Consider the following 56,296-nt stretch of genomic DNA (forward strand, 5'->3'; position numbering starts at 1 on the left):
GTTGTATTCCCATCCTGGTAACTGACGCGGGTTTTCGGCGTCCATGGATGAAGGCAGTGGCAGCGCAGGGCTGGTATTACGTGGCTCGCATACGAAATCGCGAGCTTTATCGTCAGGGAGGTGCTGACTGGCAACCTGTGAAGAGCCTGTATGCTCTGGCCACTTCGTCACCCAAATCGTTGGGTCATGTCGAGATGACCCGTAGCGCGCCTCATTTCATTGACTTGTACTGTGTCCGTCACTCAGCCAAAGGACGTAAGCATCAACGCGTCACAGGTTCAATCGCCAAAAACAAACTCAGCCGACAGTCCGCCAGACGAGAGCGTGAGCCTTGGTTGCTGGCGAGCAACCTGGAGCACTGCGAGTGGAATCCAGCGAAAATCGTCGCGATTTATAAAAGGCGCATGCAGATTGAAGAAGGCTTCCGGGATGTGAAAAGTGAGCACTTGGGGTTGGGGCTGAATCTGCATAGAAGTCATTGTCCACGGCGCATCGAGGTGTTGCTGTTGATCGCAGCTTTGGCTAATTACCTCATCTTCCTGACAGGGCTGCTAGCACGTGAAAGCAAATTGGAACAGCGTTATCAAAGTAACAGCCTTAAAGATCGGCGAGTGCTTTCGCTGTGGCGCTTAGGGCTGGAGTATTGGCGTTGCTGCACGGACTTTGGCGGACGAGAGCATTTAGAAAAACTCGAGCAGGCCCTGCGCGACGAGGTGCATTATCAGGCGCAGAGCCTGGAGTAAATTTGTGGGGATCCCTCAGAATCTGTCCCCTTTTCCACATTCTTTCCAGTCGTCCCCTTTTCCAGGCTGACCTTCAAGGGCAATCGGACTTGCCTATCTGAAAGACTGTGATCGGAGCGCTGCTTGAGTCATTGATTGTGGGGAAAAGGGGACAGATTTTTTTTGCTTTGCTTTGCTTTGCTTTGCTTTGCTTTGCTTTGCTTTGCTTTGCTTTGCTTTGCTTTGCTTTGCTTTGCTTTGCTTTGCTTTGCTGAGCTGAGAGCTTCCATCGAGTGAATTCGATTGGATCGATTAGCCGTCGTTAGAAAATAAAACCGCCCCCTTTCTCTTTTTCTCGCATTGCGGGCCAAGTCCTATAAGTTAGTGCTCTGCGAGTGATAACCTACGAGTTCTTCCATAAATGATATTGGACCAATTATGAAAAGCTGTGTGAGGACGCTCGGAGCTAGCCTCGCCAACAGTATAGTGATCCCCGCCGCTTGGGTATCGGGGCTTGCGACGATAGGACTCTTGTGGGGCATGATAGAGTTTTCGCCCGGTAAGCTTACAGTCGAAGGACGTCAGCTCTTCCTGGCTTCTGTTTCTATTTTTTGCCTCGCCATATGGCATTTGATACGGCGCAAGAGACGAGCAAAAGCACTTGTAGCATCCATCAACCTAAAAGAAGGCCTGAACCTTGATGATACTCAGCTGCTCGGCTATCCAAGCCCCATATTTCTTGCCTTTGACCTCTCCAACAAGAAACTCGCTCAATGCCAAAGCGCCACCGGCGACTATCAAATTCGAGACTTCACGTGGGTAACAGGCTGGCAGTGTGAGTGGCAACGGATTGACAGCAGGGTGTCGGGCGGGGTTCTTCAAATAGTCGATGGGGCGGGCATGAGCGTTCCAGCCGACGAGATTCGGCGTAGATTCATAGGATTCTCACTGGTTTTGACGGTTGCCGATACAAGCCATCCTCTCCTCCGTTTTCCAATGAACCGGAGCGCAGCTGAAGGGTGGTGCACCCGGTGCAATGTACTTTTCAAGGACTAAACACGAAACATCACACCAGAAGATAATTATCTTTAGAGCTCGCGTCAGCAGCTCGACGAGCAGCATGTGTTCCGATGTCCACTCGAAATGAGGACCGTTGATGCCGTACAACTACACGAACGGCCGCTACCTGGTCTTCAAGGGCAATGGCAGCGACGGGGCGCCCTTGGGCCGGATTCACCAGGACGGAAAAGTTCGAAACCTCCGGGGTGAGCCGCTGTACTACATAGACATGGACGAACGTGCGTTCATTTCGGTCGATTTTGTCTTTCAGGGTGAAATACAAAAATGTCGCGACACGTTTTGTGTGCTTAGCGACAAAACGCTTTTCACATTTTCCGAGATGCAGGTTAAGCCACTGGGAAACGAGACCGAGGAGCAGGCGCTTCACAAGGAGTTCAAAAGGAGGGCGCTAAGTTTGGCAGGGCAGATCGTTCAGGCGAAGAATGAGATGGTGCAGGCACGCTTGGATATGGCCTGGTCCAATTTAAACCCTTGCCGCCGTTTCCGTGCCTTCTTCACGAGCCGGACTCGAAGGGAGCGAGCATCGCTGGGCTGGCGTTACAGTGGGTTAGAAAGTGATCGTGAGTTCAAATCGGAGTCTGTCCCCGTCTCCTCATCGTCATTCGCGACAATGGGCTTGTGGGCTGCGGATGTAAGGACAACACAGGCAGACCACGATTATGAGGCGGTCCGATTACACGTGGACTCAAATCGCGGTCTGCCCCCAGCTTTCTGGTTTCCGCCGATTGAGGTGGGTTCCATAGCGGCACTTGCAGCAAGTCCCCGTCGTAGCTCGCGCTGGGAAAGCATCCAGTCAATCTATACTCCGCGTTTTGCCCGGACACTCGTCAATTGATTGGGACTTAAATGAAAAAGGTAGTTTTGGCTCTCTCGCTGGCCGCACTGGTAGCCTGCATGCCTTATCAATCAGTGAGCTCGCCAGATCCAAATTGGATGCGTCTGGGTGGAGAAGAGCCTGAAGGTTATCCAAGGACGTTTGTTGAGAACCTGAGCGGCCATTGCGCTCTGGTTACCGAGTCATGGACTGATGGAAGAATCAACGGTCGTCTTTTGTGGACCAAGAAGCAGTCTCGAAAAGCTATTACCTGCCCATAGGCATCTGTGTAAGGGCTGATTCGCGGCGGAGAGAAGGGACATACCGCGATTTTTGAGATCGCTAAATTAATGTACGCAATATCGTGGCCTGTCCCAGTCGTTCTGACTCCCACCCCGGCTCGTAGTAGCGAAGTAATGGTGCTAAATTCTGCGCGTCCAGCGTGTGCGCCCAGCTGGCTCGGCGGGGATCTTCAACGCCCTCTCTCAACCGATTTTGTGGATATGGAAATTCAATGAACACATCCAAGCTTTCGATTGCGCTGTCCTGTGCTGTTGCTGTTTTGATGTTGAGCGGATGCGCTGCCTCTGTAAAAAGCGGCGGAACTGAAACGCTCGTCATTCAGGAGTCAGCCAAGCAGAATCTGGTCGTTAACTTTGAAGGAAATAGCAAGGTTCAACAAAACGAGGACTGGCCTCGCTTGAAGCGGGAGTGGAATGACGCCCTTCAGGTCGAAGCGACTCGCGCCGGCTACAGCCTTACAGAAGCTCAGGCATCAAGCCTCGACGGCAAGGACGGTGTTGGTATCAAGATCAACGTGACCAATTTCCGTTACCTGACCCCAGGCGCTCGCTACGGAGCAGGGGTTATGGTGGGGAATGCGTGGGTCAACTCCAGTGCAGATTACTCGGACCTGAAATCAGGCCGCCTGATTGGAACTCGGACGTATGACACGTCGTCTTCTGCCTGGGAAGGTGTCATGTCGGCTATGACCCAAGAGCAGGTTCAGGCTATTTCTCAGAAAATCATCAGTGACATCAAGAGCGCAAAAGCCAAGTGATGCAATCCTGGCTAACTAGTGTTGGTTGACCGGGGCGGGTGGTGACCTTGAAGCTGATGAAGTGTGTCCTGAGGAAGGTTAATCAATGCCAAAGAAACTTCAGGAAAGCAAAGCAGTGACAGCAACTGACATTGAGCGCTCTATCCAGGCACTGAACAAAATGGCTGAACGCCTCTGGGGCGATGGGCGGGAAGCTGAGGCGAAAGCCCTGCTCGATGCCTTGGATGCTTTAAACAGGGCGCTCGACAGGATCAGGATTGGGGAGAGTCGCAGGGTTCTTCATTGAAATGCCTGAACTGAGTTAGCTCACTAGTCGAAGGAAGTAGAATGCTCATCGTCTTCAGCGGCCTTCCCGGCACCGGGAAAACGACTATCGCCAATGATCTGGCCGCTACAACAGGTGCCGTTTACCTGCGGGTCGATACGATCGAGCAGGCGATTCGAAACTCGGGCGCTCTTGCGCAAGACGTGGGACGCAGTGGTTACATGGTTGCCAATGAGCTTGCCCTGAGTAATCTGCGTTTGGGGCGTACAGTCATCGTTGATTGTGTCAATCCCGTCCTCGAAAGCCGAGTCGCGTGGAGCGAAATCGCCTCACAGGCTGGTGTCCGGTTAACAAACATCCAGGTAATTTGTTCCGAAAAAGATGAGCATCAGCGCCGGGTCGAAACAAGGATTGCTGATATTCCCGGGCTGACTCCACCAACTTGGCAGTCGGTACTTGATCATGAATATGAGCCGTGGGACGAAGCACCGTTTTGCATAGACACAGCGCTGACCTCTCCGGTGCAAGCGGTTTCGATGATCATCAGCCGATTCCTGTCCATTGAGTAGCGTCGGCTACGATAAATTGCTTATAGGGCTTTGCTTGATCTAAAGAACCCTCCTGTAATGTCGATACCTAGTTATCGTGCATTCATGGAGCGGATGGATATGTTTGATTTTTTGGCCGGCAAGGCGAAGGCATTATCAGAGTCGGTTGGTGAGAAGGTCAGCTCTACAAAGGATTCGGTCCTGGATTCTGTAGGGGAAAAGAAAAATGTTGCGGTTGAGTACCTGGATAGAAGCTGGCCGCAAATCGAACGTGTCCTGGTTGACGGCTTGCTTACCGTTACGCATGACCGAATAAAGGACGATGAGGCTTTCTTGCTTGTGGCGGAGAAGGCTTTTGAGCTTTTGCCAGCCCCCGTGCGCTTGCTCCTGCCGAGATCTACCTTCCTTGCACATACTGAAAAGCATCGTGCATCCATTGTTGAAATGATAGAGACCAAGCGCGAGCAGCGTTTGGCGCTGGAAGGTCCCGCCATTATTGAATCTGAAATAAGACCTGCTGATGTATAGCGGGAAAAGAGGCGTTTTGGGTTTGCCCCTGAGGGATCTCAACGATGCACTGCCAGCACTATCGACGAAAATTCTTATGTAAACTCGGAAACCCGCGCATGGCAGCATCAGGATGTGCCATTTATGGTCTCTCCGTCGCCCAAATGACGATTAGGTTTTGGCGACTCGATTGAATGAAGCGCAGATGGTTATTCCCATTCACCCGTTGCTGTGACCAACAACCACTCAGTAAACGCCCGCACAACCACTTGCCGCTCCCGCCCCGGCACACACACCACGCTATACCGTGCACCCACCAGACGAACCTCTGGCCGATAGCCAACCAATTCCCCACGCGCCACAGCCTCAGCAACCAGCACATTGCTGGCGAGCACCAACCCATGCCCGGCAATCGCCGCCTGCAGCGCATGTTGTTCCTCGTCATAACGCCGGAATCGCGCGCTATCAAGCCAGCCCAGGGTTTCAGCCTTGGCGCACCAAGCAGGCCAGTGAACCGCTACGCTCGCGCTACTCAGCCACGGCACATCGATCAGCTCGATGGGCGAGCCTGCTGTGGGCGGTTGCCAGCCGGGGCGGCAATAGACGCCAAAATACTCGTCCAGCAAAGGTTGTTCGAACAGCTGTGGGTCAGGCGTGAACAGAGCGCGGATCGCCAGGTCGATGCTGGCGTCTCGCAGCAGGTCGACCACGTCGTTGCTGGTATGCAGCCTGACGTCGATATCCGGGTACAGCCGATGAAAATCCCCCAGCCGAGGTATCAACCACAGGCTGGCGAACGCCGGCGTGGTGCTCACGACCAGGGACTGCGCAACACAAGGCGGCGCCAACACTTGCAGGCCGTGCTGGATATCAAGCAGGGCGCGGTGCATGTAAGGGTGGAGGCGCTCGCCGTCGGCGCTCAGGCGCACGTTTTGGCTGGAGCGTTCGAACAGACGCACGCCAAGGAAGGCTTCAAGGCTTTTGACCTGATGGGAAATCGCCGCCGGGCTGACATTCAGTTCCTGGGCCGCTGCCTTGAAGCTGCCCAGCCGTGCGGCGGACTCGAAGCCGCGCAGGGCGGTGAGGGGCAGTTTGGCGAACATGGGCGGGTAGGTTACTCAGGTTGAGCGTGGCTCAATTTAGCTCAATTGTGCGCGGCGGCTCAACTTGCCAGGCTGTGGTTTCCAAGTCCAACCAAGGAGCTCTCCGATGCAAGGCGCACCCCGTAAAATCCTCCAGGCCATCCTCTACGAAGCCGGCGGCGTGCTGTTCGTCGCACCGGCGCTGGCGCTGATCTACGGTCAGGGCATGGGTTATTCAACTCTGCTGTCACTGGTTATTTCTGCCGTCGCGCTGGCCTGGAACATGCTTTTCAATGGCTTGTTCGAGTGGTGGGAGCGTCGCCAACGCAGCCGCCATCGCAACTGGCAGCGACGACTGCTCCATTCCCTGGGATTTGAAGGTGGCTTGACGCTGATTCTTACCCCCGTGATCGGGGCGTGGTTGGGCATTAGCCTGTGGCTGGCGTTGGTGACTAACCTGGGGCTGTTTGTGTTCTTCTTTTTTTACTCGCTGGTTTTTCAATGGCTGTTTGATCGGGTGTTTGATGTTCCGCTTTCGGCGCAGTCCTGAAGGCGGCTTTCGTTGGCTACAAAGTAAGCGTCATTCAGGCATCTCCCATATAGTGGCAATTGAATGGCATGATTGGCGCTCACCTAAGGAGAGACGCATGCAATTTTTACAAAAGGAAAAACGCCATTATTTGACTGACGAGTTCATCGGCACGGAGCAAGGGTGCGGCATATTCATACCTGCTAATAAAGCGCTCTACAGCTTTGTGCGAGAAAATCCCAGTCATACCGATCATGCGCAGGTGGCTTCAAAGGCGCTGATCATTGGTCGCAGCCTGGCTGCATCGGTCGAGCGTCGCACCAAGGATGAGGAGGATGGCTATGAGGGTTCCACGGGAGGCTTCTATGCGCGGTTGGCTAAATCTATTTGCAGCTCAGATGTAGGTCTGGAAGCGTCCTTTCTTCCCGTCGGGGAAAGGCTTGCCGGATCTGTCTGTATCGCGGTGAACAAGGTGCATTCCCGGCTCTGCGAAGCCATCAGTGCCGTCACTAACAAAGACGCGAGCAGCTTCGCTTCGAAGTATCTGCACTTCCATTATCCGACTTTGTTTCCAATGGTCGATTCGCGGGCCCGGGAAGCGCTGAAGTGGATCGCGGATGAGGAGGGGTTGGTTTTCGCTCCGACCACGGCGGGTATGTCGAAAAACTACGCGACCTACGTAGACTTCTACTTGCGCGTTCGCAGCCTGTTTGAAGAAGAACTTGGCCGGGAAATCAGTCTTAGGCAGATGGATAATATTCTGCTTAATTGCTACGACAATTGGGTTTAGAGACATCCTTTCAAACCTGCGTTGGCGTTTTTTATCGGAGCAACTAAGGCGCTAAGGTCATCTTGAGGGGGCTCCCAATGTTCTCCCAATTCTTCGGCAGTGTCCCGAGTTACCAGCGCCAGGTACTGATATCGATCCGCAACGCCCAGCCGACCGCAATCGATGAAACCCGTAAAGCGGCCGTCAATACCTCCCGATCGACAAGCCCGGCTTCCATTCGGGCTTGGGCCTTGGCAATGCGATGGCTGGTGCTATGGTCGAAGGGGCATCGACCGGATCGAGTTGATGGAGTTGGCGCTGGGCGTCGGCGATGACATTGACCTTGGCTGCCTCGTCGATGGGGGCTGACAGCAGGTCAACCCCCGGCACTGCACTTAACAACAGCCAATCCCTGTCAGTTGTGTGGGCTTCATCAAGGACATGGGCGCAAGGTGTGCCGGTAGACGCCAGCCAATGCAGACCAGGGCAGGGTGTCATTGGTCGGCGACTCGTCTAGACCGGGGTTTATACGGGGATAAAGGGTTGTCATGCAGGTTGATGGCGACTACCCTGAAAATGTTTGGATTGTTACGAAGTGTTTCAAGCGTGACGATTTTCGGTAAACCTACTTAAGGACGAGGTGAACACAATGTTTTCTCATGAAGGTACTGCAATAGAGGTTCTGCTCTTCATTTTTGGCTTTGCTGGGTTTGCCCTGGCGCTGTGGTTTTTTCACTCTTATTTTGAGCGCAAGAGAGAGAATGGTGTAAAAAAACAACATTTCGAGCGTTGAACACCAACTGTCGCTTCTTTCGCAGGTATGTAATCCCCAGAAACAACAAACCCGCACACTCATGATGAGGTGCGGGCTCTTGATGACTCAAGCCTGCAATCAGAGACGCATGCCCTTGAACGGGTTCCAGCCTTGCTCGCCTTTCACTTCTTTGAGGTAGTACGCGTAGTTGGTCATGAGTGCGTACATCATCGACAGGGCGATGCTCAGGCCCGTGTTCAAAGGCCGAGGAAACTCCATGCCGATGATTGCGAAGATCACGCTCAATGCGATGTTGATCGCCAGGAAAATCCCAAGCAGGGCAAGATTTTTCTTCCACAGGCCCAGGACGAACAGGTAGATAGGGCCGAAGAAAAATGCAATCACGTTGGCGTTGATGAGAATTTTCTTCTTGAAGCCAGGCAGCGTCTTGACGGCTTCCTTGTAACGCGGGTCGTTTGGTGCCCCATAGGTTTCAAAGAAATCAAAGCGTTCCTGCCACTTCGCGCTGTACTTACCGGCGCTTTGCACTTGTTCGGTGCTGCTCATTGTTTAAGGCTCCTGTTTTCCATGAATGTTTTTTTCTTCCGAGAAATCCTGTGCCCTGTGTTCAGAGCATTGATTGCCTTGGTCTTGTCGAGAGGGCTCAAGTGAATCGCGTGAGGTGCTTATTCTGCCGTTTTATGGTCGTCGGTGTGGAACATTCCATACTGGTAGCTTAAGCGCTCATCTGGTCTGTGACGTGCTTCACTCTATTTGTTTCAACGGGCTCCTACTGCTCCAAGGCCGTCAGGTAGTCAGTCGCCTTCCGGTACTTTTCAAGTCGGTCCAGGTCTTTCTGGCTTGGTTCGCCTATGCGAGATAAATCGCTGTTTTCCGCAAGGTCAGCCAGCTTCACTCGGCGCGCTATCGGGTCTCGCGCAGCTCGCTCGATAAAGGCCTGGTAAGTCTCCCCCTCGCGCTTGGTGAGGGAGTCGATGGCGCCAACGACCGCCTCACTGAAGCCTTCATTGCGCAGGTCGGCGAGGGTTACAGCGGTATCTTCGACCACGTCATGCAGCACCGCCACAATGCGCTCCTGATCATGGGCCAGGCGCAGCATGACCTTCAGTGGATGCAAAACGTAAGGGGAGCCGCCCTTATCCACTTGCCCTTCATGGGCCTGCGCGCAAATCGATATCGCTCTTTCAAGAGTACTCATGACATTTACCTTTAGCGTAGTGGCAATTTGATGCTGTTTCGGGTTGAATGACGCCGTTTTAAATGGGGAAATGGGGCAAGGTGCGCGTTCAGCGCGAGCTTTATGACTGTTTGCCTTTGGCAAGTGAGTGGCTGATTTTTATTCAGGGAGTGAAGTGTTGTGTATAAAACCACGATTGTCGTGTCGAGTCTGACTGAGTACATCGACGCAGTTAAGAAGCTCAATAAAGAATCCAGTACGGTCCACGGGGCGGTATATCGAGGCCAAGGCAACGCGAGCTGGGGGTTAACGACTTCTCTGGCTCGAAGCCCCAAAACCAGGTCAGGGGATTTGATCTCCAGGGCGACCAAGGCCTTCAGGAAATTCAACGCCGAGCGACATGCCTATCATCAACTTTCTTCTCATAATGATTGGGATGCGCTTGCGCTTGCACAGCACTACGGCATGCCCACTCGCTTACTGGATTGGTCGTTGTCGCCCTTGGTTGCGCTTTTTTTCGCGCTGGACGGCTTGAGGTACAAACGGATTCCCCTGATCGAGAATGCTAGTTTGATCGCTGGCTACAATGAAAACGACACGATTCCTGTCGATACGGATGATCGGCTTGGGATCGTTGAAAATGATGCTGCGGTGTATGTGGTGACACCTCGCGGACAAGGAGGTGAACACATCTGGGTGGAAACCAAGGCCTTGCCGGAAGACGTTTTTTCGAGCGTCCCGGAGGCTCGCGAAGACGGGTTCTGTTTCTACACGCCGAACTATATGAATGAACGGCTGAGGTCTCAAAGCGGGTTATTCAGTATCGGCTACGAGGTAGAAGACAGTTTTCCAGCATCGGAGGCGCACCAAATCATCATAAGAAAACAGAGCGTAGCGACGGTGTTCTCCGAGCTGTTGTTGATGAATGTTGGTTCCAAGCTTGTTTATGGCGACCTGGAAGGCTTATGCAAGGATTTGACGTTCACCAACTTTGGTGGTTTTGCCACTCGAAACTCTAACTGAAAGGTAGCCATCCAAAGTCGCCCGCCGCATAAGCGGGCGACTGATTCCAATCAACACCCAGGTCAAAAACTCAGCGCAGCCGCTTCCCCAAACGAGTGATCCTGTACACCCGTCATAAAGTGCAACGACATCTTCTGTGGCGCTTCGATGGGCGGAATTTCAAAACTCCCCACCACCTGACCCTGAAGCGCACTCAGCCGCATCGACTCTTCTTCCTTTAACTTTGCCATTCTCGCGTGGTTCGCTGCGATTTCGTTGAGAGTTGACACGGTACATCTCCGTTTGCTGACCAAGCATTGATTAATTTGCCGCCGCGTCAGAATTACGTCGTTCTTGGCTGCTGAGACAGGCCAGTGCAAACCCTGAGCCAGACGTGGCCGCTTGTTGACCCCGACACTCGACAGGTGACGAATGGCGGGGCAGACGTGCATTGACGCCAACAACGTTGCAACCATGCCTCAACAATAAGTCACTGATAATACAAACCGCTCTCCGGAAGGGTCAGTCGGTCTCGGCGCTGTAGACGCTTGACCGGTGTGTCGAATACCTGTGCACCACAACCACCCCGGCTCCGATCAGGCTGCAGGCAACCGCCAACAGCAGAATCACCTGTTGCGTTCCAACCGGCGCCGCGAGCACCGCGACCAACAGCCCCGCGAGCGGTTGCGACAGGTTGTTGAGCAGCGTGATGACGCCGACGGTCTTGCCGAAGTCCTGGGGCGGAATGACTTGCTGGCGCAGGGTGCGGAAGTAGACGTTGAACATTTTGTCGAAACCGACAATCAGCAAGAAACCGACGACGTAGCCCCCTGTGTTCGGGCTGAGCGCGGTGATGAAGGCGCCGACGGCAATCAGCGTGTAGGAGAGGGCGCCCAGTAGTTTCAAGGGCAAGGTCAGCCGGGCCAGGAGGAACAGGATGAGGATGGTGGTCACGGCACCGGCTGCCTGTAAACCTGCATAGTCATCCTTGCCGGCGCCGTAATGGCCGATGACCATGGCAGCCGAGGTGGCGAGGGTGACGCCGATGATCAGGTTGACGCCCACCGCCAGGCCGATGATTTTTTTCAGCTCCGCCAGGCGACGGATATGGCCGAAGGCGATGCGCAGCGGGTTCAGCCAGAGGTCGTGATGCTGCTCGAAGGTTTCCAGGATGACCGAACTGGTGCGCTGCCAGTACAGCATGGCCAGGTCCGCCAGCAGGAACAGCCCGGCAATCGCCAGTACCACCCAGTGCCACGCCCACACCTCAAGCAGCAGCGCAGCGACCAACGGGCCCAGTACCAAGCCGGTCTGATCGGCGATTTGCGAGTAGGACAGGGTCTTGGTGTAGGTGTAGTGCTTGAAGATGTAAGGCATCACCACTTCGCGGGCCATGATGCCTTGAGTGGTCAGTACGCCACACAGGGCCGAAAGGGCGACGATCCAATAGATACCGCCGAAGACGCCATAGAGCGCGACCGCCACCCCGCAAGCTACGGCGCGATAAACCTGGCTGATGTGCAGGATGCGAATTGGCGGAAACTTGTCGCACAGCGCGCCGCAGATCGGGAACGACAGGTAGCGTGGCAAGGATTCGACGAAGAAAGCCAGGCCCGCCCAGGAGACGCTGTTGGTGGTCTGGAAAACAATCAGCGGGACGATGAACAGCAAAATCTGATCGGCCAGCCGGGAGAGGAACATCGAGGCGAAAAAAGCCAGGTAATCCTTGCGCATGGAGCTCCTTGATTGCGGGTTGAACGCGTCATTCTGTCCTGGCGACGACGGTAGCGTGATATGGAACTAATATCACCGTTAGTCTCTATATCTTTACAGGGGACATCCCTTTTTCGAGAGAACTGCCATGTTCAAATCGCGCTCGTTGATTGCTGCAGTTACTTGTTTCGCCCTGGCAGCGGGCCCTGGCATTGTTGTCGCAGACCCGGGCAACGGCAAGGGAAGCGCTCAATTCGATCAAGGCCCCGGTCACGGCCAGGGAGGCAAAGGCGGGCAGGGCAACAAGGGCGGTCAAGGAAATTCTGGCAACAAGGGCAATAAGGGCAACCAGGGTGGTGGCGGCGGCGATTGGCATAACGGCCCGAGCATCGATCGAGGCGGCATCCTGGGTGTGATTGGCGGCTATCGCGATTACTGGAGCCCTGGCCCGGCATTGCCGCCGGGCATCCAGAAGAATCTTGCCCGGGGCAAGCCGTTGCCACCCGGTATCGCCAAGAAACTCGACGGTCGACTGTTGGGGCGGTTGCCGCACTATGACGGTTATGAGTGGCAACAGGTCGGCACTGACCTGATCCTGGTAGCGATCGCCACTGGCATCATCTATGAAGTGCTCAACGGGGCGTTTGATTGACCCGGTGTTCCAACGAAATGGCAGCCTCTTCGGAGTAATGCCAGTCAGTTGAGAAACGGAACTTGTGGGAGCGGGCTTGCTCGCGAAAGCGTCGGGTCAGTCAACATCAATGTTGAATGACACACCGCCTTCGCGAGCAAGCCCGCTCCCACAGTTTTTCCGAGTTGTCTCAGGTATCGCATTCACCACAGGTTTCGTATCAGTTTTCCAGTTGCCGCAGGCGTTTGTACAAGGTATTGCGGCTGACCCCCAGCCGTCGCGCCAAGTGCGAGATATTCCCGCCCACCGCCTGCAACTGGCGGTTCAGGTCCTCGGCATCGTTAAGGTCCACCGTCAGCGGCTCCGGTGTTTCCACCGGCTCCATTTCCAGGTCGACAAAAAAAGTCGTCGGGCAGATGCTCCGGGCGGATCGGCTGTTCCTCGGCCATCGCCAGGGCCACTTGCAGCACGCTGCTGACCTGGCGCAGGTTGCCCGGCCATGGATGGCGTTCGAACAGATCCAATACTTCGCGACTCAAACCGGCCCATTGGGTCGGTTCGCGGTGGTGTTCCCAGAGGCGCTTGAATAGCGCCTGCTTGTCACTGCGTTCGCGCAGCGGTGGCAGTTCCAGGGTCAGGCCGCCGATGCGATAGTACAGGTCTTCGCGAAACCGCCCCAGTTGTACCTGTTCACGCAGTGAGCGGTTGGTGGCGGAGATGATGCGGATGTCCACCGGGAACAGCTCGGCGCTACCCACCGGTTGCACGCAACGCTCCTGCAAGACCCGCAGCAGCCGGGCCTGGGTTGGCAGGGGCATGTCGCCGATCTCGTCGAGGAACAGCGTGCCCCGGTCGGCCTTGCGGATCAGGCCGATGCTGCCTTTCTGGTTGGCGCCAGTGAACGCGCCTTTTTCATAACCGAACAGTTCCGACTCCACCAGCTCAGCGGGGATCGCCGCGCAGTTGACGGCAATGAATGGCTGCTTGCAGCGGGAACTGGCCTGGTGCAGGGCTTTGACGAAGACTTCCTTGCCGACGCCGGTCTCGCCATGGATCAGCAGCGGAATGTCCTTCTCCAGCAGGCGCTCGGCCTGGCGCACAGCTTTTTCCACGCGGCTGTCGCCGAAGTGCAGGGTGTTGAGGCTGATAGCGTTGCTGACGGGCGCTGGCGCAGGCGCTGCTTCGGTGAAAACCCGGGCCTTGATCGACACTTGGCTCGGGCGCCTGAGCAAGCACTGGAAGCGATTGCTGCCGGATGCTTGCAGGGCGAACGGCAGGCCGTCGGGTTGGTTCAGCAGTTCCAGTAACGAGACCTTGAACAGGCTTTCGATGCTGACCCGCGACAGGCTCAAGCCCAGCAGGTTGTCGGCCCGGCGGTTGGCGGACAGTACCTGGCCGCTCTCATCGAAGATCAGCAGCCCGGCCCATTGGCTGTCGAGGTTGTTCAAGCCGGTGTTGAAGGTCAGTTGGAAGTGTTCACCGCGAAACAGGTTGAGGATCAGCCGGTTCTCCACGGTCTGGCTCATCATCTTGACCATGCCCAGGGTGTGGGACGGCGGCAGGTAGCTGTCGCTGGATACGTCCAGCACGGCGATGACCTTGCGCTCGGCATCGAAGATCGGCGCGGCGGAGCCGGTCATGAAGCGGTTGGCCTTGAGGAAGTGTTCATCGTGTTCGATGTGCACCGCCTGTTCGCAGGCCAGCGCGGTACCGATGGCATTGGTGCCGGTGCAGCGCTCCATCCAGCTCGCCCCGGCGCTGAAGCCATGGGCCAGTTTCGGCTCGATGAAACGCTGGGTGCCCCAGGAGGTCAGCACTTGGCCCTGGTTGTCGGCCAGCATGATCAGGCAGTTGGAGTTACTCAGGATGTTTTCGTAATACGGCAAGACTTCCTGGTGGGTGGTCTGCACCAGCGAATGCTGGCTCTCCAGCAACTGGGCGATGCCTTGGGCGGGCAATGGGTCGAAGGCCGGCACGCTTTGATGGTTCAGGCCGAAGGCGCGGCAACGGGACCAGGATGCCTGGATGATGGCCTCGTGGGACAAGGCTGGAGCAGGTGCGGCCATGGGGCACTCTCGCAGGTGCTGTTTTTATTGTTGTGATCAGTCTCGCACATCCTCCTTGTGCTGGGGCAGCCTGAATATCACTTCATACACAGCCCCTTTTGTGGAAGCAAGTCTGCTCGCGATAGCGATAGATCTGATGCATTAATGCGGCTGACACACCGCTATCGCGAGCAGGCTCGCTCCCACAGGTGTTATTCAGTGTTGTTCAAAATTGTTCATTGTCAACCCGAGCGTTGTTCAGTTGTTCACTCATGATTGTTCATTTGTGTTCATCAATGAACGCCTTTTTCCTACAGATCAAGGGAAATACCAATCTGATCAAAGGCTTGTAATTTCTGGCACGGCTTTCGCTTTCTAGCTCGGGTCGCTTGACTCCAAATAATAAAAAGGCCGAGCCATGTCATTAAAGCTTGAGCACATCTGTCGCACCGTCGAAGGCCAGACCTGGATCGACGATGCCAATCTGAGTTTCGAACCCGGATCCTTCAACGTCCTGCTGGGCCGCACGCTGTCCGGCAAGACCAGTCTCATGCGCCTGATGGCCGGTCTGGACAAGCCCGACAGCGGCCGCATCCTGATGAACGGCGTCGACGTCACCAACCGCCCGGTGCGGCTGCGCAACGTGTCGATGGTTTACCAGCAGTTCATCAACTACCCGACCATGACCGTTTTCGAAAACATCGCTTCGCCGTTGCGCCAGGCCGGGGTGTCCGAGGAGGTTATCCAGGGCAAGGTCCTGGAAACCGCAAAAATGCTGCGGATCGAGAAATTCCTCAAGCGTCATCCGCTGGAGTTGTCCGGCGGCCAGCAGCAGCGCACCGCCATGGCCCGGGCGCTGGTCAAGGACGCCGAGCTGATCCTGTTCGACGAGCCGCTGGTGAACCTGGACTACAAGCTGCGCGAAGAACTGCGCCAGGAAATGCGCGAACTGTTCCAGGCCCGCCACACCATCGCGGTCTACGCCACCACCGAGCCCAATGAAGCATTGGCCTTGGGCGGCACCACCACCATCCTGCATGAAGGCCGGGTCATCCAGAGCGGCAAATCGTCCTCGGTGTATCACCAGCCGCAGACCGTGCTGGCCGCCGAGCTGTTTTCCGAACCGCCCATCAACCTCATGCCCGGACGCATCGCCGGCAATGAAGTGAGCTTCGCCAATTTCGTGCACTTCCCGCTGAACGTCGACCTGCGCCCGGTGGGCGAGGGCGAGTTCCGCTTCGGCGTGCGCCCCAGCCATATCTCCCTGGTGCCGAGCAACGACGACGACCTCGAACTGGCGGTGACCGTCGAAGTGGCCGAGATCAGCGGCTCGGAGACGTTCCTGCATGTGCGCAACGAGCATTTCCTGCTGGTGCTGCACTTGCCAGGGGTGCATGAGTACGACGTGGACGCGCCGATCCGCATCTACATTCCGACCCATAAACTGTTTGTCTTCGATGCCCAAGGCAAGCTGGTCCAGGCCCCGGGCCTGCGTATTGCGAGGGTTGCCTGATGGCTGAAATTCGTTTGCAGAACCTCGCCCACAGCTACACCAGCACCCCGGCGGGCCCTGAGGACTACGCGATCCGCGAGATGAACCACATCTGGGAGCAGGGCGGCGCCTATGCGCTGCTCGGGCCCTCGGGCTGCGGCAAATCCACCTTGCTCAATATCATCTCCGGACTGCTCAGCCCCTCCGAAGGCCAGGTGATGTTCGACAGCAAGGTCGTCAACGACCTGACTCCGGAGCGGCGCAACATCGCCCAGGTGTTCCAGTTCCCGGTGGTGTACGACACCATGACCGTGTTCGACAACCTGGCGTTCCCGCTGCGTAACCAGGGCATGGCCGAAGCCAGGATCCACACCAAGGTGCAGGAAATCGCCGAGGTCCTGGACCTGCAGAACCTGCTGGACAAAAAGGCCCGCAACCTCACCGCCGACGAAAAACAGAAAGTCTCCATGGGCCGCGGGCTAGTGCGCGACGATGTGTCGGCGATCCTGTTCGATGAGCCACTGACGGTGATCGACCCGCACCTGAAATGGAAGCTGCGGCGCAAGCTCAAGCAGATCCACGAGCAGTTCAACATCACCATGGTCTACGTCACCCACGACCAGTTGGAAGCCTCGACTTTCGCCGACAAGATCGCCGTGATGTATGGCGGCCAGATCGTGCAGTTCGGCACGCCCCGGGACTTGTTCGAGCGCCCGAGCCACACCTTTGTCGGTTACTTCATCGGCAGCCCGGGGATGAACCTGATCGAAGTCACGGCGCAGCCCGGCGGCGTCGGCTTCGGCTCGACCCACTTGCCCCTGTCCGAAACCCTGCAACAACGCGTTGCCCAGGCCCAGGGCAAAACCCTGAAGGTCGGTATTCGTCCGGAATTCGTGCATGTCTGGGACGGCCCATACGACGACGCGATGCGGGCCGACGTGGTCCACGTCGAAGACCTGGGCACCTACAAGATCCTGACCCTCAACCTTGATGGCGCGCCGTTGAAAGTACGCCTGGCCGAAGACAAGCCGGTGCCGGAAGGCACGGCGTACATCAGTTTTCCGGCCCAATGGTTGATGGTTTATGCCGATGAATACTTGCTGGAACCACTGAGCGAGGTGCAGCCATGAACAAGGTGCAGAACAACAAGGCCTGGTGGCTGGTGTTGCCGGTGTTCCTGCTGGTGGCCTTCAGCGCCGTGATCCCGATGATGACCGTGGTCAACTATTCGGTGCAGGACATCTTCGACCAGTCCAGCCGCTACTTCGTCGGCGCCGACTGGTACAAGCAGGTGCTGCTCGATCCACGGCTGCACGATTCATTGCTGCGTCAGTTCATCTATTCGGCGTGCGTGTTGCTGATCGAAATCCCCCTGGGCATCGCCATCGCCCTGACCATGCCGACCAAGGGCAAATGGTCGTCACTGGTGTTGATCATCCTGGCGATCCCGCTGCTGATTCCCTGGAACGTGGTGGGCACCATCTGGCAGATTTTCGGCCGCGCCGACATCGGCTTGCTGGGTTCGACCCTCAACGGCCTGGGCATCAACTACAACTATGCGGCCAACACCATGGACGCCTGGGTCACCGTGCTGGTGATGGACGTCTGGCACTGGACTTCGTTGGTCGCGCTGCTGTGCTATTCGGGGCTGCGGGCGATTCCGGATGTGTACTACCAGGCCGCGCGGATCGACCGCGCATCGAACTGGGCCGTGTTCCGCCACATCCAGTTGCCGAAGATGAAGAGTGTGCTGCTGATCGCCGTGATGCTGCGCTTCATGGACAGCTTCATGATCTACACCGAGCCGTTCGTACTCACCGGCGGCGGGCCGGGTAACGCCACCACGTTCCTCAGCCAGACCCTGACGCAGATGGCCATTGGTCAATTCGACCTGGGGCCGGCGGCGGCGTTTTCCCTGGTGTACTTCCTGATCATTCTGTTGGTGTCGTGGCTGTTCTATACCGCCATGACGCACTCCGACGCCAACCGTTGAGGCCCGCACGATGAGCAAGAGAAAGCTGATTCCGCTTTTGATCTACATCCTGTTCCTGCTGGTGCCCATCTACTGGCTGCTGAACATGTCGTTCAAGAGCAACACCGAGATCCTCGGCAGCCTGACCCTGTGGCCCCAGGATTTCACGTTCCACAACTACAAGGTGATCTTCACCGACCCGAGCTGGTACACCGGTTACCTCAACTCGCTGTACTACGTCAGCCTGAACACGGTGATTTCCCTGACCGTCGCGCTGCCGGCGGCCTATGCGTTTTCCCGCTACCGCTTCCTCGGGGACAAGCACCTGTTCTTCTGGCTGCTGACCAACCGCATGGCACCACCGGCGGTGTTTCTGTTGCCGTTCTTCCAGCTGTATTCGTCCATCGGCCTGTTCGATACCCATATCGCCGTGGCCTTGGCCCATTGCCTGTTCAACGTGCCGCTGGCGGTGTGGATCCTCGAAGGCTTCATGTCCGGGGTGCCGAAAGAAATTGACGAGACCGCCTACATTGACGGCTACAGTTTCCCCAAGTTCTTCGCCAAGATTTTCATCCCGTTGATCGGCTCCGGCATCGGTGTCACGGCATTCTTCTGCTTCATGTTTTCCTGGGTCGAACTGCTGCTGGCGCGCACGCTTACCTCGGTCAATGCCAAGCCGATCGCCGCGGTGATGACCCGCACCGTGTCGGCCTCCGGGATCGATTGGGGTGTGCTGGCGGCGGCGGGGGTGTTGACCATCCTGCCGGGCATGCTGGTGATCTGGTTCGTTCGCAACCACGTGGCCAAGGGCTTCGCCCTGGGCCGGGTCTGAGGAGTCGATGATGGAATGGATGAACTGGACCGCCCCCACGGCGGCATTCTTTGGGGTCATCGCCTTGCTGCTGGCAGGCATGACTACGTGGGAACTGCGTTCGCCGAGTATCCCTCGGCGCGGTTTCCTGCCGATTGCCACCACCCGGGGCGATCGGTTGTTTATCGGTCTTCTCGGTAGCGCCTACCTGCATATGCTGGTGATCGGCGCCACCGACTGGAGCATCTGGATAGCGTTCGCGTTGTCTCTGGTGTGGCTGTTGGCAGTGATGCGGTGGGGCTAGTCGCGCAGGTTCGCCGATCAGGCTCTTAAACCCAAACAGGAGGTCTCTATGTTCAATAAAAACAATAAGCTGCGACATAGCGTTTCATTGGCAGCCATGCTGGCACTCAGCGGGCTGAGTGCTGCGGCCTGGGCCGACGCCTATGAAGACGCCGCTAAAAAATGGATCGGCAGTGAATTCAAGCCGTCGACCCTGACCGCCGAGCAGCAGCTCGAAGAACTCAAGTGGTTCATCAAGGCCGCCCAGCCGTTTCGCGGGATGAAAATCAACGTGGTCTCGGAAACCATCGCCACCCACGAATACGAGTCCAAGGTGCTGGCCAAGGCCTTTACCGAGATCACCGGGATCCAGCTGACCCACGACCTGCTCCAGGAAGGCGACGTGGTGGAGAAGCTGCAGACCCAGATGCAATCGGACAAGAATATCTATGACGGCTGGGTCAACGACTCGGACTTGATCGGCACGCACTTCCGCTACGGCAAGACTGAATCGATCACTGACCTGATGGCCAACGAAGGCAAGGATTTCACCTCGCCGACCCTGGACATCAAGGACTTCATCGGCATTTCCTTCACCACCGCGCCGGACGGCAAGATCTATCAACTGCCCGATCAGCAATTCGCCAACTTGTACTGGTTCCGTGCCGACTGGTTCGAGCGCCCCGAGCTGAAGGCCAAGTTCAAGGAGAAATACGGCTACGAGCTGGGCGTACCGGTGAACTGGTCGGCCTATGAGGACATCGCCAAGTTCTTCTCCGAAGACGTCAAGGAAATCGACGGCAAGCGGGTCTACGGCCACATGGACTACGGCAAGAAAGACCCGTCCCTGGGCTGGCGCTTCACCGATGCCTGGTTCTCCATGGCCGGCGGTGGCGACAAGGGCCTGCCCAACGGTTTGCCGGTGGATGAGTGGGGCATTCGTGTCGAAGACTGCCATCCGGTCGGTTCCAGTGTGACCCGCGGCGGCGATACCAACGGACCGGCGGCGGTGTTCGCCACCACCAAATACGTGGACTGGATGAAGAAGTACGCACCACCGGAAGCGGCGGGCATGACCTTCTCCGAATCCGGCCCGGTACCGTCCCAGGGCAACATTGCCCAGCAGATCTTCTGGTACACCGCTTTCACCGCCGACATGACCAAGCCGGGCCTGCCGGTGATGAACGCCGATGGCACGCCGAAATGGCGCATGGCGCCATCGCCGCGTGGTCCGTACTGGGAAGAGGGCATGAAGCTAGGGTATCAGGACGTGGGTTCCTGGACATTCATGAAGTCCACGCCGGAGAAACAGAAACTCGCCGCCTGGCTCTACGCGCAGTTCGTGACGTCCAAGACCGTGTCGCTGAAAAAGACCATCGTCGGCCTGACGCCGATTCGTGAGTCGGACATCAACTCTCAGGCCTTGACCGACCTGGCGCCGAAACTCGGTGGCCTGGTGGAGTTCTACCGCAGCCCGGCCCGTGTGCAATGGACCCCGACCGGGACCAACGTGCCGGACTATCCACGCCTGGCGCAACTGTGGTGGAGCCACATCGCCGAAGCAGCAAGCGGCGAGAAGACCCCGCAACAGGCCCTCGATGGGTTGGCCAAGGACCAGGACGCGATCATGACGCGCCTGGAGCGCTCCAAGGCCCAAGCCACCTGCGCCCCGAAAATGAACCCCGAGCGCGACGCGCAATACTGGTTCGACCAACCGGGCGCACCGAAGCCGAAACTGGCGAACGAGAAGCCTAAAGGTGAAACGGTGAGCTACACCGAGCTGTTGAAATCATGGGAGGCGGCACGCAAGTAAAGCCCCACGCGTGAAAACGAACGGCACCGAAAGGTGCCGTTTTTTTTGCGTGCGCTTGCACTGCTATCGTGAGCAGGCTCGCTCCCACATGGTCTGTCTTGGGGTGACCAAAGCTCCATGCACACCGCCAACCCCTGTGGGAGCGAGCCTGCTCGCGATAGCGGCGGGTCAGTTGCAGCGATGTTGACTGGGCTGACGCTTTCGCGAGCAAGCCCGCTCCCACAAGGGGGGTGGTGATCTGAAGGGAGAGTGATCAGCCCGCCTTGGCCGGGCTGGCCAGGGCGTTTCCAGCCACGGGCGCGGGTGAGCTTTTCATCAGGGCATCCAATGCCTGCCGGTAGCTTTTGCCCGCCAGGCTCATGCTGTTGTTGTGCGTCGCGCCGGGCACCAGCAACAGACGCTTGGGCTCCCGGGCGGCGTTGAACAGCTGCTCGCTGAACCGGGGCGGTACGTAGCGGTCGGCGGCACCATGGACAATCAGCAGCGGCATGTTGATCTCGCCGATTTTGTCGATGGAGTCGAACTTCTGCGACAGCAGCCAGCGCACCGGCAGGGACGTGTTCGCCATGGCGGTTGCAACATCGCCCAAGGAAGTGAAAGTGGATTCGATGACCAGGCCTCGGACCTGGGCACCGCCATTCTTCGCCGACTCCTGGCCCAGCTGCGCAGCAAGGTCTACCGCGACGGCCCCACCCAGGGAATGACCATAGATCAGCCGCAGGGCCGGGTCCGGTTGCAGTACCTTGAGACGTTCCCAGGCGATGCGTGCATCTTCATAGACGCTGGCTTCCGACGGCAGATCCCCATGGCTTTTGCCAAAACCACGGTAATCGATCGCCAGCACCGAATAGCCCAGTGCCCTCAGTTGCTGGATACGAAACAACTGGCCGGTCAGATTCCAACGCACGCCATGCAAGTACAGGATGGCCGGAGCGTTCTTGCGTTCGGCCGGCCACCACCAGCCGTGGATATTTTCCCCGGCCTTGAAGCTCTTGGGCTTGAGATCGAATTCCTGCACGCTGCTGGGGAGCCCACTGAACCAGCTCGCTGTTCCCGGCTCGATACGAAAGACCAGCTCGCGTTCCTTATGCTGCAACACTGCACAGCCCACCGGCAGGCCGATCACCATCGTGGCCATGAAAAACCAGGCCAGCCAGCGCTTCTTGACGCGAGAGAGTGACAATGAAGACATCGACGCGATTCGCTACTCGGGACGGAAGCTGCGTTTTAGCAGATTCCGTCCAGGGTGCGCAGGGATTTCGGACCGTTTGCCTGTGGCGAGGGGCGCCTCACTGTGCCTTCAGGCGCTAGGTAATCCGATCGAGCTCTGAGCGTTTGGCCCCCTCCACTGGCGTCGTCGGGTCTCGCCACCCAAGGCGCAGGCAATAACGCGACAGGTTCAGATCGAACTCGCCGATTTGCTCTTGCGCTTGCCAAGCCATGGTTTCAGGCTCCTCCAAAGCCGCAAGGCGAAACCCAGGAGCAAACCATCAGGTTGCCAGGAATAAAAACTCCAACGCCAATGCTCCAGTTGTCCGGTCATGCGTTCGTGCAATTGATGGCTGGAGTTATTGAGACTGACCCGCGACGCATCGATCCACCGCCAGTTTTCGTCCAGGCCCCAGCGAATCCACTCTTCGAGCAATACCCGGCCGCTACCCAGGTCGGCATGCTGCGGCAGGAACGCCAGGTTGTAATCGTACAGCCGGCCTTGATCCAGCAGGCCGAGGCGATAGCTGATGCACTCACCGTTCAGCTCCAGCGTCACCACCCGCACCTGGCCTTGGGCAGCGAGGGCGCTGAAGGCGTGGTTCATCCATTGCTGGTGCATGGGGTCGGAGAAGATCCCGACACCTTCCTGGCCTTTCCAACTGGCGGCCTCGACGTCGGCCAGGGCCCGTAACAATTGCCCCATGCTGATGGCGTCCGGCGTTAAACGGCGGATCTCTGCGCCGCAAGCGGCGATTCGCTTGCGCGCCCGACGCAGCTTGTAGCGTGTATCACCGGAAATTTCCTGATGATCGCTGTCGCTGATCAGGTGCACCGGAACCCGACAACTGAGTCGCCGCTCTCCGGTGGAACTCAGCGCCATCCAGGCGCTGAGGACGCTTTGTTCACCGACCGGCTCGATCACTTCATTCAATTGCAGCAACGCGTGAGGCAAGTGCTGACGGATCTGCATCAGCGCCTGGCCCATGCTTTCGGCGTCCAGGCGTACCAGCAGGGCGATGCGATCGGCCAAGGGGTAACCCAAGTGATGCAACACCCGAAACCGCAGTCCGCCGATACGCTCACGTCCCGAAACCAGGGGCAGGCACAGGCACAAGGTCTGGTCCTGCCAGCCCAGCAACACGTGCAATTGCTGCTCGGGCAACAGGGCGAATTCCGCCGCTTGCAGCCAGGCCAGGGTGTTGAACGGCGTTGCGTCGGCCACCTGGGTTCGCAGCTGTTCATAAGCTGATACAGGAAAGTCCGCCGCGCCCAGGGAGCGACACCATTGGAACCGGATCGTCATGGGGATCAGGCCGCCGAAGTCGAGGCCGCCGGCCGGGCCGGTTTACGAAAAGCGTCCAGTACCGTGCCGGTGTAAGACGTATTTCGCAGAAACCGCCAGCGACCGAGCAAGTGGTACAGGTGGGTGATCTGCCCGCGCTCCTGGAAGCCCATGCGAATATGCATCTTGATCGCCTGGATGTTTTGCAAATCGCAAACATCGACCATGGTGTTGCAACCATGGTCCGCCATGACTTTCCATACCTCCAACTGCATGTCCGCCGATATTCTGGAACCCCAGTATTCACGGATCGCCTCGCCACCGAACTGAAAGTATTCGCCAGGCTTGATCGGAAAGTTGCAGTGATAGAAATGGCGGTCGAAATAGTCCCGTGTACTGGCCCAGGCGAACCCCACGGTGTCGTCCTGATCATCCAGATACATCAAGCCTGTGTAGCCTTCGGCCGCCAGCTCACGCATGGTTTTGACGCGGTCGCCGAAGTGCCGGGCAAAAGCATCGGCATTGGCGACGGTGATGAACTCCAGGCGCATCGGTGGGTAGGGCTTGAGGTTGTGTGGGGGGAGCGGGGTCCGTATATCGTGCTCCAGCCACACCAGTCGGGTGTGGGAAAATACGTAGCGTCTGCATAGCTGCTTTAGAACGGCGCGCAGACCTTTTTTCTGAATGCGATCACGCAATGTTTGCAGAGCGTTCATGGTGCCTCCTGACGAGTGGCAGGTTTGGGGGGGAGGAGAGCGGTCCAACTGAGGGCGAACACGGTTTCCCCTGGCAGGAGAAAACCGACCTGGCCGGCCTTGCAATCGAGCGGAGCGCTTTGGCTGCGGTTGTCCGGGCCGAAATACACTAGGGTCATGCCAGGTTGAGGGCAGATCGTGCCGTCGAGGCTGACCCGATGGGCCCGCGTGCTTTTGTTCACGCCCAGCAGACTGCGTTGCTTCCCGGTGGCCATGGCCAGGGCGTCGACTTCAAAGGCGTCGTTGTCCAGGCGCAGCACTTGGTCGAGCCAATGCTGTTGAATGAACTGCTGGGCCAGGCCCACGGGCTTGAGCTCGAAGTGCTGATCGTCCAGCACCCGCACCATGCCTTTGGGATACTCCGGTTCGTCGGCGGCCATGAACCAGTTGAGCATGTCCAGCCAGCCGTCGGCCGAGGCGTTAATGACCACCGACGTCCACCAGAGGGCGGCGTAGTGGGTTTCCTGGTCGTAAGGGCTCAGGCTCGAACCGGCGGACATGTTGGTCTGGTCCAACAGCAAGGCTTTGCGCGGCCGACCTTGGCTGTCCAGTCCCACCAGGTTGGCGGCCTGACGGACACTGTCGCGGTAGACCCGGGTCGCCAGCAGGTCGCGGATCATCCATTCATGCCAGGCCAGGGCGTCGATCTGGTCGTCGGACGTCGCCAGCAGGCGCCGTGCCCAGTCGATCCCGCGCTTGTCAGCGGCATTTTCAATGAAGGGGCCGTTGGTGAACTGGGAGCTGGCCGGCATGGCGATGCGGACACCGGCACGTGCGTTGGCGGGATCGGCGCGGACTTGGGCAGCCATGCTCTGGAACAGTTGCTGGAAACTGGCGAAGTCGGGGTAATTGAGGTTCGGCTCATCGGCAAAACTGAGGTAATGGAGGCCATTGCCGCCCAAAGCACGGGTCGCAGTGAGCCAGGCTTGCAAGCCGCTGTGACTGGTCCGGTCGTCCTTTAGCTCTACCTGGCGCTGGCTGCGGGCCAACAGGGTGATGTTTTGGCTGATGGCGAAGCGGTCCTGGTACAAGCGTCGGAAGGCATCTTCATAAGTGGCCCTGGCCGCGGTGATATCGACGAAGCTGTAAAGGGTTGCCGCCTGGGGTTTGAGCGCGTCGAGCACGGCGTAGGTGGACGGCGGCAATAACTCGTAGGGTAGGGCCGTGCCCAGCTTGGGGGTCGTGCCGAGCGCCTCGTCGTACAGTTTCAGGTGAGTCTGCCCCGGATCCTGGCGCACCGGTTGCAGGTGCGCCGGGTCTTGGGCGAACAGGTTGGCGGTGCCGTCCAACCAGAACGCGACCTTGCCGTTGCCTTGCAGATGCAGGCGCCAGATTTGGTCCACGTCCGCCACCGGCAGGGTCACCTGGTCGAATTGCCAATAGGCCCGTTGTGGCTTGAGATTCAGTTGCAACTGCTTGCCGTCCGCGACTCGCCGGACTTGCAGCGCACGTACGCCGCCGTGGAACTTGCCGGCCAGCACCGCCTGTTCGCCGGCTGCCACTTTGAAATACAGCTCATCGCCATCGTGGGTTTCAGCACTGAAATGCACCTTGGCCGGGGCAAACAGGGCGCGGGTGCGCACGTCGTGCTCAACGCTATAGCGCCGGAAACTGTAGCCGGGAATTTCCAGCCGATAACTGGCGGTGCCGGGCAGCAGGGGCCATTGTTGCTCTCCACGCACCTGGTCGGCCTTGATCAGGCGCTCACCCGCCAATCGTCCCTGGCCGTCGAGCAGATACAGGTGTTCGGTATTGGCTTCGGCTTGCCAGGCGGGCACCCAGCGCACGGTGACAGCGTCCTGGCGGTCGGTTTGCAGGTACAGGCTGCCGTCACGGATACCGGTCCATTGCATGGACGCGCCGTGGACCGAAGTTGCCAACGCGAGAAGACATAGGCACGCGCCGATCTTCCACTGTGGGAGCGAGCCTGCTCGCGAAGAGGCCTTCTGCCTCAACATCGCCGCTAACCGACCCACCGCTTTCGCGAGCAGGCTCGCTCCACAAAGGGGTGGACACAGGTGTTCTGTCCGGCACCGGACCCTGTGGGAGCGAGCCTGCTCGCGATGGCGGTTTTGCCGACAACGGTATTCACGCGGATTTCCCCAGCAGCATCTGACGCATTGGCAGCAAATCGCTGGGCAGGATGATCAGCGTCTGCCACAGCGCCACGCCGCTGAGGCGGCAATACATGACAAGCATTGCCAGGGTGACACCCAGGTAGGCGGTCGAGGACGCGGCGGCAGCGCCGACGATGCCGTAGCGCGGGATCAAAATCAGGTTCAACGCCAGGTTCAACAGCGCCCCCCCGCCCATCAGCAGCGAAACGGTGCCGGGGCGGTTCTTGCCCAGCAGGTCCAGGCGCAGGATGCTCGCATAGCACAACCCGAACACCCCTGGCAGCAGCGCCAGCAGGGCCGGGTACGCCGGCTGATAGGCGATGCCGAACAGGGTGACGATCAGCCATTCGCCGACCAGGACCATCCCCAGGCAGGCGCCCAGCATGGCCGTGGCTGTCAGGCGCAAGGCCAGCGGGGTCAGGCGCTTCATGTCGCTGTCCTGCTGCAGCAGGCGTTTCATCAGTGGCGTGGTGACCGCTTCCGGCACGATATGCAGCAGTTCGGCCGCCGCGCTGGCCATGGCGTAGTGCCCTAGCGCCGTGCTGCCCAACAGCGCGCCGATGAACAGGTAATCCGAACGCGTCATCAGTTGCTGGAACAAAAGGTCCGGATGACTGCGGACACCGTAACGCAACAGTTCGGTCTGGCCGGCGCGATCCCAGCGCAGGGTGACCGCGTGATCGCGACGCAACCACATCCAACCCACCAGCACCACCAGGCTCAGGCCCGCCAGCCAGCTGATCAGCGCCGCTTCCAGCGCCGTGTCTTTCCACATCCAGAACAGCGCCACGAACAGCAACAGCGGGACCAAAGATTCCATCAGCCGCAAGGCGTTGAACACGCCGACGCCGCCGGAGGCGTTGTGCAGCGTCAGCAGGCCGGTCTTGAGCGCCGCCAGCGGCACGGCCAGCAACAGCAGCCAGGCCAGCAGTCCCAGTTGCGTGGTGACGTCCAGTTCGGCGCCGAACTCACGCACCAGCGCCACCACCAGCAGCGTCAGCAACCCAGCCAACAGACAACCGAAGACCAGCACGTGGCTGAGCAACAGGCTCATCGAGCGATGCTGCGCAGCCTGATAACCGACGGCGGAATTCAGGCCCCCACTGGTGGTGGCACTGATCAGGTCCGGCAGGGTGCTGAGCAGCGCCAACAGCCCGCGTTCGCTGGGCCCGAGGATCCGTGCCAGCAACACGTTGCGCAACAGGCGCAGGCCGATCATCGCCAGGCTCGTGCCCATGCTCATCACCAAGAGCCTGAGGTAACGTGCACGGTTCATGAGCGGACTCCTCGGCGAATACGCCAGGCCAATAACTCGGGGTGACAGGCGTTGCGTTGGCTGACGCCGAAACGTGGCAGGTTCAGGGGGTCGCCGTCATGGCGATACAGTCCGGCCTCGGTGCCCAGCGCGAACGGAAAACCGTGGGCCGCCACCTGCTCGCGCACACGGGCGTCATTGTCCCCGTTGGGGTAGCAATACACCGGCAAGGGTTGGGCACAGCCATTTTCCAGGGCCGTCCAACTGCGGGACAGTTCTTCATGCAGGCGCTGGTCGTCCAGCCCGGTCAGGATCGCGTGGCTGGCGCCGTGGGGACCGAAACGCACCAGTCCGGAATCTTCGAGCATGCGTACCTGGGACCAGTCCAGGGCTTGGGGTTGGGAGCCCTGCGGGCAGGCGTCGGTGAGGTCGCTCAAGGTGCGTGGATCGAGGCTCTTGAGGCTCTGCAGGAAATGCATCAGCGCCAGGCTGCGGCGCTCGTCGTCGATGTCGTCGAGCAACACCGGCAACGGCCGACCGGCGTGCTGCAAATGCTCGATCAGCGAGCGCCGCGCCACCTGCCCATGGCTGCCCCACAAGGTTTCGCCGATGCTCTCCCACCAGAAATGCTGGCGACTGCCGACGAAGTCGGTGGAGAGGAAAATGCTCGCCGGCATTTGGTACTGGCGCAGCAGAGGAAAGGCGTTCATGGCGTTGTCGCGCCAGCCGTCGTCGAAGGTCAGGGCCACCCGGGGACGGTTCGGAATGCTTTCAGGGTCGGCCAGCAATAAGGTCATCAATGGCACGCATTCAAAGTATTGCTGCAACCAGATCAACAAATGTTCGAACGCTTCGGGCCCCACGCACAGCTCGTTGCGATGAGGCAATTCGGCGGCGCGGTCGTTGTTCAGTACCCGGTGCAACATCAGGATGATGCCGGCGCCACTTAATGCGTGACGACCCAGGGACGTGTTCAGGTACAGCCAGCCGCCGGTACGCTTGATTGTGGTCTTGATACGGGTATTGATCGGCATGTCAGGCCTCATCGAGTCTGATCGGGATTCCATTGGTTGTAGCTATGCCCGCGCAAGAACTGCCACAGGCCGACGACCATGCCGGCCAGGCTCACCAGCACAAACGCGGCGAGCCGAAACGGTCTGGGCAAGCGATGACGCACGTCCAGCAGGCCGGCCAGTGCGAAGGTGTAGCCGAGTAGCTGGGCAGACAGGGTCAGGCGATAGAAACCATGCTCATCGAGCAGCCAGAGGTTGGCCACCAGCAGGGGTAGCAACAGCACCGGCGCCAGCCGGCGGATCAGCTTGTGGCTAATCAATGCGATGGCGTACAGGCCATGGCACAGCGGGTTGAGTAGCTCACGCCGGGCCGCCAGGCTGATCAGGCCGCCGACGGTGACGCGCTGGCGGCGGCTGAACTGTCGGTCGGCTTCGTCCACGCCTTGATCGAGCACCTTGGCGTCGTCGACGTAGACGACGCGTTTGCCGGTGACCGGTGCGCAGGTGTTGATAAAAAAATCGTCGTTGACCATGGCTGGAATCGGTTGGTACAGCTCGCGGCGCAACGCCTGCAGCGCACCATCGGCCGAGACCGTGCAACCGGTGCGACTTTCCACTCGGCGTAGCCAGGCTTCGTAGTGACGGTACAGGCTTTCGCCCACGCTCAGGCCTGAGCCCGGGACGGGAATGTTCATATTGCCGACAGTACCGCCGACCCCTGGATCGGAAAACGGCGCCAGCAGGCGTTCAAGCGTGCCGTCGAGCCAGTGGACATCAGCATCGGTAAACACCAGGATATCGCCCGTGCAATGACTGACCGCGACGTTGAGCACGCTGTTCTTGCCTTGGCGCGGCAGGTCGAGCACCTCGATGCGCGGATCTTCGAAGTTGCGCGCCAGGGCCACGGTCTGATCGGTGGAGCCGTCGCTGGCGACAACGATCTGCAGGCTGGCGGCCTGATAGTCCTGGGCCAGCAGATTGCGCAGTTTGTTCTCGATATTGCGTTGTTCGTTGTGCGCGGCAACGATCACACTGACCCGTTGCGCAGGCAGAGGCTCAGGCCTGAGCCTGGGAAAAAATGGCCCGGCGAGCGTCAGCAGCAATGGGTAACCCAGGTAGGCGTACACCGGCAGTAACAGGCACAACCAGAAAATGAACTCAGCCACGGGCAGGCCTCCTTGCTTTCCAATGACAAAGGCTGAGGATGAGCGCGACGCCGGCCAGGTGCAGGCGCACCCAGTGCAGGCCCCAGAGCTGCAGGGTCAGGCACGGGTTACGGTGCTTGTGGCTCTGGTTCAAGCTCAGCACCAACCCCGGCACGGTCGTCAACAGCCCCATCATGAGTGCATATTGAGGAGCGCCAGTGGCCAGCGCGCAGATCGCCAGGAAGTCCAGCAGCCAGACGAGCACGGCCAACATCGGGAAGCGCAACAGGCGCAGGCTCAAGCCATTGGTACGCAGCAACTGCACCAGACTGCCCTGGCGCCACAATTCCTTGCCCATCCACTCGCGCCAGTTCATTTCGTAGCCCCAGTGCAGGGCGGTGTATTCATTGACCGACAGTAATCGTGCGCCCTTGGCCGTCTGGCGCAGGGTCAAGTCTTTGTCCTCACCGGTGCGCAGCGTCTCGTTGAACCCGCCGGTCCTGTCGAACCAATGGCGGCGCATCAGCAGGTTGGCGGTTGGCAGCCAATCCACGCGCTGCACGGTATGTCGCGAGGGGAGCGAGGTCCGCCGATGCCAGGCCGTGGCGTACCAGGGGGCCTGCGCGGGGGTGTACAGATCCAGGCCGAAGACGTCGGCGATGTCTGCGGTCTCCAACGCCAGCAAATGCGTCAGCCAGTCCTCGGGCATTTCGATGTCGGCGTCGATGAAGGCCAGCCATTCACCGGTGGCAACCTGCGCTCCGCGATTGCGCAGGGCACCGATCGGCACGCCTGGAATCACCAGGACCTGCGCACCGAACTGCCGGGCAATCTCCGGGCCCTGATCCTGCGAGCCGTTGTCGACCACGATCAACTCGCACGCAAGGTTGGCGGCATTGGCGGCGCGTTGTGCGGCGAGCAGCGTGCGGGCGATATGCCGGGCCTCGTTGTACATCGGAATGACGATACTGATGCGGCTCATGAACGGGCCTCCCGCGGCGCGGCCTGTTCGGCGTCGTAGCGCAATATGCTGGTCAAGGCGAGCATGATCCACAGTAACTTGTGGTTCGGCGCGCTGAGGAACATCAGGAACAGCGCCAGCGACAGGAAACTCATGCCCAGGTGCGTCAACAGGTCTGCCTGGGCCCAGTCCCGACGCTGGAGCCAGAGTTGGCGCGTGCGCACCAGGTTGTAGAGGCCCAGCCCAATCATGCCGACAAACATCAAGCCGGCTGGTACGCCGATTTCACTGAAGATTTCCAGGTAGGTGTTATGGGCCTCGCGGTACAGATCCCCCCGTTTGCGATTGGCCGAGAACGCCTTGGCGTAGCCGGTGGGGGCGTAGTGCTCCGGAAACGTCCCGGGGCCTGAACCGAGTATCGGCTTCTCGCGGATCATCTGGCTGCCCACCACAATGTACGAGGCGCGGCGCCCCAAGGATCCGTCCTTGTGGTCGTTGGTGCCGGAGCTGAGGATGCTCAATGTCTGGATGCGTGCCACGTAGCCGGCAGGCATCAAGGCGATTGTCGCCGGGACCATGAGTGCCAGGCCGAGCATCGCGAACCCGAGGTGCCGGGGACGCACGCGTGGTAGCTGCGCCCGATAGTGATACAACCCGATCATCAGAGTGAGCAGCAGCACGACCAGTCCTGAGCGCGATTCGGTCTTGGTCATTCCACCCAACAACAGGATGACACCGCCAGCCCAGAACAACCGGTGCAGCAGGTTCTGGCTGCGTATGGTCAACAGCAATGCCAGCGGTATGGTAAACGCAATCAACAGCGCAAAGGCGTTCGGGTCTTCCAGCAAACCCGAGGCGCGCCCCTGATCCTGGTATTTGGCTGAAAACATCGCGAGCACGCAGGTCGTGGCGACGCTCACTGTCATCAGCCGGGCGAACATCTCCAGGTTCAGCTCGCGACCGATCAACAACGTGATCACGAACAGAATCAGCCCTACTGCGAGTTCACGCAGATGCATCAGGGACTGCTCCATGTTTTCCGAGATCAACAGGCTCAGGCCATACAACACCATGAAGCCGAGCAACGGCTTCCAGATGTTGCTACGCAAGCGCGTCGCAGGGATCTGATGCAAGGCCAGCTGCAGCATCAGGATCAGGATCAGCGCCACGCCGAGGAATTTGCTGCCGGAAAACGCGTTGTCCTTGAACAGGCGTTCGAGCGGCAGCAGTGCGGCAATGCCCAGCAAACCCCAGCCGGGCTTGCGGTACAGCATGGCGACGCCCACCAGCCCAAGCACCGCACCCGGAGCAAGAAACGGATAAGGACTGGCCAGCAATGCCAGGCACACCAGCCCCAGCAGACTGACGATCGAGAGCGGGACAATCATGGCCGAGCCTCCCGCGCCGTGCGGATATAGAGTTGCGACCAGCGTTCGGCCAGCGTGCGCAGGTCGTAGCGGTCGCGTTGGGTGCGGCGCGCGTTGTCGGCGAGGATCCGCGCCAGGGGCGGTTCGCTGAACAGCGTTTCGATCTGGCGGGCCAGTTCCTCGCTGTCGGCTGGCGTGGCGAGCAGGCCGTTGTGACGGTCCTGCAAGACATCGGGAATGCCACCGACGCCGAACGCTACCACGGGCACGCCGGCCTGCATGGCTTCGAGCAGGATCATTGGCGTACCTTCAGTGCGTGAACTGATCACCAGTGCATCGAGGCGGCTCCACCAGTCGTTCATGTCCGTCTGATAACCGGGCAATTCGATGCGCGTGGGCAGATTGGCGTCAACGATGCGCTTGAGCAAGGGCTGGCGTTCCGGGCCATCACCGAGCATGACCGCGTGCAGCGACGCATGGCGCTGACACAACGGGATCATCGCATCGAGGAACAGGTCCGGGCCTTTCTCGCTGCTCAAGCGGCCGACGTAGCCGACCCGCCAGCGTTGCCTGTCGTCGCGATGAGGCAGCAGCGTCGTGACGGCCGGCAGGCCGTTGGGGATCACGTCGAGTTTTTCCGCGTTCACGCTGGCCTGGCGGTGCAGCGCCGCGATGCACTCAGCCACGCACACCACTCGCTTGACTGGCGCGGTGCGGCATAGTTGCAGGCTCAACCACGTATAGAAACGTTGTTTGGGGCTGCGTGGCGTGAAACCGTGCTGGGTGATCACCAGCGGCAGGTGCAACAGGGTCGCTGCGGCCCAGCCGAACACCAGGCCCTTGAAGTTGTGCGTATTGATCAGCGGGCGCTCGGCGCGCCGTTGCCGCAGATGCTGCAACAGTTCGGGCCAACTAGCGCAGTGGTGGCAGTCGATCCCAGCCTGGCGGAACCGCGTGATCAAGGTCGGCGGCGCCCCCAGGAACAGCACCTGATGCTGGCCGGGTGTCGCCACGCAATGATCGAGCAGCATCCGCTCGGCCCCATAGAAGCCACCGCTGCCGAGCAGATGAATGATCGACAGGGGGAGGCTGCGTTGGGACTGGCTGAACGGCGCGTTCAATTTTTCACCCAATGGACAAGGCTGGGCACGCTCCAGTTGCGGTGCGGGTTGACCTGCTCGGGCGACTGCTCGTTGATCACCAGCAGCACCGGTAGATCCAATTGGTGGCCGATTTGCGCCGGATGCTTGAAGCGATGGTCGAAGAACTCACGCACATAGACCAGGGCGATCGCCAGCAGCAGGCCACAGAACATGCCGAAGACAATAATCAGCATCGGCTTGGGAAAGGCCGGGGTGGTCGGTTCGAACGGCGGGCTCAGGACCCGGGCGTTGGACAGGTCGTTGTCCAGCGAGCGAGTAGAGCTGGCTTCGGCGAACCGCTGGGCATAGGTGGAGAATGCCGCATGCAGGGCGTTGATTTCGGTGTCCATCTGCCGCAGCTTGCTCTGGGTTTCCTGAAGTTGGTGGATGCGTTCCTTGAAGGCGGCGATACGTTCGATTTTCTGTTTGATCACCGAGCTGACCACCGCCAGGTCGGTGGTGCGTTCCTGGATGCGGTTGTTCACCACTTTGAGAAATTGCTGGCGGGTGCGCACGATCTGCTCGCGAGCCAGCAACATCGGTTCGCTGCCGGGTTGGAAGATCGCCAGGTCGTTCATGTAGCGGCTGACCTGGCTGGTCAATTGCTCGCCCATTTGCCTGATTTCCCGATCGTCGAAGGCAACGTTGTCCACGGTGGTGGTGAAGGTGAACGGGAAGGTGTAGTCGTTGAATCGCGAGCTGTTCGCCGCCGCCAGGCTGGTCTTGAGGTAATCCAGCCAGCGTTGGCCTTGCAGCAGGCGGTCCTGGTACAGGTTCAGGGCCTGCTCCTCGGTGTTGATCGCATTCAAGCGAAAAGTGATTTCTTCCTTGGGATCGGATGAGCCGACGCCTTCAAGCAGCGTCAGGCGGTTACCCTCCAAACCGTCAAGGCGAGTCTGGTACTGGACTTTTTTCTGCTCGTAGAACGTCTGGGGCAACTCTATCGATTGCAGGTCCTGGCGACCGGTGAGGTAGTTTTCCAGCAGTTGCGCCACGAACCGAGTGCCCTGGGCCGGGTCGCCGAAGCTGTAGACGATGGAGATGACGTTGGAGCCGGGCAAGGTCTCGATCTTCAGGTTGTCAATGGCCTCGTCGGTCAGCGTATCGAGCACGGTGTCGCGTACCGGATCGACCTCGAGCCCCAAGCCGTCGCGCAGCGGATTGATGACGTACTCACGCAACGGCTGGGTGACGTAGCGCTTGAGTGGTTCGCTCACCCACTTGTTGAGGATGCCCGGGCTCGGGGTGTACTCGCCCTGGTCGCGCAGGGTCTTGATGGTTTCGCGAATCAACGCCGGCGAGCGCAGGATGTTGCTCTCGGTTTCCATGTCCGCCAGGGACGGTGGAACGAACGTCGCGTTTTCCTGGTTCAGCGAAGTCGTGGCGTCGCCTTGGGAGAGCTTTTTCGACTGGACGATCACTTGGGCGGTGATATCGAAACTCTGCTTGAGCATCAACGGCAGCACCAGGGCGATCACGGCAAAAATCAGGAAGACGCGCTTCACCCACTGCTTGTTGGCGAAGAAGATCCTGAAGAACTCGTGCAGATAGTTTTCCTTGGGGTTCATGATCGATCACCTGGGTCAGTTTCTGTCGCTGCTTTTGTTGTCGAGGTCGTAGCCGAGGCTGACGCCAATGCCCTGGAACAGCACCACATCGGCCAGTTGCCGGGCCATTTCACCGGCTTTGGCCAGGCCGGTCTTGGGCACGAAAAGCATGTCTTCCGGTTGCAGGTAGGCGATCTGCGAGGCGTCGCCGCTCAGGGCCTTCTCCACGTCGTAGTGGCGGGCCTCAACCTGATTGCCGTTGCGCCGCATGATCACCACCGAGTCGAGCCTTGCCTTGACGTTCGTGCCCCGGGCCAGGGTCAGCGCCTCGAGAACGGAGATCGGCCGGCGGATAGGGTAGGAACCGGGTTGAGCCACTTCACCGAGGACATAGATCTCGTTACCACCGGTGGACTTGAGCAGCACATCCACGGTCATGTGGCCGGGTAGCTGGGCATAGCGCTCATTGAGGAAGGTCTCCAGCTGGGTGACGGTCATGCCTTGCAACGGGACGGCACCGATTTCCGGGAAGCTGGCGTAGCCATCCCGGCCCACGATGATTTCCCGGCTCATGCCGGTGGCAGGGTGGGTCAAGGTGTTACGCAGGTTCGTCTCGCCGGACAGCGGGCTGGTCACCATTACGGTCAATTGGTTGCGATTGGGCTGGAACAGCATCTTCTGGTTGTAGGCCTGCTGCACCGCCAGGCGCGCCTCTTCGGTGGTCAGGCCGGAGACTTTCACCGAGGTGTTGGCGCCCGGCAGTTCGATACTGCCGTCGGGCATCACCTGTTGCGTGCCGTTGAGTTGGCTGGCAGCGGTGAAGTTCAGGGCAACCTGGTCGCCCGGTTGCACGCGGTAAGCCTGGGAAGAGGTGGTGTCGATGTGAAAAATCACATCCAGCACGTCCTGGGGTCTCAGGGTCTGTTCGACCCTGGGCATGTCGGTGGCTTGGGCGTTGGCTGGCGCGGCCGTGAGGATCTGCACCGGCATCGAACGGGTATCGGTGGTGCTGGAGCAACCGGCAAGCGGCAGCAACAGCAGGACAAGCATTCTGGCGTTCATCTCGTCATCCTTTTGCGGGCTTACAGGTTGTTGTAGAGCCATTTGGGCATGTAGTACTTGCGTCGGTTGAACACGCTGCCGACTACCTTCGCGCCCGCCTGGACCAAGCGTTGCCGGGCGGCTTGGGCCACTTCCCAGCGGGTATCCTCACCACGCACCACCAGCACCACGCCGTCCACCTGGGTGCTGATGACCAGTGTGTCGCTGGCCGAATACACCGCGTCGGCGTCGATCACCACGAAGCGGTACTGCGCCGCCAGTTGCCTGAACAATGGACGCAGTCGCTCGGGGCTCAGGCGGTCGGCGTTATGCCCCAGGCGGCCATTGGGCAGCACGTCGAAGGGCAGGCTGGAAACCTGCACCACGCAGTCCTGCAACAGCGGTGGGGCGAGGGTGTTGAACAGCAGGTCGCTGAAACCGCGCTCTTTTTGCAGCAACAGTTGGTGGCTGAGGTTGTGCGGCGACTGGCTCGCATCCACCAGCAACACCCGTCCGTTGCTCATCTGCGCCAGTTGAGCGGCGAGCGCCATGGCGCTGGTGCTCGTGCCGGTGCCGATGTTGGCGGCTGTCATGAGAAGGATCCGCAGATCCGGGTCAAGCACGGTCGAGGTCAGGTTGGTCTCGCTCGGGCTGGCTATGGTCAGGATATTCGTTGAACCGTCCATTTAACTCGCTCCGTGGCCGCTGAAAACTTTGAAGGGGGTAAGCATCAGGATCTTCAAGTCCAGCCACAGGCTTTGTTCAGCGATATAGCTGAGGTCCAATTCCACGCGCTGGTCGAAGTCGATATTGCTGCGCCCGGAGATCTGCCACAGACCGGTCATGCCGGGGTAGATGCTCAGGCGCACAAGGTGATTGTCCTTGTAGCGATAGGCGTTGAACGAGGTCGGCCGCGGGCCCACCAGGCGCATGTCGCCGGTCACTACGTTGATCAGGTTCGGCAGTTCGTCGAGGCTGCTGCGGCGCAGGAACCGGCCGATGGGCGTGATGCGCGGGTCGTTGTCGATCTTGAAATCGATGGCATCGGCGCCGTGTTTGTTGAGGTGGCGCAGCGACTCCTTGAGGGCCTCGGCATCGGCGACCATGGTGCGGAACTTGTACATGCCGAAGACCCGGCCGCGATAACCGGTGCGCTTCTGCACGAACAGCACGGGGCCGGGGCTGGAGAACTTGACCAGCAGCGCCAGGCCCAGCAGCAGTGGACAGAACACCAGCAGGATCGCCAGGGCGCCGAGGCTGGCCACTACGCGGTTGGTGCGCGAGACCGTCCAGGGCCGACCGCCGTCGCGACCGGTCAACCAACCACGGCCCTGGCGGTGGATGGCCGCGTCCAAGCGCCTGCGGTGGTCGGGGTCGACACGCTTGTCGCGTCCAGGGGCGTTGATCTCGATGACTTGCTCATGTCGGGTCATGGATTCCTCCGCTGAGGTTGGGCCGCAAGTGTTCAGCCGCGAGCGGCGCGTGGGCAGGCCGTGCGTAGTAATCGAGAAACCACTGGATGAAACGGCCCAGGCCGTCGTCCAGTTCGATGCACGGTTTGAAACCGGTGGTCTTTGCCAGGTCGCTGGCATCGGCGCAGGTGTTGAGCACATCGCCTGCTTGCAGGGGCAGCAGCTCGACGCGTGCGGTGCGTCCCAGGTGTTTTTCCAGCAGCGCGACATAGGTGCGCAGCGCCACCGGGTGCTGTCCGCCGATGTTGTAGATCCGCCAGGGCGCGCGGCTGGTGGCCGGGCCCGGTTGTTCGTGATCCAGCAAGGGCGTGACCTGGGGCGCATGTTCGATCAGGCGGGCGATGCTTTCGACGATGTCGTCGATGTAGGTGAAGTCGCGTTGGTGTTCGCCGTGATTGAACAGTTGCAGCACACGGTCTTCGATGATGGCGCGGGCAAACTGGATCGGTGACATGTCCGGCCGACCCCAAGGGCCGTACACCGTGAAGAACCGCAGGCCGGTGCAAGGAATACCGAACAGGTGGCTGTAGCTGTGGGCCATGAGCTCGTTGGCTTTTTTGCTGGCCGCGTACAGTGACAGCGGATGATCGACGTTGTCCTGCACCGAATAAGGCGTGCGCGGGTTGGCGCCGTACACGGAACTTGAGGAGGCGTAGATCAGGTGCCTGACCGGATAGCGGCGGCAGCTTTCCAGGATGTTCAGGAATCCGGTGATGTTGCTGTCGACATAGGCCTGCGGGTTTTCCAGGGAGTAGCGCACACCCGCCTGGGCCGCGAGATGAATCACTGCGTCGGGGCGTCGGGCCTGGAACAGCTCGTCGATGGCCGGCGCGTCGGCCAGGTCGATCCGCGCCAGGGGGAATTCGCCGGCCTGATCGTTCACCCAGGTCACGCGGTCGTGCTTGAGCTGCGGGTCGTAGTAGTCGTTGAAATTGTCCAGCCCGCATACTCGATGGCCGTCGCGCAGCAGTCGCAGCACAACGTGGGCGCCGATGAAGCCGGCTGCGCCGGTGACCAGGATGTTCACGCTTGTGGCCCTGACGCCGGGGTGCCCGGCACGGTGTGCCGCAGACCGATGCCGCGATACAACAGCCCGGCGGCGGCCAGGTGTTCGGGGTTGTACAGGTTGCGACCATCGATGATCACCCGGGCGCGCAACTTGCTGGCCAGCAGGTCGAAGTCCACTACGCGAAAATTCTTCCACTCGGTGCAAATCACCAGTGCATCGGCGTCTTCCAGGGTGTCGTCGCGGGTGGCGCAGAGGTTCAGGTCTTTGCGATAGCCGTAGAGGCGGCGGCATTCGGACATGGCTTCCGGGTCATAGGCCTGGACCCGGGCGCCTTCGCGCCACAGCGCTTCCATCAGGTAGCGGCTGGGGGCTTCGCGCATGTCATCGGTGTTGGGTTTGAACGCCAAGCCCCAGATGGCAATCGACTTGCCCGCCAGGCCATCCTGGAATTGCTTCGCCAGTTTCTCGAAGAGGATGTGCCGCTGGCTGTCGTTGACGTCGGTGACGCTGCGCAGCAGGCGCAGCGGCATGCCGCTCTGTTCGGCGGTGTGCAGCAGGGCGCGCAGGTCCTTGGGAAAGCACGAGCCGCCAAAGCCGCAGCCGGGGTAGATGAAGTGGTAGCCGATGCGCGGGTCCGAACCGATGCCCTTGCGCACCGCCTCGATGTCGGCGCCGAGCCGTTCGGTGAGGTTGGCCAGTTCGTTCATGAAGCTGATGCGGGTGGCGAGCATGGCATTGGCGGCGTACTTGGTCAGTTCGGCGCTGCGGTTGTCCATGAACATCAGTTTTTCGTGGTTGCGGCAAAAGGGCGCGTAGAGCTCGGTCATCTGGTCGCGGGCCAGCGGGTCGGCGGTGCCGACGATGATCCGGTCCGGGCGCATGCAATCGACCAGGGCGCTGCCTTCCTTGAGAAATTCGGGGTTGGAGACCACGCGCACGGCAAGTTTTTTCAGGCCCCGGCGCTCCAGGACCTGGCGCGCGCATTCGGCCACTTTGTCGGCCGTGCCCACCGGCACCGTCGACTTGATGATCAGGGTGCGGTCACTGTCCATGAAGTCGGCGATTTGCCGGGTGACGCTCAATACATGGCTGAGATCGGCGGAGCCGTCTTCATCGGCGGGGGTGCCGACGGCGATGAAAATCAGCTCGCCATGGTTGACCGCGTCGCTGGCCTGAGAACTGAACGACAAGCGTCCGGACTTGATGTTGTCTTCGAGCAAACTGGACAGCCCCGGTTCGCTGATGGTCGGTACGGCTTGTTGCAGTTGCCGGATCTTGTTCAGGTCGATATCGATGCACAAAACGCGGTGTCCGACGTCGGCCATTGCGGCCGCCTGGATCAGCCCGACATACCCCGTACCAAATACGCTCACGTCCATTTTTGGCGCGCCTCGCAGGCCGAATGATGTAACTCGGATGAAACTGTTTAGAGGGGTATAGCGCAGCTTCAGGAAAGCGTGTCAGCAAAATGACAGTTGTCACTGTTGGCAATTCAAGTGGAGTCGGGCCTTTTGATATCAAGTTATTGAGTGTCTTAGAAAAGTGGCTGTTTTATTGGGCTTCACGGGAATTTGACAAAGCGATAAACGGTAGTAATCCATAGGTTTTTACATTTTGTGACGTGTTTTCGTGTCATTTTTGGGGTAACTTTTTTTTGACGCGTGCGACGTTCATCCCTTTCTTGCACTTTGGAAACCCCCTGCTAGTGTGCAGAAAACGAACCCCTTTCCAACGTCGCGATAGAGTCGAAATCGACATGGCCCGATACCTCAAGGAACTGCTGTTGGTGCTGTATCTGGTGCGGGGGTACGACTATTACCTTGATCGTCTGCAGGCGCTGGGTTTTGGTTTCCCCACGCTGTTGTACAGCGCGATGTTCGTGGTGTTGGTGGTGGCGTTGTGGATGAGCGCGTACATCCGCCCGGCCCTGGTGCGGCATCTGTTCGCGCTGGTGATGTTTGCCTCGGCGGTGTTCTTCGAGGTGTACACCCGGGTCACCGACAGCTACCTGACCTACAGCCAGTTCGTGTCGCTGGTGTACTCCGGTGGGTTCATCCAGGAGGCGGCCTATCAGTACCGCGAAGTGATCATCAGGGCGGCGGCCGCTGGTGTGTTGCTGTTGTTGGGGATCGGACTCAAGCCTCGCCGACGGCTACCGTTGCCAGGCTTTCTGCCAGTTGCTGCGCCATTGCTTGGCGTGCTGTTGCTCAGTGCTGTGTTGTTCATGCGGGCGGGCGAGGGCGCGCGCGGGCTGCCGGTGATGTACACGCCGTTGGCCTATTTGAACCTGTTCATCTATGAGGCCCTGCACAACATCGTGGGTCCTCGGGAACCGGTGCGCATTGCGCGGCTAACTTCGGTCATCGAGCATGACATTGTGCTGATCATCGATGAAAGCGTCGCCGGCAACTACCTGGACATCAACGCGCCGTTCGGTGTGTACACCAGCCTGAAAATGCCACCTTCGGGCGTGGAGGTCATCAATTTCGGTTACGCGGCCTCCATCGCCAATTGCAGCGCCGACACGAATATCACCCTGCGTTACGGCGGTACTCGCGCCGACTACATACGTATCAACAGCACCCTGCCGTCGATCTGGCAGTACGCTAAAAAGGCTGGGTTGCGCACCGTCTACATCGATGCCCAACGCACCGGAGGCAACCTGCAGAACCTGATGACCGACCTTGAGAAACAGGACATCGACGAATTCATCCAATTCGACCAGGTCAGCGTGCGCGACCGTGACATGGCGGCGGCGGCGAAGTTGATCGAGTTGCTGGGCGATGACCACGCCGAGCTGGTGCTGATCAATAAGGTGGGCGCGCATTTCCCTGTGCACGACAAATACCCTGACGACTTCATGAACTACCGCCCGGCCTTGCCGCGAGGGCTGTTCCAGGAAGTGTCCGACACCGGCCTGCGTGACGGCTTCAATGGCCAGAAGGACGACTGGGTGTTGTACCGCAACGCCTACCAGAACACGTTGCTGTGGAATGTCGGTGAGTTCTTCAAACGAATCTTCCAGCAGGCTGATTTGAGTCGTGCCGTATTGATCTACACCTCCGATCACGGCCAGGACCTGCACGAGCGCGGCAACCCGGGGCTCAACACCCATTGCGACGGCGACCCGGTGGCGGAAGAGGGGCTGGTGCCGCTGGTGGTGATAGAGGGCGCGCAGTCGCACACCCTGGATTGGCAGCAAGCTTGGGCGCAGAACAAAGACCGTTCCAGCCACTACAACATCTTCCCGACGCTGTTGCAGTTGATGGGGTACGAGCCGGCCGGGATTGAAGCAATCTATGGCAAGTCCCTGAGCCAGCCGACCGACGACGCCTTCACCTTCAACTACCGCTTCAATGCACGGTTGGGGGCTGTGCCTGAATGGAAACACATCGACCTGAACCACATCGTCACACCGGGGCCGACGCAAGCGCAGATGGCGGCGGGGCAGTGATCCCTGTGGGAGCTGAGCTTGCTCGCGATAGTGCATCGATATTGGATGTGCCGATGCCCTCGCGGGCAAGCTCCGCTATCCTGAGCCTCATGTTTATCCATCGAGCCTTTCCATGCTTGAAGTGCGCGAAGTCTTCAAAAGCTACGTCACTCCCCAGGGCCCGTTGCCGGTGTTGCAAGGCATCGACCTGACATTGCCGCCCGGCAGCAGTCTGGCGCTGATGGGAGAGTCCGGCAGCGGCAAAAGCACCTTGTTGCATCTGGTCGCCGGGCTGGACAAGGTCGATGGCGGCAGTATCCGCAGTGGCCAATACCGACTCGACGGCATGAGCGAAAGCCAGCTGGCGAACTGGCGGCGTACGGAAATCGGTCTGGTGTTTCAGCAGTTCAACCTCATCAGCAGCCTGTCGGTGGAGGACAATCTGGCGTTCCAGGCGCGTCTGTGCGGGCGCTATGATCCTGTCTGGCAGGCCCATCTGGTGCAGCGGCTCGGGCTTGCAGACTTGCTGCGGCGTTATCCGGAACAGCTTTCCGGCGGGCAGCAGCAACGGGTCGCGCTGGGGCGGGCGCTGGCCTCGCGACCGCCCCTGTTACTGGCCGACGAACCTACCGGCAGCCTCGACGAAACCACCAGCGACGAAGTGCTGCAACTGCTGCTGGAACTGCTGGATGGCAGCTCCACCAGCCTGCTGATGGTGACCCACAGCCCCCGGGTGGCGGCGCGCCTGGCCCATCGGGTGGTGTTGCAGCGCGGTCGCCTGGCTGAAGTGGCCCAGGGTTGATGATCTTTCGGCAGACCCTCAAGGCGTTGCTCAGTCACTGGCGCCAGCACCCGGTGCAGTTTTTCAGCGTATTGACCGGGCTCTGGCTCGCCACCAGTCTGCTAACCGGCGTGCAAGCGCTGAACAGTCAGGCCCGGGACAGCTACGCCCGGGCCAGCCAACTGATTGGCGGCGAACCCCAGGCCAGCCTCAGTGCACCCGGCGGCGGCACGTTTGCTCAGCAATGGTTTGTCGATCTGCGGCGCCAGGGCTGGCCGGTGTCGCCGGTGTTGCAGGCGCGAGTGATGCTCGAGGGCCACGAGGAGCAGCGCCTGCAATTGATGGGGATCGATCCGGTGTCGCTGCCCCCTGGTGCGGCGCTGGTGGGGCAGGCGCGGGAGATGACCGAGGTGGTGGCGTTTTTCAGCGATCCCGGCCGCACCTGGATCGCCCCGCAGACGTTGCAAGCCTTGGGCATGGGCGAGGGTGATCGGCCCCAGACGGTCGATGGGCGATCCCTGCCGCCGCTGCACGCCCAAGTGGACATGGCGCCGGGCGTGCTGTTGATGGACATTGGTTTTGCCCAGCAGGTGCTCGGGTTGCCGGAGCAGCTGTCGCGATTGCTGTTGCCCGCCACGTTCAGTGCGGCGTTGCCGGAGGCATTCAACGGTCGGTTGCAACTCAAGCGCGCCGATGAAGAAAACAATCTGTCGCGTCTGACCGAAAGCTTTCACTTGAACCTCGACGCCCTGGGATTTTTATCCTTTGTGGTGGGGCTGTTCATTGTCCACGCTGCCATTGGCCTGGCCCTGGAACAGCGTCGTGGCTTACTGCGAACCCTGCGGGCCTGTGGCGTCAGTGCGCGGGTGCTGATCACCAGCCTGGTCTTCGAGCTGGGGGCGCTGGCGTTGCTGGGGGGCATCGCCGGGGTGCTCAGCGGCTATTGGCTGGCGAGCCTCTTGTTGCCCGATGTCGCGGGAAGTCTGCGGGGCTTGTACGGTGCTGAAGTGCCCGGGCAGTTGAACCTCAGCCCGTGGTGGTGGCTCAGCGGCGTCGGCCTGAGCCTGCTCGGTGCGCTGCTAGCCGGGGCCGACAGTTTGCTGCGGGCCGCGCGTCTGCCCTTGCTGGCGCTGGCCAATCCCCAGGCCTGGCATCAGGCTCATGCGCGCTGGTTGCGACGCCAGGGTTGGGTGGCGACACTGGCCGGGGTGATCGCTGCGTCGGCGTTGATCTGGGGCGATAATCTGGCCAGCGGTTTTGTCTTGATGACGGCCTTGCTATTGGGGGCGGCGCTGGCCTTGCCGGTGTTGCTCAACAGCGCTCTGAACCTGTTGTCGCGTCGCAGCCGCTCGGTACTCGGACAATGGTTTCTCGCCGATTGCCGCCAGCAATTACCGACGTTGAGCCTGGCGTTGATGGCGTTGTTGCTGGCGCTGGCGGCGAACATCGGTGCCGGCAGCATGACCGCCGGTTTCCGCCAGACCTTCAGTAACTGGCTCGAACAACGGCTGACCGCCGAGTTGTACATCAATCCGCAAACCCCGGCCCAGGCGAACGAACTGCACGCCTGGCTCAAGCAGCAACCGGCGATCACTGCCGTCGTTCCCCTCTGGCAAATCTCGGTCCCGTTGCAGGGCTGGCCGACGGATATCCACGGCATCATCGATCATCCCCACTATCGCCAGCACTGGCCGCTGCTGGAATCGGCCGGCGACAAACCGTGGGAGCAACTGGCGGCCGCCGATACCCTCATGCTCAGCGAGCAACTGGCCCGACGCCTCAAGGTGAGCATCGGCGATCAGTTGACCCTGCCGACGCCGCAAGGGCCATGGTTGCTGCGCATCGTCGGGATCTACGCCGACTACGGCAATCCCAAGGGGCATGTGCTGGTCAATGCCGATCACTTGCTGGCGCACTGGCCGAACCTGACACCGAACCGTTTCAACCTGCGTATCGATCCGCCCGCGATCCCGGCGCTACTGACAGCGTTGCAAGGCCGCTTCAGCCTGGATGACAGCCGCATCGTCGATCAAGCCCGGCTCAAGGGTTGGTCGACCCAGGTGTTCGAACGCACCTTCGCCGCCACCGCCGCCCTCAACAGCCTGACCCTGGCGGTGGCCGGGGTGGCGTTGTTCATCAGCCTGCTGACCCAGAGCCAGAGTCGCCTCGGTCAGTTGGCGCCGCTATGGGCGCTGGGCGTGACGCGCCGGCAGTTGATGTTGCTCAACCTCGGCCAGACCTGGTTGCTGGCGCTGTTGACCTTGGTCCTGGCGTTGCCGCTGGGCATCGCCCTGGCCTGGTGCCTGGACGCGGTGATCAACGTGCAGGCCTTCGGTTGGCGCCTGCCGCTGCGGGTGTTCCCGTTGCAATTGGTGCAGTTGCTGGCCTTGGCGATGCTCGCCACGCTACTGGCATCGGCCTGGCCGCTGTACGCGTTGTACCGCACGCAGCCGGCGGATTTGCTGAGGACCTTTGCCCATGAGGATTAGTGTCTGCGTGTTGTTGCTGGCGTTGCTCAGCGGTTGTGATGACTCGGCGCCGGCGCAAAAGGGCTTTGCCGGCCTCGGCGACCAGGCTGTCGCGTTCACGCCGGTTGTGCCGGGGCGGCTGTTCAGTTTTCCGACCGATCATGGCCTTCATGAAGGTTTTCGCGTCGAGTGGTGGTACGTCACCGCCAATCTCAAGGATGCCCAGGGCCGTGATTTCGGTGTGCAGTGGACGCTGTTTCGCAGTGCCTTGGATGCCGCGCCCCAGGCCAGCGGCTGGCGCAACCAGACGATCTGGCTCGGTCACGCTGCGGTCACATCCGCCACCGTGCACCATGCCGCCGAGCGTTATGCCCGAGGTGGGGTAGGGCAGGCCGGGGTGCAGGCGGTGCCCTTTGATGCCTGGATCGACGACTGGCAATTCGGCACCCGGGTTTCAGGGGCCGAGCCGTTGGCGGACATGCAGTTGAAGGCTCGCGACCCGCGCTTCAGCTATGCGTTGCGGCTCACATCGAGCCGGCCGCTGGTGTTGCAGGGCGATCAAGGTTTCAGCCAGAAATCCGAACAGGGGCAAGCGTCGTACTACTACAGCCAGCCGTTCTTCCAGGCCAGCGGTGAATTGGAGATCGACGGCCGGCGTTACGCGGTCAGCGGCCCGGCCTGGCTCGACCGCGAATGGAGCAGCCAGCCCCTGACCGCCAACCAGACCGGTTGGGACTGGTTCTCCTTGCACCTGGACAACGGCGAGCACCTGATGCTCTACCGCATGCGCCACAAGGACGGTGCGCCGTACCTCACGGGCACCTGGATCGACGCCCAGGGCCAAGCGCAAACCCTGCGCGCCGGGGAAATCAGCCTGCAGCCCCTGGACACCGCCAAGGTCGCCGGGCGCTCGATGCCGGTAGGCTGGGCCATCAAGATCCCCGGCAAGCAACTCGACATTACTGTCCACGCGCTGAATCCCAATGCCTGGATGAACTTGCGCATCCCCTACTGGGAAGGACCGGTGCAACTGCATGGCAACCAGGGCGGCACGGGTTACCTGGAAATGACCGGCTACTGAGAATCATTGGAACTCCCCGCGAACGTCGCCCCTCATAGCTTATGAATGTCTCGCAGGAGCCCGTCATGAGCGATGACCTCAAACTTGCGTCGCTGGCCGATTGGCAGCGATTGTTCGACGACAAGGCCTACTGGCAGCAGTCCCCCGACGCTCACTTCACCGAACTGATGCGGCTGGCCAATGATCTGTTCGGCCTGGGCGCCATCGACCTGGCGCAGTGGCAGGCCTTGAAGACCAAGGCCGAGCAACTGCACCAACGCTCCCCGGACGCCAACGTCGCTGAAGAAGTCGCCGACCCCGACGCGTGATCCAAGCCTGAAGGATTCAAGGAGTTCGCCATGAAGCACAGCCCCGACCAAACGCCGCAGAACCCCGACGAGCCGGCGTTGCCCGGTGAAGTGGAACGCGATAACGATGCCTTGCGGCCCAATGACCCGGCCAAGCGCAAGCAACAGCACGGCGATCCTGAGGCAGGGGATACCGATGCGCAGAAAACCGGTCGGCGTGGCTGAAGTGAGTCACACGGGGTATTAAAAGATTTTTTTAATGACTGTTTAAACTTGCAACGACGTGTTGCGAATAACGTTTGTACTTATTCATCGTTTTGTATAACTGTTTGTACAGCTAATACATAATGCCCATTCAAACACAAACCCCTGGCGAGGATGCATGCTCCCGTCGGGCTCTATGGCGAGTGGCCGTTGCGCGCGGGATGCCCACCCAGCCGAGTGGGAAGTGCTCTCGTCACGGCGCACTGTAATTGTACAAGCGGCTGGGGGGGCTCAGTTGTGAACAGTTGTAACGATGAATAATTATTTAAACAGGCTCACGGACATATTCTAAAAGTTCGATTATTATTGTGCCCGTTCGCCCAGTGTCAGGCTCTTTACCAGTGCATGGATTGCCGAGGCCATCGCACTGGGCGAACACCATCCTGAATCAACCCCCATCGATTGTTTTCAACTGCACATTAGTCAGCGGAGTTGGCCGATGCATGGACGGCTGCTCCCGATTTAACCGACCACGGGCGAACGCCAGTCATCGGAGCCCGTGGTATTGCTGACTTCGTGAGTCCAAGTGATCTTGCGATACGCGAAATGCACGTCCTCCAGATGGGTGAAGTGTGCATTCGCCGGGTCCTGGCAGTTGAACATGTAGTCCTTGATCTCGACGATGATCGCGTCTTCCAGCGTGGTGGTGAAGTAGTGTTCCTGGGTGCCCGAGGCGGATGTCCGGAACCATTGAATCACGACCTCTTCCATGCGCTCACCACTGGCCAGCGCCGCCAGTAGCAACGGCGTGGCCTTGTCGAATACTTTGGTGATGATGAGGGGTTGATGAACGCGTTGGCCGGTTGGCTGGCCGGATTGAGGATCGCGTGGGACGGTCATCTGATGCTGGAAACCTTGCACCATGATTTTGTCTTCACGACCTTCCTGAAAGATATTGCCAACCGAGTCAGCGGTAAACGCGCCTTCAGTGATCAGACCTTGTTTGATGCCTTTGATGGTCATGTACGCGGGGGTAGCCAATGGATGCTCTCCTTCCTGGATAACTATGGGCCTGGGACGGGAATCGCCCCGAGGTGGCCTGACGATTATCAAGAGCTATGCCATTTTTAAAAAAACTATAAATATCAAATAGTTGAATAGATTATTGGCGATTATTTTCCTCAGCCAAACAAGAAAGCGCACAAAGGTTTGCCCGGCGCGTTGCAGCTCTTCGTGGCCTGAGCAAACACCGCGAAAGCCAGGCAAAGTGGCCGATGTAGGCGTGCTGCGCAACACGCCTGGTCATGCAGCTTTTTGCCGTTTTATCCTTCGGCTCGTTCCTACAAGCCCAATGTGGCCCTGCACTCATCGATAGAGCGCTGTTGAGTCTGCGCATACAACCCCAGTTCATCGATGGTCGCTCCCCCCAACGCCTCTTCAAAGGCTTGGCGGTTGGACTGCCCGGCGTAATGGCTCTGGGCGGCATCGCCGAGGTTCGACTGGAAAATACCGGCAGCGCTGACCGGCAGGAAATCCTCGTACACCAAAGGTTCGGCGCGCAGGTATTGCTGCGCGAGCAAGTGCTCCAGGGACGCCGCTTGCCCGAGGGTGCCCTTGGCGGCGAGGCCCTTGGGCGTCACGAAATAGCGAAAGTAGGCCAATGCTTGTCGGCGCAGCTCATCGTGGTTGTCAGGGAATTCGACAAAGTGTTCGCTCATCAGCCGGTTGTAGCGTTCGGCGTTGGCTTCGTTGGGAAACTCCCCCAGCGCATCCCGCGCGGCGTTCAGCAATCGGTCGTAGAGCGCGCGGCCCTTGGGCGTGAGCGCGGCGCCCCGTTGTTCGATTTCGCCGAAGCGGGCGCTGTGGCTGCCTTGGGCCTGTGATTGGTCAGTGAAGGCGACGGGTTCGTCCAGTGCCTTGAAACTGGTCTGGCGCAGCAGGATCGGGCACTGACGACGGGGTGGACCTTCGATCACGGCCTTGGGGGTAATGCCATGCACGGGCATCCGGGCCTGGACGATGTCGATGTCCAGGGTGCGCGGCGTCAGGTGGTTGATGTGCGGGCCCTTGAACGCCACCACGTCGGCGATCAAACGATGTTGGGCGCTCAATTGCCGGTACTGTTCGGCGGTGACCGTGGCGCTGTGGTGCCAGCGAAAGGTTTCCAGGGCCTGTAGGACGAAGTCCTCGGCCTGGGCCTCGGTCAGGCCACCCTGGCGTTCGGCCAGGTCAATGAGCTCAAGGGCGCTGGGGGTGAAGATCTGCCGTTTGGCCAGCACCGACTCGGCAAAGGCCCGAAGCTCGGCATTCTCGATCAGTTCCAGGCGCAGCAGCGAGGTAAACACCCGGAACGGGCTGACCTGCAACGCGCTTTCGTGCACGGCGCGGAAGGCCGTGGAATGCACCGGCACCCCGGCCGGCGTAAGGTCGTAGTAGCCCACCGGCTGCATGCCCATGACCGCGAACAGACGCCCCAGGGTCGCCAGCTCGGCGGCGGTGCCAACGCGAATCGCGCCGTGGCGTTCCAGGTCCAGGCGTTCGAGTTCGCCGGTGCTGCGCAGGTGTGCGGCCAGGGCCGGGTCTTCGGCCAGCACCTGGGCGTTGGTGTGCTCCACCAGCTTCATCAGGGCACCATACAGTGGCACCTCGTCGCGGTACATGTCGGACATCGCCCTGGAGAAGCGTTGGCGGATCAGGTCGGGGCTGACGAAGCTCATCGTGAGAATTCCTGGCGAGGGCTGTGGGAAAGTTGGACGAAAGATCGCAGCCTTCGCCGGCCCCGGCAAACGAAGAATCTTCAGGACTTCATTCTGCCAGGGACTGATCCACCAGCTCGATCCAGTGTCGTACGGGCGTGCGACCGGCGCCGTCGAGGTGGTTCTGGCAGCCGATGTTGGCCGTGACAATCAGCTCCGGCTGGCCGCTTTCCAGCGCGTTGAGGCGGTTGTCGCGCAACTGCCGCGCCAGGGCCGGCTGGGTCAGCGAATAGGTGCCGGCCGAGCCGCAACACAAATGGCCGTCGGGCACCTCGGTGAGGTTGAAACCCAACCGCGTCAATAGCGCTTCGATGCTGCCGCCGAGTTTCTGTGCGTGTTGCAAGGTGCAGGGGCAATGCACGGCAATGCGCTGGTTCCTGGCCGCGCAGATCTGTTCCAGCGGTTCCTTGCCGAGTACCTGCACCAGGTCCAGTGCTCGTTCACTCACCTGTCTGGCCTTGGCGGCGTAGGCGGGGTCATGTTCCAGCAGATGCCCGTAGTCCTTGATGAATGCGCCGCAGCCGCTGGCCGTCTGGACGATGGCTTCAGCGCCGTTCTCCAGGTGCGGCCACCAAGCGTCGATGTTACGTCGGGCACGGTCCAGGCCGGTGGCTTGGGCATCGAGGTGATAATCCAGCGCACCGCAGCAGCCGGCCTCTGCACAGGGGATTACGCTGATGCCAAGCCGATCCAGTACCCGCGCTGCCGAGGTGTTGGTGTTGGGCGAGAGGCCTGGTTGCACGCACCCTTCGAGCATCAACACCGTACGCCCATGTCGAAGCGATGGGCGCTCGCTGCGGGCAGGGGAAGGGCGGGGCAACTTGGCGCTCAGGTTCGCCGACAACAACGGACGGAAAACCACGCCAAGGCGCAGCAGGGCCTTGAATCGTTCCGGGCTGGCGGCCAGGCTTCGCAGGCCCAGGCGCAGTGCGCGTTGGCCAGCGGGGCGCGGTACGGCCTGATCGACCACTGCCCGGCCGATGTCCAGCAGGTTGTGGTAATCCACGCCGGACGGGCAGGTGGTTTCGCAATTGCGACACGACAGGCAGCGATCCAGGTGCAACTGGGTGCTGGCTGTCGCCGGCTGGCCTTCAAGCACCTGCTTGATCAGGTAGATGCGGCCTCGCGGGCCGTCCAGCTCATCGCCGAGCAATTGGTAGGTGGGGCAGGTGGCATTGCAGAAACCGCAATGCACGCAACTGCGCAGGATCCGTTCGGCTTCTTCGGCGCGGGGCAGATTTTTGCTTTCCTCACTGAACCGAGTCTGCATGCTAGATCTCCGGGTACATCCGGCCAGGGTTGAACAGCCCGAGCGGGTCGAGCTGGGCCTTCAACTGCCGGTGATAGCGCAGCAGCGCCGGAGCCAGTGGCTGGAACGGTGTATCGCTGGCACCCTGACGATAGCAGGTGGCATGGCCGCCCACTTCATGGGCCAGGGCTTGCACCGTGTCGGCCTCGGTTTTCAACCAGCGCTGCGCGCCACCCCAATCGATCAATTGCGCGCCGGGCAGGGCGAGCGGGCCGGTATGGTTGGGCAACGACAGGCGCCACAGTGGCAAGCCCTCATCGAAGAATGCCAGCCGATGCTCATTGAGTGCCGTCCAGTATCGATCGTCGATCACCTCGCCCCCGAAACGTTGATGAGCGGCGCTGACCGAGCCTTCGCCCCCCTCCAGGCGCAGGTGCAGGCAGTCGCCGTCATGGCTGGCGGCGCTGATGGGCAACGGTTGTCGACCCCATTCGGCGAGTTTCTGCAGCGCTTCGGTGCTGTCCAGTTCCAGGCGGATGCTCAGGCTGTGACGTGGCTTGGGCAGGACCTTCAAGGACACTTCGGTGATCACCCCCAGGCAACCGAAACTGCCGGCCAGCAGGCGCGAGAGATCATAGCCGGCGACATTTTTCATCACCTCGCCGCCGAAACGCAGCAACGTGCCGTGACCACTGATCAGGCGCGTGCCGAGGACGAAGTCGCGCACCGAACCGGCCCACGGGCGACGTGGCCCCGATAGTCCGGCAGCGACCATGCCGCCGACCGTGGCGTCGTCGCCGAACGCCGGCGGTTCGCAGGGCAGCCGCTGTCCGGCGGCGTCGAGGGCGGCGAGCAGTTCCCGCAATGGGGTACCGGCACGGGCCGTGACCACCAACTCGGTCGGGTCGTAGTGGACGATGCCACGATGCACGCGGGTATCCAGCACTTCGCCGGCCACTTCGCGCCCCAGGAAGGCCTTGCTGTTCGAACCCTGGATGCGCAGTGGCGTGGTATTGGCCCGTGCGCGATTGATCTGTTCGAGTAGCAGGTCGCTGGCGTCCTGGTCGGCTTCGCGGCTCATCAGAAACGCTCCAGTTCAGGAAATGGCAACTGCCCGCCATGGATGTGCATGGCACCGAACTCGGCGCAGCGGTGCAGGGTGGGAATGTTCTTGCCGGGGTTGAGCAGGCCTTGGGGGTCGAACGCCGCTTTTACCGCGTGGAACAGGTTCAGTTCGTCGCTGTTGAATTGCGTGCACATCTGATTGATTTTTTCCCGGCCAACCCCGTGTTCGCCGGTGATGCTGCCGCCCACCTGGACACACAATTCGAGGATTTTCCCGCCCAGGGTTTCGGCGCGCTCCAGTTCGCCGGGCTGGTTGGCATCGAACAGGATCAGTGGGTGCATGTTGCCGTCACCGGCATGAAAGACATTGGCCACCCGCAGGCCATGCTCGGCACCGAGGCTGGCGATGCGCTGCAGTACCTCGGGCAAGGCCCGGCGCGGGATGGTGCCGTCCATGCAGTAATAGTCCGGCGCCAGGCGACCGACCGCCGGGAAGGCGTTCTTGCGCCCGGCCCAGAACCGCAACCGCTCGGCCTCGTCCCGCGCCTGGCGCACCTCGGTGGCGCCGGCCTGCTCCAACACCTGGCGGACCCGTTCGCAGTCGTCATGGACGTCGGCCTCGACGCCGTCCAATTCGCACAGCAGGATCGCTTCGGCGTCCACCGGGTAACCGGCATGGATGAAGTCCTCGGCGGCGCGGATCGCCAGGTTGTCCATCATTTCCAGGCCGCCGGGAATAATGCCGGCGGCGATGATGTCGGCCACCGCCCGCCCGGCCTTGTCCACCGAGTCGAAACTGGCCAGCAGCACCTTGGCGACCTGGGGCCGGGGCAACAGCTTGACCGTCACTTCGGTGATCACCCCGAGCAAGCCTTCGGAGCCGGTGAACAGCGCCAGCAGGTCCAGGCCCGGTGAATCCAGGGCCTCGCTGCCCAGGGTCAGGCGTTCGCCTTCGATGGTGAGGATCTCCAGCTGCAACAGGTTGTGCACCGTCAGACCGTATTTGAGGCAGTGCACGCCTCCGGCGTTTTCCGCGACATTGCCGCCGATGGAACAGGCGATCTGCGACGAAGGATCTGGTGCGTAATACAGCCCGAACGGCGCCGCCGCCTGGGAGATCGCCAGGTTGCGTACACCCGGCTGAAGCCTCGCGGTGCGGGCGTCGGGGTCAATGTGCAGGATCTGGTTGAACCGCGCCATCACCAGCAACACGCCGCTCGCCAGGGGCAAGGCGCCGCCGGATAGACCAGTTCCGGCGCCCCGGGCGACCACCGGGACGTTCTGCCCATGGCAGAGCTTGAGCAGCGCTTGCACCTGCTCGACACGCCTGGGCAGCACCACCAGCATCGGCGTGGTGCGATAGGCTGACAAGCCGTCGCATTCGTAGGGCTTGAGGTCTTCCTCTCGATGCAGGATGTCCAGGTCTGGAATCTGTGCCTGCAAGGCTTGAAGCAGGGCTTGCTTGTCCACCTTCGGCAAGGGACCGTCGAGGTGTTCGTCGTAGAGGATGTTCATGAAAATCGATACCCCTCAGTTGCCACGAATCCCGGTGGGAGCGAGCTTGCTCGCGATGGCGGTGTGTCAGCTTGAATCAGTGTTGGATGTATCGCCGCTATCGCGAGCAAGCTCGCTCCCACATGATTTACATTGCCGTCATTGCCCCAAGCCCTTGAGAAAATCCCGGTACAGCGCGGCGGTTTTCCCCGGTCGTTCGACCATGGGCATATGGCCGATGCCGTCCCAGATCTCCACCCGCAGGTCGGCGATGCCCTTGCTCCACACCGGCACGCTGCTCACGTCGATCAGCCGGTCCTTGCGGCCCCAGAGCAGCAAGGATGGCGCGCGGATGTCGGCCAGGCGCGGCTCCATCGGCGGGCTGGCGCGAAAGTCGACGAAGATCTCCGCCAGTTCATCGCGGCGCTGTTCGTAACGTTCGGCCAACGCCGCCAGCACCACGCTGGGTACCCAGGGTGGGGAGGCCATGGTCATGGCGTAGAATGGCGCGAAATCATCCCGTGAGTCGACGAGGAACGGGTTATGCCCGGCGGCCAGGTGGCGCTCCATGTCGCTGGCCTGGGGAGCGGTGACGCCGGCCGGATCGATCAGCGCCAAGGTCAGTACGCGCTCGGGCGAAGTGGCCGCCAGCCAGGCGGCGAGGTAACCGCCCATGGAATTGCCGACCACATGGACCTTGTCCAGGCCACAGGCGTCGAGCAACTCGATCACCCGTCGGGCCTGGGTCGGGATGTCATAGCCGCCGCCGGCCTTGAAGCCGGTTTCGCCATGGCCGGCCAGGTCGGGCACCACCACCCGGTAGTCGCCGACAAAATGCCGGGCAAAACGCAGCCACAGATTCTTGTCGGCGCTGTAGCCATGCAGCATCAGGATGCTGCCGGACGCTTCATATGGCCCGCCTTGCCAGGTCGACACGGTCATCTCACTGATGGGGACGGTGATCTTGTGCAACCGGTAGAGCCGTGCCTCCAGCGCCGTGCCCATGTCGTACAGCACATGACCTATGCCTGGATACGTCAACCAGCTCCAGGCGATAAACACGGCAAGGACTACCCACAACACCAGCATGTTTTGCCCTCCATGGGTCAGGACAGAATGTGTTAAGTGAAGCTGAAACCCGGGCATATCGCGATGACAGGGCCGCTTTTGCTTTGATACCAACCATGACAGCCGCCTGATGAGTCATGTATAGCCAAGATCTGTGGCAGGGCGGGGCATTTGAAGAAGAATAAATACCCCTTCATTCACGGATGTCTATTGGGTGCTGCCCTGATAGACGCCAGGCAACCCCGCTGACCTGGGAAGCTCGCGATGCAGAGGTTTCCAGGCAAAGCCACTTGCAGCCACGGGGCTGAGATGGCCACCTGCTGTCTAGAGCCTTGGGTCATTGTCGGGTAGGGTGCCTGTGGCACTCTTTCGATACGGAACAAGGATGAAATCATGACGATGACCGCTCTTCGCACTCGCCTGGCCGTCAGTCTCGGCCTGAGCCTGGCCCTTGGCGCCTTCGCCCCCATGGCCTTTGCGCAGCCCCACCAGCAAGTCCTGGCCGATGCCGAGCAATACAAGGGCGAAGCCCTGAAGCTGTTGGAACGGCTGGTGAATATCGACTCCGGCTCCGGGTATGTACCGGGGCTGAGCCAGGTCGGTGACATTGCCATCGACGAATTGAAGAAGCTGGGCGCCACCATCGAGAAGGTGCCGAATTCGGACGGTACCCAGCACATCCTGGCGACCCTCAAGGGCACCGGCAAGGCGAAGATCCTGCTGATGGCCCACATGGACACGGTGTTCAAGGAAGGCTCGGCCGCCGAGCGTCCGTTCCACATCAAGGACGGTCGCGCCTATGGGCCGGGGGTGATGGACGACAAGGGCGGCATCGTCGCCGGTATCTACGCGTTGAAGATCCTCAAGAACCTCGACTTCAAGAATTACGCGCAGATCACCTTCCTGCTGGATGCCAGCGAAGAAACCGGCTCGGACGTGGCCACCGACCTGATCAAGAAAACCGCCAAGGCCCATGACGTGACCCTCAACCTGGAACCGGGTCGCCCGGCTGATGGCTTGGTGGTTTGGCGCAAGGGCAGTGCCACCGCGCTGGTGGAGGTCAAGGGCAAGGCGTCCCACGCCGGTGTCGCGCCGGAACTGGGGCGTAATGCGGCGATGGAAGCCGCGCACCAGATCCTGCAGCTGGGCAAGCTCGGCGACGCGGAAAAGAAAACCACCATCAACTTCACCGTGCTCCAGGCTGGCGACCGGACCAACGTGATCCCCGACCGGGCCAGCGCCAAGGCTGACGTGCGGGCGGCGGTGCCGGAGGAGTTCGACCGCATCGAAAAAGACCTGGCGCGGGTGTCGCAGGACAAATTGATCGCCGACACCGAAGTCACCACCAGCCTCAAACGCGGCCTGCCACCGATGCCGCAGACGGCGGAGTCGGATCGATTGATGGCCATGGCCCAAGGGATCTATGGCGAACTGGGGCGCAAACTCACCGAAGAAGGCAGCGGCGGCGCGGCGGATGCCAGCTTGTCGGCCGGGGTGGGTACGCCGACGCTGGATGGTTTTGGCATTGTCGGTGGCAACATCCATACGCCGGAGGAATACGCGGAGGTTGAGAGCGTGGTGCCAAGGATTTATCTGTTGTCGCGGATGATCATGGAGTTGGCGGGGCGCTAATAGTCAACCAGGCGCAAACCGTCGGGGCAAAGGCAAACCTGTTGTGGGAGCAAGGCTTGCCCGCGATGAAGGCAATGCGGTTTCCTGAGGAACCGAGGCGCCTGCATCGCGAGCAAGCTTTGCTCCCACAGGCCTCTGGTGTGCTCCAGAGGCGGTGAGTCGGTTAGCGCGGGTCGATGTTATCCAGTGCCCGGTTCGCCAGCAATCCGCTCAGTTCGATCAACTGCTGGATGCCCAGGGCAATGTGGCGCCTCGGGCCTTCCAGGTCGAAGGCCAGATTGCTGACCATGGCATTGGCCGAGGCCAGGTTTTCACTGAGATTGGCGAGCAGGGATTCGGTGTCGACGCCGTTGACGACCGTGAAGAGTTGG

54 protein-coding genes and 2 pseudogenes (2 of these 56 only partly in view) are annotated in these 56,296 nt (G+C 60.3%); 25 read left to right on the forward strand and 31 right to left on the reverse strand.

Annotated features, from left to right (window positions below; all coding sequences use genetic code 11):
* On the forward strand, positions 1-743 hold the 3' portion of the coding sequence (locus GN234_RS28135) for an IS4 family transposase (RefSeq protein ID WP_176689393.1). It extends 451 nt beyond the left edge of the window; only the last 743 of its 1,194 coding nucleotides appear in the window; the start codon falls outside the window, past its left edge; its stop codon occupies positions 741-743.
* 128 nt (positions 744-871) lie between these two features.
* Here GN234_RS28135 and GN234_RS28140 read toward each other — a convergent pair whose 3' ends face one another.
* Positions 872-1,012, reverse strand: a complete 141-nt coding sequence (locus GN234_RS28140; RefSeq protein WP_176689394.1) for a hypothetical protein — start codon at positions 1,010-1,012, stop codon at positions 872-874.
* A gap of 250 nt (positions 1,013-1,262) precedes the next feature.
* Here GN234_RS28140 and GN234_RS28145 point away from each other — a divergent pair, with 250 nt between their 5' ends.
* The 6 genes from GN234_RS28145 (at position 1,263) to GN234_RS28170 (ending at position 5,017) form a co-directional block, all read left to right on the forward strand.
* Positions 1,263-1,778: a hypothetical protein gene (locus GN234_RS28145; protein WP_233459492.1), complete on the forward strand. Its 516-nt coding sequence runs from the start codon at positions 1,263-1,265 to the stop codon at positions 1,776-1,778.
* A 100-nt stretch (positions 1,779-1,878) separates the two neighbouring features.
* Positions 1,879-2,637, forward strand: coding sequence for a hypothetical protein (locus tag GN234_RS28150; protein ID WP_176689396.1), 759 nt, complete (start codon positions 1,879-1,881; stop codon positions 2,635-2,637).
* A 493-nt stretch (positions 2,638-3,130) separates the two neighbouring features.
* Entirely contained in the window at positions 3,131-3,676 is a 546-nt protein-coding gene (locus tag GN234_RS28155) for a DUF4410 domain-containing protein (protein ID WP_176689397.1), read from the forward strand.
* An 85-nt stretch (positions 3,677-3,761) separates the two neighbouring features.
* Positions 3,762-3,962 carry a hypothetical protein gene (locus GN234_RS28160; RefSeq protein WP_176689398.1) on the forward strand — a complete coding sequence of 67 codons (201 nt, stop codon included), beginning with the start codon at positions 3,762-3,764 and terminating at the stop codon, positions 3,960-3,962.
* 41 nt (positions 3,963-4,003) lie between these two features.
* Positions 4,004-4,510 (forward strand): AAA family ATPase, encoded by a 507-nt coding sequence (locus tag GN234_RS28165; RefSeq protein ID WP_176689399.1) that lies wholly within the window; start codon positions 4,004-4,006, stop codon positions 4,508-4,510.
* Between the two features lie 99 nt (positions 4,511-4,609).
* Positions 4,610-5,017, forward strand: a complete 408-nt coding sequence (locus GN234_RS28170; protein WP_176689400.1) for a hypothetical protein — start codon at positions 4,610-4,612, stop codon at positions 5,015-5,017.
* Positions 5,018-5,205: 188 nt separating this feature from the next.
* Here the strand turns inward: GN234_RS28170 and GN234_RS28175 are convergent, their stop codons facing one another.
* On the reverse strand, positions 5,206-6,099 hold the full coding sequence (locus tag GN234_RS28175) for a LysR substrate-binding domain-containing protein (protein ID WP_176689401.1): 894 nt from the start codon (positions 6,097-6,099) through the stop codon (positions 5,206-5,208).
* A gap of 106 nt (positions 6,100-6,205) precedes the next feature.
* On the opposite strand from GN234_RS28175, the gene GN234_RS28180 reads away from it, so the two are divergent.
* On the forward strand, positions 6,206-6,628 hold the full coding sequence (locus GN234_RS28180) for a PACE efflux transporter (RefSeq protein WP_163857741.1): 423 nt from the start codon (positions 6,206-6,208) through the stop codon (positions 6,626-6,628).
* Positions 6,629-6,725: 97 nt separating this feature from the next.
* Complete coding sequence (locus tag GN234_RS28185; protein ID WP_176689402.1) at positions 6,726-7,397, forward strand: hypothetical protein; 672 nt, start codon at positions 6,726-6,728, stop codon at positions 7,395-7,397.
* Here the strand turns inward: GN234_RS28185 and GN234_RS30105 are convergent.
* A pseudogene (locus GN234_RS30105) lies at positions 7,394-7,856 on the reverse strand (phosphotransferase); the annotation flags it as partial. The gene GN234_RS28185 and the pseudogene GN234_RS30105 overlap by 4 nt on opposite strands.
* 169 nt (positions 7,857-8,025) lie before the next feature.
* On the opposite strand from GN234_RS30105, the gene GN234_RS28190 reads away from it, so the two are divergent.
* Positions 8,026-8,169: a hypothetical protein gene (locus tag GN234_RS28190; protein ID WP_176689403.1), complete on the forward strand. Its 144-nt coding sequence runs from the start codon at positions 8,026-8,028 to the stop codon at positions 8,167-8,169.
* A gap of 99 nt (positions 8,170-8,268) precedes the next feature.
* Here GN234_RS28190 and GN234_RS28195 read toward each other — a convergent pair whose 3' ends face one another.
* The gene (locus GN234_RS28195; protein WP_163857748.1) at positions 8,269-8,697 is read right to left on the reverse strand and encodes a DUF2628 domain-containing protein; all 429 of its coding nucleotides are present in this window, start codon (positions 8,695-8,697) and stop codon (positions 8,269-8,271) included.
* 223 nt (positions 8,698-8,920) lie between these two features.
* Positions 8,921-9,349: an HD domain-containing protein gene (locus GN234_RS28200; RefSeq protein ID WP_176689404.1), complete on the reverse strand. Its 429-nt coding sequence runs from the start codon at positions 9,347-9,349 to the stop codon at positions 8,921-8,923.
* A 159-nt stretch (positions 9,350-9,508) separates the two neighbouring features.
* Here GN234_RS28200 and GN234_RS28205 point away from each other — a divergent pair, with 159 nt between their 5' ends.
* Positions 9,509-10,351, forward strand: a complete 843-nt coding sequence (locus tag GN234_RS28205; protein ID WP_176689405.1) for an FRG domain-containing protein — start codon at positions 9,509-9,511, stop codon at positions 10,349-10,351.
* Positions 10,352-10,413: 62 nt separating this feature from the next.
* Here the strand turns inward: GN234_RS28205 and GN234_RS28210 are convergent, their stop codons facing one another.
* Together GN234_RS28210 and GN234_RS28215 are read right to left on the reverse strand one after the other, a co-directional pair.
* Entirely contained in the window at positions 10,414-10,620 is a 207-nt protein-coding gene (locus GN234_RS28210; protein WP_134925082.1) for a hypothetical protein, read from the reverse strand.
* Positions 10,621-10,852: 232 nt separating this feature from the next.
* Positions 10,853-12,064 carry an MFS transporter gene (locus GN234_RS28215; RefSeq protein ID WP_109754630.1) on the reverse strand — a complete coding sequence of 404 codons (1,212 nt, stop codon included), beginning with the start codon at positions 12,062-12,064 and terminating at the stop codon, positions 10,853-10,855.
* 127 nt (positions 12,065-12,191) lie between these two features.
* Between GN234_RS28215 and GN234_RS28220 the strand changes: the two genes are divergently transcribed.
* Positions 12,192-12,695, forward strand: a complete 504-nt coding sequence (locus GN234_RS28220; protein WP_109754631.1) for an anti-virulence regulator CigR family protein — start codon at positions 12,192-12,194, stop codon at positions 12,693-12,695.
* A gap of 199 nt (positions 12,696-12,894) precedes the next feature.
* Here the strand turns inward: GN234_RS28220 and GN234_RS28225 are convergent.
* Positions 12,895-14,740, reverse strand: a pseudogene (locus GN234_RS28225) (sigma-54-dependent Fis family transcriptional regulator).
* A gap of 397 nt (positions 14,741-15,137) precedes the next feature.
* On the opposite strand from GN234_RS28225, the gene GN234_RS28230 reads away from it, so the two are divergent.
* From GN234_RS28230 to GN234_RS28255, 6 genes are read left to right on the forward strand one after another with little or no spacing between them, the layout of a single operon-like run.
* On the forward strand, positions 15,138-16,232 hold the full coding sequence (locus tag GN234_RS28230) for an ABC transporter ATP-binding protein (protein WP_053123386.1): 1,095 nt from the start codon (positions 15,138-15,140) through the stop codon (positions 16,230-16,232).
* On the forward strand, positions 16,232-17,341 hold the full coding sequence (locus GN234_RS28235) for an ABC transporter ATP-binding protein (protein ID WP_109754633.1): 1,110 nt from the start codon (positions 16,232-16,234) through the stop codon (positions 17,339-17,341). The genes GN234_RS28230 and GN234_RS28235 overlap by 1 nt, the downstream gene beginning before the upstream one ends.
* A complete protein-coding gene (locus tag GN234_RS28240) occupies positions 17,338-18,204 on the forward strand; it encodes a carbohydrate ABC transporter permease (protein WP_030142069.1) in 867 nt (288 codons plus the stop codon). The genes GN234_RS28235 and GN234_RS28240 overlap by 4 nt, the downstream gene beginning before the upstream one ends.
* 10 nt (positions 18,205-18,214) lie before the next feature.
* A complete protein-coding gene (locus GN234_RS28245; protein ID WP_109754634.1) occupies positions 18,215-19,015 on the forward strand; it encodes a carbohydrate ABC transporter permease in 801 nt (266 codons plus the stop codon).
* Between the two features lie 10 nt (positions 19,016-19,025).
* Positions 19,026-19,298, forward strand: coding sequence for a DUF2160 domain-containing protein (locus tag GN234_RS28250; RefSeq protein ID WP_057451631.1), 273 nt, complete (start codon positions 19,026-19,028; stop codon positions 19,296-19,298).
* Positions 19,299-19,346: 48 nt separating this feature from the next.
* Positions 19,347-21,089, forward strand: a complete 1,743-nt coding sequence (locus GN234_RS28255) for an ABC transporter substrate-binding protein (protein WP_163857760.1) — start codon at positions 19,347-19,349, stop codon at positions 21,087-21,089.
* Between the two features lie 253 nt (positions 21,090-21,342).
* On the opposite strand, the gene GN234_RS28260 is transcribed toward GN234_RS28255, so the two are convergent.
* The 16 genes from GN234_RS28260 to GN234_RS28335 form a co-directional block, all read right to left on the reverse strand.
* Positions 21,343-22,281 carry an alpha/beta hydrolase gene (locus tag GN234_RS28260; RefSeq protein WP_176689406.1) on the reverse strand — a complete coding sequence of 313 codons (939 nt, stop codon included), beginning with the start codon at positions 22,279-22,281 and terminating at the stop codon, positions 21,343-21,345.
* A 207-nt stretch (positions 22,282-22,488) separates the two neighbouring features.
* Entirely contained in the window at positions 22,489-23,604 is a 1,116-nt protein-coding gene (locus GN234_RS28265; protein WP_176689407.1) for a GNAT family N-acetyltransferase, read from the reverse strand.
* A gap of 5 nt (positions 23,605-23,609) precedes the next feature.
* Positions 23,610-24,299, reverse strand: coding sequence for a GNAT family N-acetyltransferase (locus GN234_RS28270; protein WP_176689408.1), 690 nt, complete (start codon positions 24,297-24,299; stop codon positions 23,610-23,612).
* Positions 24,296-26,191 carry a hypothetical protein gene (locus GN234_RS28275; RefSeq protein ID WP_176689409.1) on the reverse strand — a complete coding sequence of 632 codons (1,896 nt, stop codon included), beginning with the start codon at positions 26,189-26,191 and terminating at the stop codon, positions 24,296-24,298. Before GN234_RS28275 ends, GN234_RS28270 begins: the two co-directional genes overlap by 4 nt.
* A gap of 235 nt (positions 26,192-26,426) precedes the next feature.
* Positions 26,427-27,731 (reverse strand): oligosaccharide flippase family protein, encoded by a 1,305-nt coding sequence (locus GN234_RS28280; protein WP_109754641.1) that lies wholly within the window; start codon positions 27,729-27,731, stop codon positions 26,427-26,429.
* A complete protein-coding gene (locus GN234_RS28285) occupies positions 27,728-28,744 on the reverse strand; it encodes a polysaccharide deacetylase family protein (RefSeq protein ID WP_163857779.1) in 1,017 nt (338 codons plus the stop codon). The genes GN234_RS28280 and GN234_RS28285 overlap by 4 nt, the downstream gene beginning before the upstream one ends.
* 8 nt (positions 28,745-28,752) lie before the next feature.
* On the reverse strand, positions 28,753-29,889 hold the full coding sequence (locus tag GN234_RS28290; protein ID WP_163857782.1) for a glycosyltransferase family 2 protein: 1,137 nt from the start codon (positions 29,887-29,889) through the stop codon (positions 28,753-28,755).
* Entirely contained in the window at positions 29,882-30,850 is a 969-nt protein-coding gene (locus GN234_RS28295; protein WP_163857786.1) for a glycosyltransferase, read from the reverse strand. The genes GN234_RS28290 and GN234_RS28295 overlap by 8 nt, the downstream gene beginning before the upstream one ends.
* A complete protein-coding gene (locus GN234_RS28300) occupies positions 30,847-32,217 on the reverse strand; it encodes an O-antigen ligase family protein (protein ID WP_176689410.1) in 1,371 nt (456 codons plus the stop codon). The genes GN234_RS28295 and GN234_RS28300 overlap by 4 nt, the downstream gene beginning before the upstream one ends.
* A complete protein-coding gene (locus GN234_RS28305) occupies positions 32,214-33,329 on the reverse strand; it encodes a glycosyltransferase family 4 protein (protein WP_411828778.1) in 1,116 nt (371 codons plus the stop codon). The genes GN234_RS28300 and GN234_RS28305 overlap by 4 nt, the downstream gene beginning before the upstream one ends.
* Positions 33,314-34,906, reverse strand: a complete 1,593-nt coding sequence (locus GN234_RS28310) for a GumC family protein (RefSeq protein WP_163857792.1) — start codon at positions 34,904-34,906, stop codon at positions 33,314-33,316. Before GN234_RS28310 ends, GN234_RS28305 begins: the two co-directional genes overlap by 16 nt.
* Before the next feature lie 15 nt (positions 34,907-34,921).
* Positions 34,922-35,947 carry a polysaccharide biosynthesis/export family protein gene (locus tag GN234_RS28315; RefSeq protein ID WP_163857794.1) on the reverse strand — a complete coding sequence of 342 codons (1,026 nt, stop codon included), beginning with the start codon at positions 35,945-35,947 and terminating at the stop codon, positions 34,922-34,924.
* A gap of 20 nt (positions 35,948-35,967) precedes the next feature.
* The gene (locus GN234_RS28320; protein WP_163857796.1) at positions 35,968-36,612 is read right to left on the reverse strand and encodes a CpsD/CapB family tyrosine-protein kinase; all 645 of its coding nucleotides are present in this window, start codon (positions 36,610-36,612) and stop codon (positions 35,968-35,970) included.
* Complete coding sequence (locus GN234_RS28325) at positions 36,613-37,359, reverse strand: sugar transferase (RefSeq protein WP_109754650.1); 747 nt, start codon at positions 37,357-37,359, stop codon at positions 36,613-36,615.
* The gene (locus tag GN234_RS28330) at positions 37,346-38,425 is read right to left on the reverse strand and encodes an NAD-dependent epimerase (RefSeq protein ID WP_109754651.1); all 1,080 of its coding nucleotides are present in this window, start codon (positions 38,423-38,425) and stop codon (positions 37,346-37,348) included. Before GN234_RS28330 ends, GN234_RS28325 begins: the two co-directional genes overlap by 14 nt.
* A complete protein-coding gene (locus GN234_RS28335; RefSeq protein WP_176689412.1) occupies positions 38,422-39,786 on the reverse strand; it encodes a UDP-glucose dehydrogenase family protein in 1,365 nt (454 codons plus the stop codon). The genes GN234_RS28330 and GN234_RS28335 overlap by 4 nt, the downstream gene beginning before the upstream one ends.
* A 377-nt stretch (positions 39,787-40,163) precedes the next feature.
* Here GN234_RS28335 and GN234_RS28340 point away from each other — a divergent pair, with 377 nt between their 5' ends.
* The 6 genes from GN234_RS28340 to GN234_RS28365 all read left to right on the forward strand — a co-directional run bounded on the left by GN234_RS28340 (position 40,164) and on the right by GN234_RS28365 (position 46,682).
* The gene (locus GN234_RS28340) at positions 40,164-41,861 is read left to right on the forward strand and encodes a sulfatase-like hydrolase/transferase (protein WP_163857802.1); all 1,698 of its coding nucleotides are present in this window, start codon (positions 40,164-40,166) and stop codon (positions 41,859-41,861) included.
* A gap of 112 nt (positions 41,862-41,973) precedes the next feature.
* Positions 41,974-42,642 (forward strand): ABC transporter ATP-binding protein, encoded by a 669-nt coding sequence (locus tag GN234_RS28345; RefSeq protein ID WP_109754654.1) that lies wholly within the window; start codon positions 41,974-41,976, stop codon positions 42,640-42,642.
* Complete coding sequence (locus tag GN234_RS28350; RefSeq protein ID WP_176689413.1) at positions 42,642-45,110, forward strand: ABC transporter permease; 2,469 nt, start codon at positions 42,642-42,644, stop codon at positions 45,108-45,110. Before GN234_RS28345 ends, GN234_RS28350 begins: the two co-directional genes overlap by 1 nt.
* Positions 45,100-46,170 (forward strand): lipocalin-like domain-containing protein, encoded by a 1,071-nt coding sequence (locus GN234_RS28355; RefSeq protein ID WP_176689414.1) that lies wholly within the window; start codon positions 45,100-45,102, stop codon positions 46,168-46,170. Before GN234_RS28350 ends, GN234_RS28355 begins: the two co-directional genes overlap by 11 nt.
* 65 nt (positions 46,171-46,235) lie before the next feature.
* Positions 46,236-46,478 carry a hypothetical protein gene (locus GN234_RS28360; protein ID WP_109754657.1) on the forward strand — a complete coding sequence of 81 codons (243 nt, stop codon included), beginning with the start codon at positions 46,236-46,238 and terminating at the stop codon, positions 46,476-46,478.
* 30 nt (positions 46,479-46,508) lie between these two features.
* Entirely contained in the window at positions 46,509-46,682 is a 174-nt protein-coding gene (locus tag GN234_RS28365; protein WP_162893849.1) for a hypothetical protein, read from the forward strand.
* Between the two features lie 501 nt (positions 46,683-47,183).
* Here GN234_RS28365 and GN234_RS28370 read toward each other — a convergent pair.
* From GN234_RS28370 to GN234_RS28395, 6 genes are all read right to left on the reverse strand, one after another.
* On the reverse strand, positions 47,184-47,702 hold the full coding sequence (locus GN234_RS28370; protein ID WP_116832952.1) for an Hcp family type VI secretion system effector: 519 nt from the start codon (positions 47,700-47,702) through the stop codon (positions 47,184-47,186).
* Between the two features lie 299 nt (positions 47,703-48,001).
* The gene (hglS, locus tag GN234_RS28375) at positions 48,002-49,378 is read right to left on the reverse strand and encodes a 2-oxoadipate dioxygenase/decarboxylase HglS (RefSeq protein ID WP_176689415.1); all 1,377 of its coding nucleotides are present in this window, start codon (positions 49,376-49,378) and stop codon (positions 48,002-48,004) included.
* An 88-nt stretch (positions 49,379-49,466) separates the two neighbouring features.
* A complete protein-coding gene (gene glcF / locus GN234_RS28380) occupies positions 49,467-50,687 on the reverse strand; it encodes a glycolate oxidase subunit GlcF (RefSeq protein WP_176689416.1) in 1,221 nt (406 codons plus the stop codon).
* 1 nt (position 50,688) lies between these two features.
* The gene (gene glcE / locus GN234_RS28385; RefSeq protein ID WP_176689417.1) at positions 50,689-51,747 is read right to left on the reverse strand and encodes a glycolate oxidase subunit GlcE; all 1,059 of its coding nucleotides are present in this window, start codon (positions 51,745-51,747) and stop codon (positions 50,689-50,691) included.
* Entirely contained in the window at positions 51,747-53,246 is a 1,500-nt protein-coding gene (gene glcD / locus GN234_RS28390; protein WP_109754662.1) for a glycolate oxidase subunit GlcD, read from the reverse strand. The genes glcE and glcD overlap by 1 nt, the downstream gene beginning before the upstream one ends.
* Positions 53,247-53,384: 138 nt before the next feature.
* Entirely contained in the window at positions 53,385-54,314 is a 930-nt protein-coding gene (locus tag GN234_RS28395; RefSeq protein ID WP_109754663.1) for an alpha/beta fold hydrolase, read from the reverse strand.
* 372 nt (positions 54,315-54,686) lie between these two features.
* Here GN234_RS28395 and GN234_RS28400 point away from each other — a divergent pair, with 372 nt between their 5' ends.
* Positions 54,687-55,925: a M20/M25/M40 family metallo-hydrolase gene (locus GN234_RS28400; RefSeq protein ID WP_176689418.1), complete on the forward strand. Its 1,239-nt coding sequence runs from the start codon at positions 54,687-54,689 to the stop codon at positions 55,923-55,925.
* 163 nt (positions 55,926-56,088) lie between these two features.
* Here the strand turns inward: GN234_RS28400 and GN234_RS28405 are convergent, their stop codons facing one another.
* A protein-coding gene (locus GN234_RS28405) for a DUF6124 family protein (RefSeq protein WP_176689419.1) crosses the window boundary here: on the reverse strand, positions 56,089-56,296 show its 3' portion. It continues 143 nt past the right edge of the window; 208 of the gene's 351 nt are visible here — the last part of the coding sequence; its start codon lies off the right edge, out of view; the stop codon is at positions 56,089-56,091.

This window comes from Pseudomonas bijieensis (assembly GCF_013347965.1).
Taxonomy (GTDB): domain Bacteria; phylum Pseudomonadota; class Gammaproteobacteria; order Pseudomonadales; family Pseudomonadaceae; genus Aquipseudomonas; species Aquipseudomonas bijieensis.

Bases quoted from the DNA above. Each gene is read 5' to 3' on its own strand.
- GN234_RS28180 (WP_163857741.1), top strand. From the start codon at position 6,206: ATGCAAGGCGCACCCCGTAAAATCCTCCAGGCCATCCTCTACGAAGCC.
- GN234_RS28320 (WP_163857796.1), bottom strand. From the start codon at position 36,612: ATGGACGGTTCAACGAATATCCTGACCATAGCCAGCCCGAGCGAGACC.
- GN234_RS28240 (WP_030142069.1), top strand. From the start codon at position 17,338: ATGAACAAGGTGCAGAACAACAAGGCCTGGTGGCTGGTGTTGCCGGTG.
- GN234_RS28255 (WP_163857760.1), top strand. From the start codon at position 19,347: ATGTTCAATAAAAACAATAAGCTGCGACATAGCGTTTCATTGGCAGCC.
- GN234_RS28340 (WP_163857802.1), top strand. From the start codon at position 40,164: ATGGCCCGATACCTCAAGGAACTGCTGTTGGTGCTGTATCTGGTGCGG.
- GN234_RS28365 (WP_162893849.1), top strand. From the start codon at position 46,509: ATGAAGCACAGCCCCGACCAAACGCCGCAGAACCCCGACGAGCCGGCG.
- glcF (WP_176689416.1), bottom strand. From the start codon at position 50,687: ATGCAGACTCGGTTCAGTGAGGAAAGCAAAAATCTGCCCCGCGCCGAA.
- GN234_RS28150 (WP_176689396.1), top strand. From the start codon at position 1,879: ATGCCGTACAACTACACGAACGGCCGCTACCTGGTCTTCAAGGGCAAT.
- GN234_RS28335 (WP_176689412.1), bottom strand. From the start codon at position 39,786: ATGGACGTGAGCGTATTTGGTACGGGGTATGTCGGGCTGATCCAGGCG.
- GN234_RS28185 (WP_176689402.1), top strand. From the start codon at position 6,726: ATGCAATTTTTACAAAAGGAAAAACGCCATTATTTGACTGACGAGTTC.
- GN234_RS28325 (WP_109754650.1), bottom strand. From the start codon at position 37,359: ATGACCCGACATGAGCAAGTCATCGAGATCAACGCCCCTGGACGCGAC.
- GN234_RS28265 (WP_176689407.1), bottom strand. From the start codon at position 23,604: ATGACGATCCGGTTCCAATGGTGTCGCTCCCTGGGCGCGGCGGACTTT.
- GN234_RS28285 (WP_163857779.1), bottom strand. From the start codon at position 28,744: ATGCCGATCAATACCCGTATCAAGACCACAATCAAGCGTACCGGCGGC.
- GN234_RS28165 (WP_176689399.1), top strand. From the start codon at position 4,004: ATGCTCATCGTCTTCAGCGGCCTTCCCGGCACCGGGAAAACGACTATC.
- GN234_RS28250 (WP_057451631.1), top strand. From the start codon at position 19,026: ATGGAATGGATGAACTGGACCGCCCCCACGGCGGCATTCTTTGGGGTC.
- GN234_RS28160 (WP_176689398.1), top strand. From the start codon at position 3,762: ATGCCAAAGAAACTTCAGGAAAGCAAAGCAGTGACAGCAACTGACATT.
- GN234_RS28315 (WP_163857794.1), bottom strand. From the start codon at position 35,947: ATGAACGCCAGAATGCTTGTCCTGCTGTTGCTGCCGCTTGCCGGTTGC.
- GN234_RS28270 (WP_176689408.1), bottom strand. From the start codon at position 24,299: ATGAACGCTCTGCAAACATTGCGTGATCGCATTCAGAAAAAAGGTCTG.
- GN234_RS28215 (WP_109754630.1), bottom strand. From the start codon at position 12,064: ATGCGCAAGGATTACCTGGCTTTTTTCGCCTCGATGTTCCTCTCCCGG.
- glcD (WP_109754662.1), bottom strand. From the start codon at position 53,246: ATGAACATCCTCTACGACGAACACCTCGACGGTCCCTTGCCGAAGGTG.
- GN234_RS28395 (WP_109754663.1), bottom strand. From the start codon at position 54,314: ATGCTGGTGTTGTGGGTAGTCCTTGCCGTGTTTATCGCCTGGAGCTGG.
- GN234_RS28170 (WP_176689400.1), top strand. From the start codon at position 4,610: ATGTTTGATTTTTTGGCCGGCAAGGCGAAGGCATTATCAGAGTCGGTT.
- GN234_RS28140 (WP_176689394.1), bottom strand. From the start codon at position 1,012: ATGGAAGCTCTCAGCTCAGCAAAGCAAAGCAAAGCAAAGCAAAGCAAA.
- GN234_RS28300 (WP_176689410.1), bottom strand. From the start codon at position 32,217: ATGATTGTCCCGCTCTCGATCGTCAGTCTGCTGGGGCTGGTGTGCCTG.
- GN234_RS28220 (WP_109754631.1), top strand. From the start codon at position 12,192: ATGTTCAAATCGCGCTCGTTGATTGCTGCAGTTACTTGTTTCGCCCTG.
- glcE (WP_176689417.1), bottom strand. From the start codon at position 51,747: ATGAGCCGCGAAGCCGACCAGGACGCCAGCGACCTGCTACTCGAACAG.
- GN234_RS28360 (WP_109754657.1), top strand. From the start codon at position 46,236: ATGAGCGATGACCTCAAACTTGCGTCGCTGGCCGATTGGCAGCGATTG.
- GN234_RS28195 (WP_163857748.1), bottom strand. From the start codon at position 8,697: ATGAGCAGCACCGAACAAGTGCAAAGCGCCGGTAAGTACAGCGCGAAG.
- GN234_RS28190 (WP_176689403.1), top strand. From the start codon at position 8,026: ATGTTTTCTCATGAAGGTACTGCAATAGAGGTTCTGCTCTTCATTTTT.
- GN234_RS28355 (WP_176689414.1), top strand. From the start codon at position 45,100: ATGAGGATTAGTGTCTGCGTGTTGTTGCTGGCGTTGCTCAGCGGTTGT.
- GN234_RS28310 (WP_163857792.1), bottom strand. From the start codon at position 34,906: ATGAACCCCAAGGAAAACTATCTGCACGAGTTCTTCAGGATCTTCTTC.
- GN234_RS28345 (WP_109754654.1), top strand. From the start codon at position 41,974: ATGCTTGAAGTGCGCGAAGTCTTCAAAAGCTACGTCACTCCCCAGGGC.
- hglS (WP_176689415.1), bottom strand. From the start codon at position 49,378: ATGAGCTTCGTCAGCCCCGACCTGATCCGCCAACGCTTCTCCAGGGCG.
- GN234_RS28280 (WP_109754641.1), bottom strand. From the start codon at position 27,731: ATGAACCGTGCACGTTACCTCAGGCTCTTGGTGATGAGCATGGGCACG.
- GN234_RS28295 (WP_163857786.1), bottom strand. From the start codon at position 30,850: ATGAGCCGCATCAGTATCGTCATTCCGATGTACAACGAGGCCCGGCAT.
- GN234_RS28350 (WP_176689413.1), top strand. From the start codon at position 42,642: ATGATCTTTCGGCAGACCCTCAAGGCGTTGCTCAGTCACTGGCGCCAG.
- GN234_RS28230 (WP_053123386.1), top strand. From the start codon at position 15,138: ATGTCATTAAAGCTTGAGCACATCTGTCGCACCGTCGAAGGCCAGACC.
- GN234_RS28175 (WP_176689401.1), bottom strand. From the start codon at position 6,099: ATGTTCGCCAAACTGCCCCTCACCGCCCTGCGCGGCTTCGAGTCCGCC.
- GN234_RS28145 (WP_233459492.1), top strand. From the start codon at position 1,263: ATGATAGAGTTTTCGCCCGGTAAGCTTACAGTCGAAGGACGTCAGCTC.
- GN234_RS28245 (WP_109754634.1), top strand. From the start codon at position 18,215: ATGAGCAAGAGAAAGCTGATTCCGCTTTTGATCTACATCCTGTTCCTG.
- GN234_RS28400 (WP_176689418.1), top strand. From the start codon at position 54,687: ATGACGATGACCGCTCTTCGCACTCGCCTGGCCGTCAGTCTCGGCCTG.
- GN234_RS28155 (WP_176689397.1), top strand. From the start codon at position 3,131: ATGAACACATCCAAGCTTTCGATTGCGCTGTCCTGTGCTGTTGCTGTT.
- GN234_RS28200 (WP_176689404.1), bottom strand. From the start codon at position 9,349: ATGAGTACTCTTGAAAGAGCGATATCGATTTGCGCGCAGGCCCATGAA.
- GN234_RS28260 (WP_176689406.1), bottom strand. From the start codon at position 22,281: ATGTCTTCATTGTCACTCTCTCGCGTCAAGAAGCGCTGGCTGGCCTGG.
- GN234_RS28275 (WP_176689409.1), bottom strand. From the start codon at position 26,191: ATGCAATGGACCGGTATCCGTGACGGCAGCCTGTACCTGCAAACCGAC.
- GN234_RS28235 (WP_109754633.1), top strand. From the start codon at position 16,232: ATGGCTGAAATTCGTTTGCAGAACCTCGCCCACAGCTACACCAGCACC.